Below are 55,365 nucleotides of genomic sequence, written 5' to 3'. Positions count from 1 at the left end.
TGGGGGTAGTTGGGCGAAGGCACCGGGTCGATCATGCACAGGATGCGCATCTGCCCCGCCTTCTGGTATTGTTCGGCCGCACCGATCCCCAGATTGCCGATGTCGATATTGCCGCCCTGGATGCCCGCCACCTTGTCGACCTCGGCCGAGGCCTCGACCAGGCGCAGCGACGTCCCCGTCGCCTGCATCAGCGCCCCGGCGATGAAATGCGTGCTGCCCCCCAGGGATACGCCGACGGTGCGCTGGCCGGGATGCGCCGCGGCATCGGCGACAAACGCCGCAAGCGTCTGCCAGGGCGCCGTCGGCGAAACCGCAAAGACCTGCGGCGGATAGCTTTGGGCAATGGCAATGGTGGTGAAGGCATCCAGCCCATGGGGGTACTTGCCGGTGTGCATGTTGACCAGCATCCCGGTATGATTGAACAGCAGCGTCAGCCCGTCGGGCCGCGCGGTGCGCACCTGTTCAAAGGCCACGGCGCCGCCACCGGCGGGCTGGTCGATCACCACCACCGGCTTGTCCAGATGGCGCTGCAGGTAATCCGCGACGATGCGGCCCATGATGTCGGTGCCGCCACCCGGCCGCGACGGGATCACCAGCTGCACGGTCCCGGTGGGCCAGTCGGCCGCCGCTGCCAGACGCGGCCCGATCACCAGGCCCGCGGCCAGCATCAGGGCCATCCGGCCGATCAATCGAAGTCTCATGTTCTCTCTCCTCCCCAGAAGATTCAGGATCCTGACGGCCCCTCCGGCGGATCAGCCGGCAAAGCGCGCCCGCAACCAGTCAACGACAAGCCCGCGCGCCTGCCCCGCGCGGCCCTGCCCGGCAATGACGAAACCGTGGTCGCAATCGTGGAACTGCCGCACCGTGACATCGCCCCCCGCCGCAATCAGCTGCCCGGCATAGCGCTGTGCCTCGAAGCGCAGCGGATCCAGACCCGCGATCACGATCAGCGCCGGAGGCTGACCGGCCAGCTCGGCCGGAGCGGCCATCACCGGCGACAGGAGCGGATCTGACAGCACCTCGGGATGCACCGCATAAAGCGCGTTGAAGGCGTGCAGCCGGTCGGCCGGAAACAGGCTGTGCGGCTCCAGCTTGGCCTCGGGCGGCGTCACCCCGTCGAGGAACGGGTAATCCAGGATCTGGCCGCACAGCCGGAACGCCCCCGAGCGCCGCGCCATCAGGCAGACCGCCGCCGTCAGATTGCCGCCGGCACTGTGCCCGCCCATGGCGATCCGCTGCACATCGACCCCCAGGGCCCCAGCCTGCCCAAAGGCCCAAAGCGCCACGTCGTGGCATTCATGCAGCGCCGCCGGGAACGGATGTTCCGGGGCCAGACGATAATCGATGTCCAGCACCACCGCATCCAGCCGCCGTGCCAGATGCGCGCAAAACAGCGTGTCGCGTTCCTGATAGCCGCGCACGAAACCGCCGCCATGGATGTTGATGAAAAGCGGGCGCGGCCCCGGGGCCTCGGTCTTCGGGCGCAGTTCCAGCACCCGCGTCGGCCCCTCGCGGGTGGGCACGGCACGTTCGCGCAGATGCACCGCCGCCAGATCGTCCCGCAGTGCCGGGTCGATGACGGTTTCAACCAGCGATGCGCCCCGCAGATGCCGGGCGGCGGCGGCGCGCTCGGCCTCGCCCCAGTCGAAGGCCCGGCTCATGCGGCGGCCTCCATCAGGCGGCGGATCTGCGCGACGCGGCCGTCGATCAGCCGGGTCCAGGCCTCGGGGTCGTGGAATGGGTTGTGACCGGGGCGGATCAAATCCAGCTTCTCGAGCATGCCGACCTGGGCGGGATGAGAGCCCAGCGTGATGTCGACCGGGATCGTGCGCAGCCTGGCCATGCTGTCGAGATAGGCCTCGCGCATCGCCGCCGTCAGCCCGGCCGAGGCCAGCGCCGCGTCGCTCAGGGTGTTCAGCCCGACCCCGCCATGCATGCCGCAGCGCATCCCCCCCGCCTCGAAGAAGAACGAGGTCGTGCCGGGCGTGTGGCCCGGGCTCAGCACCGTGCGGATCCGCCGGCGGCCCAGCTGCACGGGCGTGGCATCGTCAAAGAAGGCATCGGGGACGAAAGAACCGAACGGGTAGCCCTCGGCAAAGATCTGGTCGGGTCGGGCGCGCATGAAATCCCAGTCCTCGCGGCTCATCAGGATCTCGGCGCCGGTCGCCTCTTTCAGGACCCGGACGCCGCCGATATGGTCGTAATGCATGTGCGACAGCAGGATCTTGCGCAGATCGCGGGGATCAAGGCCCAGCTTGCGGATGCTTTCCAGCACCAGATAGATCTGCGGCTGCATCGTGGTGTCGATCAGCGCCAGCCCGTCATCCGAGGCCAGCAGGTAGGCCCCCACCCAGGCATTGCCGACATACCAGGTGTCGGGCGCCACGCAGAAGGGCTCTACCGCCACTTCCCAGGGGCGTTCGCAGCCCTGGCAGAGGCATTCATAGGGATCGGTCGGCAAGGGGGGGCGGGTCATCGGAACGCTCCTTGGTTCGGAAGGCCGGGGGCCGGGTCCGTCCCGGACGCCCCCGAAGGAAAATCCTGTGGCGGGCTCAGCCCAGGCCCAGCGTCTGGGCGGTGGCCTGGATGCGGGCATCAAGCGCCGCCAGCCGGGCGGCCCCGGCCGCAGGCGCCTCCAGCCGCATGGGCATGCCCATCGCCGCCAGGCGCGCAGACACGGCCGGATCCGCCAGCGCCCCGTCCAGCGTCTGCCGGATCGCCGCCACCGTGTCAGCGGCCATGCCCTTCGGCCCCAGCACCATGAAATCGAACCCGTAAAGCGCATCGGCATAGCCAAGCTCGACCAGCGAGGGCACGTCTGGGGCGGCAGGATCGCGATCAGGCGTGCCCGAGATCGTGGCCAGCATCCGCAGCCGTCCGGCTGCCACATATTGCAGCGTGCCCGCGGTGTTGATCATCGCCGCATCGATCTGGTGGCCCTGCAGCTGCACCAGCTTGTCGGCATCGCTGCCGGCCTCGACAAAGCGAAACTGCGCCCCGCTGTCCTGGGCCAGCAGTCCGCCCATGAAATGCGACGAGCCGCGGATCTGCACGCCCATCGACACCGCATCGGGCCGCGCCTTCGCCGCCGCCACCAGGTCCGCCATGCTGTGGCAGGGGCTGTCGGCGGCCACCGCGACAGCATAGCTGCCCCCGACCGGCATGTCGGCCACCAGGGTGAATTCGGTCAGCGGATCATGGGCATAGGCGCCCGTCCGGTAGGCCGTCAGAAGATTGTTGTGATAAAACAGCAGGGTCTGCCCGTCGGGTGCGGCGGTTCGCACCTGTTCGGCCGCCACGGCACCGCCCGCGCCAGGGGCATTGACCGCCACGAAGGGCGCCCGGCGCGCCTTCTGCATCGGCTCGGCGAACAGGCGGACCACCGCATCGGTCCCGCCGCCTGGGCTGGCGGGAACGTAGAACCGCACCGGCCCGCGCGGCCAGGAAGCCGCCGCCAGCGCGGGACCTGCAGCGGCAAGCCCCGCCAGCGCCAGCCCGGAGACAAGCAGGCCACGCCGGCTCGGCGCAGCAGAGATATCGGAGACCATGAAACTTCCTCCCAGAGCTTCGATCCACTTGCAGACTAGTGCCGATCCGGTATTATTGAAAAATAATAAATTCCCCACATGGATAAGCATCGGTTATACCTTGGCGACCGACTCCCTCTCGCTTCTGAACCGGTTGACGACACGCGGCCGGATGCGCCACATGCAGGCGCTGATCGCGCTGGACGACCTGCGCTCGATGAGCCGCGCCGCGCAGCGGTTGTCGATCTCGCAGCCGGCGATGACCCAGCTGGTGGCCGAACTGGAGCAGATGCTGGAGACGACGCTGTTCCTGCGCCATTCCCGCGGCGTGACCCCGACGGCGGCGGCGCGTGACCTGCTGCCGGTGGCCCGCCGGATCATCACCGCCGCCGAAGACGGAGCCGAGCTGATCGCCTCGCACAACCGGCGCGACGGCGGGCTGGTGCGGCTGGCGGCGACGGGGGGCGCGCAGACCAGCATCCTGCCGCGCGTCCTGCCGGGCTTCGGCGCCGGTCATCCCGACATCCAGGTCCAGGTCGGCAGCGTCGATGGCCAGGGCATCGATGCGGCCTTCGCCGGGGACGCCTTCGACATGGTGCTGTGCCGCTGGCGCGAGGTGGTGCCCGAGGGATGGGAATTCGTCACCTGCCTGCAGGATGCGCTGATGGTGGTCTGCGGCCGCGATCATCCGATGGCCGCCGGTCCCCCGCCCGATGCCCGGGCCCTGGCCGACGCGACCTGGCTGGCCAATCATGTCACCACCATCGCGCGGCACCATTTCGATGCCTTCGCCCGCGCCGCCGGCTGGCCCGACCCGCGCGAGGTCCAGATCGTCACGCGCTCGCCGCTGGTGCTGTGGCCGATGCTGCGCAGCGGCGAGCTGCTGTCGCTCCTGCCGGTCAGCATCGTGCAGTCCTGGATCGAAGCCGGAGAGATGACGGCCCTGGACACGCCGCTGACCCGCCCCCTGGACCCGATGGGCTATTACTGGCGGCCAGAGCAGGCGGGATCGGCCACGCGGCGGCTGGCAGCGACACTGGCGCGGCAGTTTCCCTGCCCCTGACCCCTGTTTCACAAAGAGGAGGACCTGACTTGGACATATTGGAGAAGACGCCGCTGCCGCGGATGGACCTGCGGCTGCTGTTCGAACTGGTGGTCGACATCGCCGAAAGGGAGGACCTGGGCACCGGCCCGCTGGGGCCACGCGGCATCGTCCCGATCCTGGGCGGAGAGATCCGCGGCGGGCCCGACCATCCGACGCTGCGCGGCACGGTGCTGGCGGGCGGCGCGGATCGCCAGCAGCTGCGCTCGGACGGCGTGAAGGAGCTGGACGCGGTCTACGAAGTGCGGCTGCAGGACGGCACGGTCCTGAGCCTGCGCAACCGCGTGCTGATCGACGATCCGGGCGACCGGCCGCGCTATGCGCGCTCGCGCATCCATGTCACCGCCCCCGAGGGGCCATGGGACTTTCTGAACCGGCGGGTGATCCTGGGCACGCTGCAATCGGCGCGCCCGGAGCGGGCCGCCGTCATCGTGCGCGGCTGGGATGTCGTGGACCTGCCGGGCTGAACCTGGCGCCCCGGCGGCGGCCCGGACAAGGCCGCCGCCGGGGCCCTCACAGGTGCAGCCGCCGCCGACGCGCGCGCAGCCACAGCCCCAGCAGCCCGATCAGCAGCGTCGCGATGATCAGCGCACAGGCGGCGGCGGCGATGGTCGGGGTCAGGTTGTCGCGCAGCTGGATGAACATCTCGCGCGCGATAGTCCGCTGGGTGGGCCCGGCCAGGAACAGCGTCAGCACCACCTCGTCCAGCGAGGTCGCAAAGCCGAAGACAAAGCCCGTGGCGATGCCGGGCGCGGCCATCGGCAGCGTCACCAGCAGGAAGCTTTGCCAGGGCCGTGCGCCCAGCGATCCGGCCGCCAGCTCGACCGAGCGGTCGATGCCTGCGAGCGCCCCGCTGACCGACAGCAGCGCGAAGGGTACCGCGATCACCGCATGGCCAAAGATCACGCCGGCATAGGTGCTGGACAGGCCAAGCCGCGCATAGACCAGCTGCATCCCCACCCCCATCACGACCGTCGGCACCGCCATCGGCAGCAGGAAAAGGCTGCGCGACAGCACGCCCACCGCCCCCAGCCGGGTCCTGAGCCCAAGGGCCGCCAGCGTGCCCAGCAGCGTCGCCAGCCCCGCCGCCCCGGCCCCGATCAGCACCGAGTTCACGATGGCCCGCCGCCAGGCCGGATCCTCGACCAGCTGCGCGAACCACTGCAGCGACAGCCCCTGCATCGGGTAGGTCAGGAAGGTGCTGCTGTTGAAGGCCAGCGGCAGGATCACCAGTTGCGGCCCCAGCAGGAACAGCACGGCGCAAAGGCCGAAAAGGATCTGGACGGGCTTCATCAGCGGGCCTCGCGGTTCTGGCGCCCGGCGGACAGGCGCTGATAGAGAAGATGCAGCAGCAGCGTCGAGACCAGCAGGATCAGCCCCAGGGCCGCCGCCATCGGCCAGTTGGCGGCGTTGATCGCGTAGAAGGCCACCAGCGACGAGATGAACTGGTCCTTCGCGCCGCCCAGCAGCGCCGGCAGGATGTAAAAGCCCAGCGACGACAGGAACACCAGGATCGAACCGGCCGCGATCCCCGGCAGCGCCTGCGGCAGCAGCACGTACCAGAAGCCCTGCCAGGGCCGCGCCCCCAGCGAGGCGGCGGCGGGCAGCAGGTTGCGTGGCATCGCCACCAGCACCGAGAAGATCGACAGCACCATGAACGGCAGCATCACGTCGGTCATCGCGACGACCACCGCCAGGCGGCTGAACAGCAGCGGCAGCGCCTCGCGGATCGCCCCCAGCCATTGCAGCACCTCATTCACCGGGCCGTTGGTCTGCAGCACGATGTACCAGGCCACGCAGCGCACCAGGATCGAGGTCCACATCGGGATCAGCACGCAGCCCAGCAGTACCACCCGCCAGGGTCCGCGCGCGGCCAGCGTCAGCATCGCATAGGGCAGCCCGATCAGCACGCAAAGCCCCGTCACCAGCGCCGAAACCCAGAAGGTGCGCAGCAGCGTCGGCAGGTGGATCGACTGGTCTGCGGGCATATGCGTGATGGCGCCATCTGCGCCGCGCTGGCGATCCAGCGCCGCCAGCAGGAAGCGGTCTGTATAGGGCGGCATGGCCGTGCGGATCGCCTGCCAGGGCGCGGGATCGGCCCAGCGGGGATCGAGCCGGGCCAGATCGACCGGCCCCTGGCCTGCGGCGGCACTGCGCGCGGCCTTCGCCATCAGCGACCGGAACCCCGAGGCCTGGGCATTCAGCCGCCGCGTCGCATCGCCGATCGCGTCGCGCGGGCTGTGGCGCAGATCCGCCACCAGCGCGTCGTTCATCGCCCGGGTCGGCGCCGTGCCGTCCCAGTCCTTCAGCGCATGGTGCAGCTGCGGGAAGGCCAGCGCCACCTCGGGATCCGAGACCGCCCTGGTGAAGGTACTGACCAGCGGCCAGACGAAGAACAGCCCCAGGAAGATCACCAGCGGCAGCAGCAAAAGCCCCGCCCGAACCCGGCGCGGATCGACGGCCACGCGCCGCAGGCCCGCCCGCGGCCCCCGGCGCGCGGTGTCCAGGGCGGGCGTGCCGGTCTGCAAACCCTCGCTCATGCCCGGACCACCCAGGCGTCTTCGGGGGCGAAATGGGCGGTGACGCCCTGGCCCTCGCGCAGGTGATCGTCCTCGCGGCCGGCGCGCAGGATCAGCCCGTCGTCGAATTCGATCCGCAGGTGATCGCCCATGTAGACCCGGTCGCGGATGCGGCGGGTGACGGCATTGGGCCCCGCACCCAGCCGCAGCCGTTCGGGCCGCAGGCAGATCGCCGCGCGCGTGCCGGTTTCCAGCCGCTGGGCCAGCTGGAACTGCTGGCCATCGGCGGTGCGCATCACGCTGCCCGCCGCGCCCTGGTCGCTGACCGTACCGTCCAGGATGTTGGTCTCGCCGATGAATTCGGCGACAAAGCGGCTGGCGGGGCGGTCATAGATCGCCTCCGGGGTGTCGATCTGCGCGATCTGGCCCTGGTTGAAGACGGCGATGCGGTCGGACATGGTCAGCGCCTCGGACTGGTCATGGGTGACGAAGACCACCGTCAGCCCCAGCTTGCGGTGCAGGGTGCGGATGTCCAGCTGCATCTGTTCGCGCAGCCGCTTGTCGAGCGCGCCGAGCGGTTCGTCCATCAGCACCACGCGGGGTTCGAAGACCAGCGCGCGGGCCAGTGCCACGCGCTGCTGCTGGCCGCCCGACAATTGCCCGGGGTATTTGCCCGCATGGGCCGACAGTTCCACCATGTCGAGGGCGCGGGCGATGCGCGCATCGCGGTCGCTGCGCCCGATCCGGCGCATCTTCAGCGGAAAGCCCACGTTCTGCGCCACGCTCATGTGCGGGAATAGGGCGTAGTTCTGGAACACCACCCCCATGTTGCGCTTGTACGAGGGCTGGTCGTCGATGCGGTAGCCATCCAGCCAGATCTCGCCCGCACTCGGGGGTTCGAAACCCGCGATCATGGTCAGCAGCGTCGTCTTGCCGGATCCCGAAGGCCCCAGCAGCGACACGAATTCGCCGGCCATGATGTCGAGGGACAGTTTCTCGATCACGCGGGTGGCGCCATAGGATTTCGAGACCTGATCGCAGCGGATGAAGGGGGGCTTGCTCATGCGGGAACCTTGGAATTGGAAAGGGCCCGGACCGCGCGGGGTCCGGGCCGGAGGGTCACTGGTTCAGCCAGGCGTTGAAGCGGCGGTTCAGCTCTTCGCCATTGTCGATCCAGAAGTTGGTGTCGATCGGGATCGCATTGCCGATGTTCTTGTCCGAGGTCAGCAGCTTGGCCTGCTGATCGGCCGGAACCTCGGCCATGGCCTTGGTGTTGGGCACGCCATAGGGCAGCAGCGCGGGCAGCTTCGACATGCGGTCGGGATCAGACATGAAGGCCACCAGCTTTTGCGCCTCTTCGGGCGACTTGGTGCCTTTCAGGATCACCCAGAAGTCCGAGGCATAAAGCGCCTGGTTGAACGTCACCTCGAAGTTGCGGTGTTCGGCCTGGGCATATTTGCGCAGCGAACCGTCATAGGCCGAGGTCAGCGCCACCTCGCCCGAGGCCAGAAGCTGCAGCACCTGGGCGCCGGAATTCCACCACACCAGATCGTCCTTGATCTGGTCGAGCTTGGCAAAGGCGCGGTCCTGCCCCTCGGGGGTGGCGAGGACGGTATAAAGGTCGGCAGGCTTCACCCCGTCCGCCAGCAGCGCGATTTCCAGCGTGCCCTTGGCGGATTTGCGCAGGCCCCGCTTGCCGGGCCAGGTCTTGGTGTCCCAGAAGGCGGACCAGTCGGTGGGCACGGTCTTGGTCTTGTCGGCGTCATAGGCCAGCGCGAAGGACCAGGTGATCACGCCCGCGCCGCAATCGGTCGCGGTGCCGGGCAGGAAGTTGTCGCGGCCGCCGATCTTGTCCCAGTCGAGGGGCACGTAGATGCCGTCGAAGCAGCCCAGTTCCTCTTCGTCGGCCTCGACCTGGATGACATCCCAGTTGACGTTGCCGGAATCGACCTTGGATTTCAGGATGCCATAGCCGCCGCCCCAGCTGTCCTGCTGGACGTCATCGCCGGTCTGTTCGGCGAAGGGCTTGAAATACAGCTCGGCCTGAGCGTCCTGGCCGGTGCCGCCCCAGCCGACCACGGTCAGCGGATCGGCCTGGGCGGCCAGCGGCAGCAGCAGGGCAAGGGCGCCCGGCACCAGCAGGCCGGGACGTCGTCGGAAAGAGGGAAGAAGGCGCATGGGAAGGATCCTGTCGGTACTGTTATGTCCTGATGAAGGGCCCCGGGGGACGGGGTGGCGCGGGCTCAGGCTGCCAGCGCCGAGGTCTCGGCCAGCGTGGCGTCAAGCGCCTTCGCCAGACCCGAGAGGATCTCGTCGACCTCGGAGGGAGAGATGATCAGCGGCGGGCAGAAGGCCTGGGCATCGCCCACATTGCGCGAGATGATGCCCTGATCCTGCAGCCGCGCGGCCGAGATCATGCCCAGCTGACCGGGTTTTTCCAGCGCCCGGCGGCTGGCCTTGTCGGTGACCAGCTCGACCGCGGCCAGCAGGCCCACGCCGCGGACCTCGCCCACCAGCGGGTGCCCGGACAGGCCCTGCAGCCCCGCGATCAGGCGCTGGCCCATCTCGGCCGCATGATCGACCAGGCCGCGTTCGCGGATCAGGCGGATGTTCTCCAGCGCGACGGCGGCGCAGACGGGGTGGCCGCCGGCGGTATAGCCATGGCCAAGCGCCCCGATCCGCGCGCTTTCATCGGCGATGGGTTCATAGACCGCCTCGTTGATCAGCAGGGCCGAAATCGGCTGGTACGAGGACGACAGCTGTTTCGACAGCACCAGGATGTCGGGCTGGATGTCATAGGTCTGGCAGGCGAACATGTGGCCGGTGCGGCCAAAGCCGTTGATCACCTCGTCGGCGATCAGCATCACGTCGTACTTGCGCAGCACCGCCTGCACCCGGGCCCAGTAATCGGCCGGCGGCACGATCACGCCACCTGCGCCCATCACCGGCTCGGCGATCATGGCGCAGACGGTATCGGGCCCCTCGGCCAGGATGGCCTGCTCGATCTCGTCGGCCAGGCGGATGGCGAAATCGGCCTCGCTCTCGCCGGGCAGGGCGCCGCGGTAATGGTGCGGGCAGCTGACGCGGATCATGTCGGGCACGATCAGGTCAAAGCTTTCGTGATTGATCGGCAGCCCCGTCAACGAGGCCGCGGCAATGGTGATCCCGTGATAGGCCCGCGCCCGCGAGATGATCTTTTTCTTCTGCGGCTTGCCCATCGCGTTGGAACGGTACCACAGCAGCTTCAGCGCCGTGTCGTTGGCCTCGGAGCCCGAGTTGGTGAAGAACACCTTGGAAAACGGCGCCGGGGCGATCTCCAGCAGGGTTTCCGCCAGTTCGATGGCGGGCTGGTGGCTGCGGTGGCCGAAGGTGTGCATGAAGGGCAGCTTCAGCATCTGCTGATAGGCGACTTCCGCCAGGCGCGGTTCGGAAAAGCCCAGGCCCACCGACCACAGCCCCGACATCGCTTCAAGATAGCGTGTGCCATCCGTGTCAAAGACATAGACCCCCTCGCCGCGGTCGATGATCATCGGGCCGCTTTGCTGGTGCTTGCGGGCATTGGTATAGGGGTGCAGCACGCTGGTGCGATCGCGTTCGGAAAGGTCCTGTGTCAGGGTCGGTTTGTTCAGGTCCTGCATAATAAACATCCTTTCGCGCCATGGGCTTGGCGCGTCTGTAAGCGTTTTGGAACTTGGGCTGCGGATCGCTGCTGCGACCCCTTTCCGAAACGCTAGCGAAGCCCTCTCCATCACCAAAGAGCCACTTGCCCAGAGACTTGGGGGGCCACTTGCCATCCCCGCCCCCGCCGGAGCCCGATCACGATGATTTCATCCCTTCCCCGCAAGGCGCTGACGCCCGACCGCCGCGCCCCGGGCACCCTGCGGGCCCAGCTGTTCGACCGGCTGAAGGCGCTGATCCTGTCGGGCGCGCTGCCTAGCGGAACGGCACTTCCGGCAACACGGGTGCTGGCCGAGGACCTTGGGCTGTCGCGCAACACCGTCTCATGGGCCTATGAGCGGCTGGGGCTAGAGGGCTACATCCTGTCGCATCACGGGCGGGCCTCGGTGGTGGCGGCGATCACGCCCGAGCCCCCCGTGCCCGATCTCGAGGTCCCCCCGGACCCCGCCCCCTGGCCGCCCGCTCCCCTGGAACAGGCCGCGCAGATCGTCCAGGACCGGGTGCTGTCGAATGTGCAGGCCGGGCTGGGCGGCTTTCGCGCCTTTCACCCCGACATCCGCGAATTCCCCTTCCAGACCTTTCAGAAACTGGTCGCCCGGCGGTTCTCGAACGGCACCGAGGCGGATTTCGGCTATGGCCATTTCGCCGGGCACATGCCGCTGCGCCAGCAGATCTCGGATTACATCCGGGCCAACCGGGGCGTCCAGTGCAGCCCCGAACAGGTGGTGATCACCAATGGCTCTCAGGGGGCGCTGGACCTGATCGCGCGGCTGCTGCTGCGGCCCGGGGACCAGGTGCTGATGGAGGATCCCGGCTATACCGGGGCGCTTGCCTGCTTTCTGGCCGCCGGTGCCCGGGCCCGGCCGCTGCCGGTGGACACGATCCGGGGCTGGCAGCTGCCGCAGGACGATGCGGCCCTGCGCCTGATCTATGTCACCCCCTCGTGCCAGCAACCGCTCAGCACGATCATGGGGCTGGCACAGCGCCGCCGGCTGGTCGCGCTGGCCCGGGACCGCGACGCCTGGATCGTCGAGGATGATTTCGACAACGAGTTCCGCCCCCCCTCGTGCTTCGTGCCGGCGATCCAGGGGATGGATCCGCGCGGGCGCACGATCTATGTCGGCACCTTCGCCAAGACGATGTTCCCGGCGATCCGCATCGGCTTCATGGTGCTGCCGCCCCCCCTGCTGGAGCGCATCGCCCAGGTGATGTTCGCCACTGGCCAGTTCACCGCCCTGCCACTGCAGGCGGCGCTGGCGGATTTCATCGCGCAGGGCCATTTCGCCCATCATATCCGCCGGATGCGCCGCATCTACGCCGAGCGCCGCGACCATCTGCTGGCCCGCACCGCCACCGAATTCGCCTGGGTCCTGCAGGCCATGCCCAATACGGTCGGACTGCAGGTGCCCTTCCACCTGGACCCCGCCATCCGCGACACCCGGCTGGCGCAGAGAGCCCGGCAGGAGCGGCTGGCGCTGATGTCGCTCAGCCCGCATTACAATTGCGCGCCACGCGTCAACGGGCTGGTGCTGGGCTACGGCACCCTGCCGCTGCCGCAGCTGGACCGGCGGCTGGACCATCTTCTGCGGCTGCTTCGGGGGCCCCATGGCGCCGGGGCCGCCTGAGGCCGCCACGGGGCGGCCGGGCCTCAGCCCCGGGCACAGGGATCCTCAGCATCTGCAAGGCCCCGCCGCCCGGCCCTTTTCCCAGAGGTGGTGCGAAGGCTTGCCAGGCAGACCACGGCTTCGGCCAGATCGCGGGTCCGGCCGAACCGGCGCAGGGGCGCCATGGCTTCGCGCCGCGCCCGGTCGGCCGGATCGGCACAAAGGCCCTGGGTCAGCCGGGGTGGAACAGGCCGGGGCTGATGCTGTTGGTCCGGGTCGCCTCGGGGACCCATGCCACGCTCCGTTGCCGGGGCGGCATCAGCATCGCCGCCTTGGCCGTGGAATAGCCGTCCGAACCCGGCTGGCCGCTGCGGCCCGGGGTCGGGGCAACCTTGGCGAAGGCGGCCGGTTTCGTGGGGTCACAATGGCGTTGCCGCGCCCGGGCCGCCAGCCGCCGACATTGATGTCCATCTGCCGGTGCCACGCCTCGACCAAGAGCCAGGCAAGGGGCGCGGGCGCCGACATCGCCGCATTGTTGACCAGCCCGCGCAGCTTGCCGAACAGAGCAGACAGGCGGCCTTGGCCGCGGCATCGCCGGCACCATCCACGGGTTGCAGGGCCACCCCGTCGCCGAACGCGGCCAATTCTCGGCCCCCTGTGCGGGCCGGTCCCGCATCAGCACCCGGACGCCGGCCTTCGGCAGGGTCAATGGGATCGCCCGCCGCAGGCACCGGTCACCGGGCAAGGGGGCGCGGCAATCCCGGCCAATGCATTCAACGGATCTCCTCTTGCCGGAAGCGGCCTGGCGGGGGCCGGGCCCGGGATGCAAACCGGCCGATCCGTTCGCATTGCCCCCAGCAGAGCCCCAGGGCGGCAGGCCCACCGTTCCGGCCAGACCCTTGGCGGCCAGGGCATCCGGCGCCCCCCCAAACGGCCGCCAGCACGGCTGCGGGCGCTGGCGCCTGCCGCGCCACGGGGTCACCTCGGGCCGGGTCAGGCGCCGTCCGATGCCTTGCGCCCCCGCGTGAGGCCGCGATGACAGGCATCCCACCGGCGGGATGCCCGAGCCGGGCTGACAGCGGTCGGCGCGGGAACCCTGCTGACGCATCACGGGACCAACGGATCGCCTGACCCGCCAATGCCCGTTCCGCAGTCCAGCGCGACAGGGCAATTTTCACCGTTCGATACCGAAACGGGCATCAGATCGATCTTGCCTGAACGGTACGCACGATCAGGGCAGCGGGGGTGTCGAGGGCGATCTTGCGGCCCCCGCCATCCCCACGTCAGTGGCTCTGCCGAAAGGATGCAGCGCGGCGGCAAGCGCGCATCTTCGCGCCAGGACTTGCCGAGACCAGACAGGCGGTCAGCGCCCCCCCCCGGATTTGTCTGGGCGGAGGAGCGTATTGTCGAACCTGCCCCCCCGGTTTCGACGAAAATCCCTTCTGTCAGGCTGATGATCCTGCAGGACCGGTCCCCAGCCGACAGGATCTCGGCCACCACAGCCGGCTTCGGCCGCAGCCCCTCTCGCCCCGGGTGAAGCGGAAATGGGGATTGCACAGTGCCGCCCCAGAAGGATCGGAGCGGCTGGATATTGTGGCCCTCGACCCAAATGCGTCAGTGTCGAACCGCACGCCTTCCCGTATGACCGGCGCCCTTTCAGCCCCAGACCCGGACAGCCCTTCGAAGATCATCCCTGCATGGCGATTGTTCACCAAGGGCCCCGGCGTCGCGATCTGCACGCCCCTGATGGTGACCGCCCGTCGGCTGCCCAAAGCACCTCCGCGGGCAGTGACCCGGCCGGAGGCGTGACTTGGGCTGCAATTCGGCCCTACCGCCGATCTTCGGATAACGGGTCTATACCGCGACGGCAAAGCGCCAGACCCGGACCGGATTGCCGGTCGCCATGCCCTGATGGCCAGAGGCCGCGGCCGGGCCGCCGTCTGCCTCCGGCACCGGCCCCGCCGCACCCAGCCTCTCCCGGGTCGGATCACACGGCCGGTGCCACCGACACACCGCCGACCGCCATCGGGCGGTTTCACGGAGCGGCCGTGATCCCTGCGCCCTCAGCCCCCGTTAACAGGATGGTCCCGCTCCGGGCAGGCGATACGCTGGCACCTATCGGATGCCATTGCCCCTGCGACGGCCGTCCGTGGTGGGCAGAGCGCCCCCGTCAGCCATGGTCCAACCTGCCTCTGCCGTCTGCGCGCCAGCGCTGGCCCTTCGCCGCAGATCGGCCCCTTGGCCCTGCTGTCCCCAAGCGGCAGCAAACAGCCGTCGGACCGGAAGACCCGGACGGGCGGACTGATCCCGCCGGGCCGCACAGGACCATGTCGCCCGCCGCTGGACTATCCCCGTCACCAAAGCCGTCAGCATCCGGGTCTTGCCGGACACGTTTCTGACACCAAAGGTGCCGATCCTGAACCTTGCCATTCTTCAGGAGACGACGCCCGATGGCACAGGGCGGGCGGTCTTTCCGGCGCGGGACATCGTCCGGTTCGATCCGCTGCACGACGACGGACTTGTCTTGGCGGCCCGATGGGCGTTGTCCGGGATGACAAACCATGATCCTGATGCCCCGGATCGCCCCCCGGGGTCCTTACTGAATGACCTGATGGTTGTCGGTCCGGTAACCGGTCCGGCAGATGCGGCGGCGGCCTTGTTCCAGATCCCGCCGGCCCCTGACGGGCGGCGGGATCCTTAGCCGGCATGACATCATGAGCCGTCGCAGGAGGCCACAGACCTCACCAGGCAACCGTGCGGGCATCGCGATCCTCAAAGCGCAACCCCGGCCGACCCGCCTGCGCCAGCAGCAGCGCGAACAGCTGCGGAGCGCTTTCCTCCAGCCCGTAGCGTCCCTGCGGTCCGCCCAGTTCGGTCCTGATCCAGCCGGGCGCGATCAGCAGCATCGGTCGCGCCTGCCCGGTGCGGATCGCGTAGCTGCGCATGTACTGATTCAGCGCCGCCTTCGAGCCCCGATAGACCTCGCGCCCGCCCCGCAGGTTCCCGGCGATGCTGCCCTGCCCCGAGGACATCACGGCAATCGTGCCTGCGGGCGTCACCAGATCCGCCAGCGCCTCGACCACGCGCATCGGGCTGAGCGCATTGGTGATCATCACCCGGACGAATTCCTCGGTCGAGGTTTCGGCAATGGTTTCCGACGGGTCGGCATTCGCGGTGCCGGCATTCACCAGCAGGATGTCAAAGCGTCGGTCGGCCAGCTGCCGCCGCAGGGCGGTGATGTCGGCCGGAACGTTGATGTCGACACAGGCGATCCCGACCCTGTCGGGATGGTCGTCGCGCAAGGCGTGCAGCGGCGTGCCCGAAGCGGCACGCACGGTGCCGGTGACATGCCAGTCCCGCGACACGGCCTCGGCCGCGATGGCATGGCCGATCCCCCGGGATGCGCCGATAATAAGAATGCGTTGCATGGAATACCTCTGTGTCAGGGGGCTTCTGTGATGCCCCCAAGCTGGACGTCACGGGCCATTTGCGCCAGACGCACCGCCTGCAAGATATTCTTGCACAACATGCAATTCATGGCCCTTGGCCGCGCGCTGGCAGCCTGCCCCGCAGGGATCAGGGGCAACAGCTGAACCACCCGGCCCCCGCCGACGGATGCCGGGGCTTGCCTTGGCGCCTGAGGGGGCCTGTCGGGAACCGGTCAGAGGGCGCGGGTGGTCCGGCGGGCGCAGAGCGTCACCGGCAGGGTTTCAACCGCGTCATCGGGCACCGTGTCGCCGTTCAGCCGTGCCACCAGCATCCGGGCCGCAGCCGCCCCCAGCCCCGCCCGGTCCTGCCGGATCGTGGTCAGCGCCGGCAGCAGGTATTGCGCAATGGTGATGTCATCAAAGCCTATGACCGAAACGTCACCCGGCACCGACAGCCCGCGGGCCCCCAGCCCGGCGATCAGACCGATGGCCAGCTGGTCGGACATGCAGACCACCGCGCTTGGCCGCGGATCCAGCGCCAGGAACCAGTCCGCCGCCGCCCGCCCCGCCCCGGGAGAGAACGCCCCGTACCGGATCCGTTCGGGCGGCAGCACCAGGCCCCGGGCCATCAGTGCATCCTGCATCCCCGCCAGCCGCGTCCGGGTCAGCACATGCAGCGGCGGCCCGGCCAGGCAGGCGATGCGCCTGTGCCCCAGCTCGGCCAGATGCTCGACCGCCAACCGCCCGCCTGCGGCATTGTCAGAGCGCACCGAGGGAAATCCGCCCGCATCGGGCCATTCGCACAGAAAGACGATCCGGCGTCGCAACGCGGGCGCCGCCATGTCCTGCAGCACCGCCGGCGGCAGGCAGCCATCGGTACAGACCAGCCCGTCGACGCGATGCGCCTGCAGATGCGCCAGCAACGGCTGCGCCTGGGCGATGGCTTCGGCCGTGTCGGTGACCAGCAGGTCCAGACCCTCGGGCAGCAGCCCCGCCTGCAGGCCCCGCAGGATGACCGAGAAGAACGGGTTGCCCAGGTCCGGCACCAGTGCCTGGATCGCGTCCGTGCGCTGCCGCCTGAGGTTGCGCGCCGAGGAATTGATCTGATAGCCCTGCTGCTCGGCAACGTCGAGGACCTGGCGCAGGGTCCCCTCGGCCAGGCGCTCGGGCTGCGAGAAGGCACGGCTGACCGTCGCCGTCGAAACGCCCGCCAGGCGTGCGATATCCTTGATGCTGGTGGCCATGGTTCCTCGCTCCCTGGGAAAGGGTAGCTATTCGCCGGAATGATGTAAACATTTACACGAGTGTTGACACAGCTCCGGCGGCCATGCACCCTGGTAACGTTTACACCTGTTGAGGAGCAGGACTCAGGAAGCGGAGAGGAGCCGCGACCTGTCATGTAAACGATAACAAATGACAAAGAGGTCGTTCCGGTCACCCGGAGGCGACGGGAGGAGAGACATGAAGCGCATGTACTGGACGCGGCTGGCCGCGGCCTCTGCCCTTGCGGCTGCGCCCCTGGCGGCGCAGGCAACGGATCTCGAGGTGACGCACTGGTGGACATCGGGCGGCGAGGCGGCGGCAGTCGCCGAACTGGCCAAGGCCTTCGAGGCCAAGACCGGTGACACCTGGGTCGACGGGGCGATCGCCGGGTCGGGCGGCGTCGCGCGGCCCGTCATCATCAGCCGGATCCTGGGCGGCGATCCGATGGGGGCGACGCAGCTGAACCATGGCAAGCAGGCGCAGGAGCTGATCGAGGCAGGCCTGATGCAGGATCTGACCGAGGTCGCCGAGCGCGAGCACTGGAAGGACATCATCCGCCCCGCCTCGCTGCTGGATGCCTGCACCTACAAGGGCAGGATCTACTGCGCGCCGCTTGATATCCATTCGCCGCAGTGGATGTGGACCTCGGTTGCGGCCTTCAAGGCCGCCGGCGTCGCCCCCGCCACCGACTGGGCCAGCCTGGTCGCCGATGCCCCGGCGCTGCGCAAGGCCGGCATCCAGCCGCTGATCTCGGGGGCGCAGGGCTGGCAGTACCTGACGCTGTTCCAAAGCATGGTCTCGGGGCTGGGGGGGCAGGACCTCTACATGAAGACCTTTGGCGACAAGGACGAGGACACGCTGCAAGGCCCCGAACTGGGCAAGATCTTCGCGGATCTGGTGCAGGCGCGCGACATGCTGAAGGGCTCGAACGTGCAGGACTGGAACCTAGCGACCAATGCGGTGATCCAGGGCAAGGCGGCAGCACAGGTGATGGGCGACTGGGCGCAGGGCGAATTCTCGCTGGCGGGCAAGGTCGCGGGCAAGGATTACGACTGCTTCATCGGCCTGGGCGGCGATCCGGTGATCGCGACGGCCGGGGATGCGATCTATTTCCCGCTGAACAAGGACCCGCAGGTCACCAAGGCGCAGTTCGCGCTGGCCTCGGTCATCGTCGATCCGGCGACGCAGGTGGCCTTCAACCTGAAGAAGGGCGCCCTGCCGATCCGCAGCGATGTCGACCTGTCGGCGGCCAACAGCTGCATGCAGAAGGGTCTGAAGGTGCTCGATGCCGGCAAGACCATCCCCTCGACCGACATGCTGATCTCGCCCGACAGCGTCGGCCAGATCCAGGACCTGCTGACCGAGTTCTTCGCCTCGGACATGAGCCCGAAGGACGCCCAGAGCGCCTTTGCCGACATCCTGATGAACGAGTGGTGATCCGACGGCCGCCTTCGCCCGAAGGCGGCGTCCCACCCGGGAGACCCGCATGACACGACACCCTGCCCCACCGGCGCAGGCCCGCCGCCCGGTGCGCCTGTTGCGCAACCCGATGGCCAAGCTGGCCGCGCTGCCGATGATCGTCACCACCACGGTCATCTTCATCGGCTGCTCGCTCTGGACCGTCGTCTATTCCTTTACCAAATCCAAGGCCCTGCCCCGCGCCGATTTCGTGGGCCTCGGCCAGTACCAGCGCCTGTTCCGCAATTCCCGCTGGGACCAGTCGGTCGAGAACATCCTGATCTACGGCGTCTCGGCCCTGGTTCTCAGCCTGGTTCTGGGTTTTCTGTTCGCCGCGCTGCTGGACCAGAGGATCCGCGCCGAAAGCCTGTTCCGCACCATCATCCTTTATCCCTATGCGCTCAGCTTCATCGTCACCGGGCTGATCTGGCAATGGGTGCTGAACCCCGATTTCGGCATTCAGGCCTGGGTCCGCTCGCTGGGGTTCGCGGGCTTCACCTTCGACCCGCTGCACAATCCCCGGCTGGTGCTGGTGGCGCTGCTGATGGCGGGGCTGTGGCAGGGCACGGGGCTGGTCACGGTGATCATGCTGGCGGGGCTGCGCAGCGTCGATGGCGAGCTGTGGAAAGCCACCCGCGTCGACGGCATCCCCGCCTGGAAGACCTACCTGTTCGTCATCGTGCCGATCCTGCGGCCGGTCTTCGTGACCTGCACGGTGCTGGTCGCGACGGGCATCGTCAAGCTTTACGACCTGGTGGTCGCGCTGACCTCGGGGGGGCCGGGCGTCAGCTCTGAGATGCCGGCGAAATATGTCTACGACTACATGTTCGGCAACCAGAACCTGGGCCAGGGCTTTGCCGCCTCGACCATCATGCTGCTGGCGGTGCTGGTGCTGGTGATCCCCTGGTCGATCTATGAATACGGAGGACGCCGCCGTGGCTGACCTGACCGCCGCCAAGCTGGAGCGCGCCCCGCAACCCGCCCGCGCAGCCCCCGGCCCCCGCCTGTTGGACGGCCCCGAAGGGCGCCGCATCCGCCGGGTGCTGACCCCGAAACGCATCATGATCTACGGCGCGCTGCTGGTGATCTCGCTCTACTGGCTGCTGCCGCTCTGGGTGATGGTGATGACCTCGCTCAAGGGCATGCCCGAGATCCGCGCCGGCAACATCTTTGCGCCCCCGGTCCAGATCACCTTCGAACCCTGGGTCAAGGCCTGGTCGCAGGCCTGCACGGGGCTGAACTGCGACGGCCTCAGCCGGGGGTTCTGGAATTCGGTCCGCATCAGCGTCCCGGCGGTGCTGCTGTCGATCGCGGTGGCCTCGGTCAATGGCTATGCGCTGGTGAACTGGCGCTTCCGCGGGGCCGAGCTGTTCTTCACCATCCTGCTGTTCGGCGCCTTCATCCCCTATCAGGTGATGATCTATCCGATCGTGATCCTGCTGCGCGAACTGGGGCTGATGGGCCATGTGGCGGGTCTGGTGGTGGTGCACACGATCTTCGGGATGCCGATCATCACGCTGCTGTTTCGCAACTACTTTGCCGCGCTGCCGCCCGAGCTGTTCAAGGCCGCGCGGGTCGATGGGGCAGGCTTCTGGGGCATCTTCCTGCGGGTGATGCTGCCGATGTCGGCGCCGATCTTCTGCGTCGCGGTGATCCTGCAACTGACCGGGATCTGGAACGATTTCCTGTTCGGCGTGATCTACACCAAACCCGAGAGCTACCCGATGACCGTGCAGCTCAACAATATCGTCAACTCCGTCACCGGCGTGAAGGAGTACAACGTGAACATGGCCGCCACGCTGCTGACCGGCCTCGTCCCCCTCACCGTCTACCTGATCTCGGGCAAGTTCTTTGTCCGCGGGATCGCGTCCGGCGCGGTGAAGGGCTGAACCCCCGGGAGATGACCCATGTATGACGCCACCCAAGACGCGCTCGACGGCCTGTCGGTCTCGATCCGGGACCTGCGGCTGGACTTTGGTCCGATGTCGGTGCTGCGCGACCTCAACCTTGATATCCACGACGGCGAATTCCTGGTGCTGCTGGGCGCCTCGGGCTGCGGCAAGTCCACGCTGCTGAACTGCATCGCCGGGCTGCTGGAACCCACCGGCGGACAGATCTTCATCTCGGGGCGCAATGTCACCTGGGCCGAACCCTCCGAGCGCGGCATCGGCATGGTCTTCCAGTCCTATGCCCTCTATCCCCAGATGACGGTCGAGAAGAACCTGTCCTTCGGGCTGAAGAACGCCCGCCTGCCCCGCGACGAGATCCGCCGCCGGGTCGCCCATGCCGCCGAACTGCTGCACCTGGAGCCGCTGCTGAACCGCAAGCCTGCCGCGCTGTCGGGCGGGCAGCGCCAACGGGTGGCCATCGGCCGGGCGCTGGTGCGCGATGTCGATGTCTTCCTCTTCGACGAGCCGCTCTCGAACCTTGATGCGCAGCTGCGCGCCGAACTGCGGGTCGAGCTGAAGCGGCTGCATGCGGGGATGCCCTCGACCATGATCTACGTCACCCATGACCAGATCGAGGCGATGACGCTGGCGGACCGCATCGCCATCATGAAGGGCGGCGTGATCCAGCAGCTGGCCTCTCCGATGGAGATCTACAACCGGCCCGCCAATCTTTACGTCGCAGGTTTCATCGGGGCGCCGCCGATGAACTTCCTGCATGGCACGCTGGAGGGCAGCACCTTCCAGGGGGCCGTCACCGCCCGGATGCACGGCTACGACTTTGCCAGGGGGCCGCGCGACGGCGCCACCGTGCTGGGCATCCGCCCCGAACATATCGCCGTGGGCGAGGCGGCGCTCGCCTGCCCCGTCAAGGCCCATGTCACCATCGAGATCGCCGAGCCGATGGGCGCGGAAACCCTGCTGTGGACGCGCCTTGGCCCGGATGAGATCCGCATCCGCATCGACGGCAAGACCCAGGTGCGCGCGGGCGAGGGGCTGACCATCGGCCTCGACCCGGCTTCCGCTTCGCTTTTCGACACCGACAGCGGGCTGCGCCTGTAAGGCCGCCCCATTTCAAAGGACATATCCATGCATCTTTCCTGCCAGCTCTTCTCGGCCCGCAACGCCGGCCCCTGGTCCGACACCATCGCCCGCCTGGGCGCCATGGGCTTTGACGCGCTCGAGGTCTTCGGCGGCAATTTCGAGGACCCCGCCGCCACCCGTGCCGCAGCCGATGCCGCGGGCCTTGCCATTCCTTCGGCGCATATCGCGCTCGACATGCTGGAAGACGACCTGCCGGGCGTCGTGGCGCTGTGCACCACGCTGGGCGTGACCCGCGTCTTCGCCCCCTACCTGACCGCCGACAAGCGCCCCGCCGATACCGCCGGTTGGCAGGCACTGGCCGCGCGTCTGCAGGCCATCGGCCAGGCGCTGGCACCGCACGGTCTGGCCTTCGGCTGGCACAACCATGATTTCGAGATCACGCCCCTGGCCGATGGCGGCGTGCCCATGCAGATCCTGCTGGACGGCGCCCCCGGCATCGACTGGGAGGCCGACATTGCCTGGGTGGTGCGCGGCGGCGGCGACCCGCTGGACTGGATCGACCGCTACGGCCCCCGCATCACCGCGGCGCATTTCAAGGACATCGCCCCCGCGGGCGAAAAGACGGACGAGGACGGCTGGGCCGATCCCGGCACCGGCACGCTGGATTGGCCGGCCATCGCGGCGGCGCTGAAGGCGCAGACCCGCTGCACGCTGCTGGTCGCCGAACATGACAAACCCGCCGATTTCGACCGGTTCGCCGCCCAGGCCGCCCGTCTCGGCACCACGCTGCAGTGAGGACACCATGACACGCGAATTCGCCATCGGCATCATCGGCTGCGGCAATATCTCGGCCTCGTACCTGACCCGCGCGCCGCTGTTTCGCGGCATCCGGGTGGCGGCCGTCAGTGACCTGAACATGGACGCCGCCCGCGCCCGCGCCGCCGAATACGGCGTCGGGGCACTTGAGATCGCCGATCTTCTGGCCTCGCCCGAGATCGACATCGTGCTGAACCTGACCATCCCCGCCGCCCATTTCGAGGTCTCGAAACGCGCGCTGGAGGCCGGCAAGCATGTCTATTCCGAAAAACCCTATGTCCTGAGCCTGCACGAGGGGCAGCAGCTGGCGGCGCTGGCCGAACGTGGCGGGCTGCGCATCGGCTCGGCCCCCGACACCATCCTGGGCGGCACCCACCAGCTGGCCCGCAAGATGATCGAGGACGGTGCGGTGGGCCGCATCACCTCGGGGCTGTGCACGGTGCTGAGCCATGGCATGGAGGGCTGGCATCCCAATCCCGACTTCTTCTTCGTGCCCGGCGGCGGGCCGGTTCTGGACCTCGGGCCCTATCACATCGCCAACATGGTGCAGCTGATCGGCGCGGTGACGCGGGTCTCGGCGGTGACGCGCATTCCTGCGGCCACCCGCACCATCGGCACCGGCCCCCGCGCCGGAGAGCAGATCCCCGTCACCACCCCCACCACCATTCACGCCCTGCTGGAATTCGAACAGGGCGCGGTGGTCAGCCTGGTCACCAGCTGGGACTGCTGGACCGAAAGCCCCCCCGGCATGACCCTGTGGGCCGAGGCCGGCACGATCGCGGTGCCCGATCCGAACTTCTTCGGCGGCACGCTGCAGGTCAGCCGGGGCACCACGCCCCAGCCCCTGCCCGACTGGCCGCATCCCTTCGGCGTGCCGAACCGCGACGTGCCGTGGGGCCGGGTCGCCGATTACCGCACCGCGGGGCTGGCGGACATGGCCGTCGCGATCCAGGAAGGCCGCCCGCACCGCTGCAACGACAGCTTCGCGCTGCATGTGATCGATGTCATGACGGCGATCCTGCGCGCGGGCGAAACCGGCCAGCCGCAGCCCGTCACCACCCCCTGCGCCCGCCCCGCCCTGCTGGGCCCTGCAGAGGCCGAGGGCCTGCTGCTGCAGGATGTCCCCGCATGAGCCGCTCTGCCATCCGCGGCCCCGCGATCTTTCTGGCGCAGTTCGCGGGCGATACCGCCCCCTTCAACACGCTGGCGGGGATCGCGGGCTGGGCTGCATCGCTGGGCTACAAGGGCATCCAGCTGCCCTGCGACCCGCGCTTCATCGACCTGGACCGGGCGGCGCAATCGCAGGACTACTGCGACGACCTGAAGGGGATCTGTGCCGAACAGGGGGTCGAGATCACCGAGCTTTCGACCCATATCCAGGGCCAGCTGGTGGCGGTGCATCCCGCCTATGCGCCGCAGTTCGACGGCTTCGCGCCGCCGCATCTGGCCGGCCGTCCCGCCGCCCAGGCGCAATGGGCGGCCGACCAGGTGATCAAGGCCGCGCAGGCCTCAAGGCGGATGGGCCTTGGTGTGCAGGTGGGTTTTTCCGGGGCGCTGGCCTGGCCCTACCTTTACCCCTGGCCGCAACGCCCGGCCGGCCTGATCGGGGAAGCCTTCGCCGAGCTTGCCCGGCGCTGGCGCCCGATCCTGGACGCCCACGAGGATCTGGGGGTGGATTACGCCTACGAACTGCACCCCGGAGAGGACCTGATGGACGGCGCCTCGTTCGAACGTTTCGTCGATGCGGTGGGCGGCCATGCCCGCGCCACGATCAACTACGATCCGTCGCATTTCGTGCTGCAGGGGCTGGATTACCTGGGCTTCATCGACCTTTATGCGGACCGCATCACCGCCTTCCACGTCAAGGATGCCGAACTGAACTGCGATGCCCGCCAGGGGGTCTATTCGGGCTTCAACGGCTGGGCGGACCGGGCCGGGCGGTTCCGCTCGCTGGGGGACGGGCAGGTCGATTTCGCCGGGGTCTTCTCGCGGTTGACCCATGCGGGCTACCAGGGATGGGCGGTGCTGGAGTGGGAATGCGCGCTGAAATCGCCCGCCCAGGGCGCGGCCGAAGGCGCCCCCTTCATCGCCCGCCACATCATTGACCCCACGCCCCATGCCTTCGACGATTTCGCCGGCCGGCAAGGCGATCCGGGACTGGTGCGGGCGATGCTGGGCCTCAGGGCCTGAGCGTCCGCCGCCCCGCAACGGGCCTGCTCCAAGGGGCGGGCGCGCGCGCCCCGCCGCCACACGCCCAGGCCGACCCCGGCGCCACAGCGAAACGGCACAGACACAGACACAGACACAGACACAGACACAGACACAGGGGGGACACCGCTCTGGCACCGGCGCAAGGGCCTGCCCCTCCCCCCGCCAGGGCGGACCGCCTGCCGCAGATCCACCACCGGACCGGGCGCCCGGGCCCGCCCGCACCTGCCCGATCTTCGGACGGGGATGGCCCGGATCCCGGCTGCGGGCCCATTCGCCCAAGAGCAGGACGCACCGGCGGTCCCGGATCCCGCCACCGGCCCGCGGCAGGGCGCTGCGGCACGGCTGGCCCCTGCCGCAGAGGCGGCACAAGTCCCTGATGAAACCCCGAAGCCGCCCCGGGCCGGAAATCGCGCCGGCCTCTTCGTGGCAATGCTCTGGAAACCGGCCGCGTCAGCCATCCTGACGCCGGACCCCCGGCGAGGGATCTGGGCCGGGCCGAAACACAATCTGGTCAAAGGCCTCCGCGCGATCCGGTCCCCCAAACCGCCCCACAGGCCCCTGCCGCATCCGCCCCGGCGGTGCGGGCGCTGGCATCCGCAGCTAACCCGCCAGGGATCCGGGCCCGGGCCTGCAGCCTTTCCGGCATCAGCCCACCTGGCCGCACCGCTCCTTACCGCCAACGCCCGAGAATACCGATCCGGTTCCGCCCCGCGCATGGCGACCCGACGCCTCGGCGGCAGGTCAACGGACCACCGTCACCCTGCCCACCGCCAGCGCTGCCCGATCACAGGCAGCGGATCGGATTCCCCTGCATGAAGGCCTCGATCGCCTCGACCGTGTCGCCGTAGAACATCTGCCAGGTGGCCTGTGTGACATAGCCCAGATGTGGCGTCAGCAGCAGCCGGTCACCGAATTCCTCGGCCGCCAGACGCCAGGGATCCCCGTCCGGCAGCGGCTCGGTTTCAAAGACGTCGATGCCGCAAAGCGCCGGACGCCCCCGGCGCATCCCTTCGAAAAGCGCCGCACGGTCCACCAGCCCGGCGCGGGAGGTATTCAGGAACACCGCCCCCTCGGGCAGCGCGGCGAAAAACGACGCCCCCACCAGCTGCGCCGTGCGCGCCGACAGCACCATGTGCACCGAAGCCACATCCGCCTCGGCCGCCAGAGCCTCCAGCGTCGGCACAAAGCGCACCGAGGCCGCACGGGCCCGTTCCGCCGTCAGGTTCGGGGACCAGGCCGACACCTCCATGCCGAGCGCGCCCCCCAGCACCGCCATCTGACGACCGATGTTGCCAAGACCGATCAGGCCCAGCCGCAGGCCCGCCAGGTCCCGCCCCGGCGCCCCCTGCCAGCCGCCCTGCCGCAGCGCACGGGCCTGGGGCAGCAGCCCCCGCGACAGCGCCAGCAGCAGGCCCAGCGTCAGCTCGGACGTCGTGGTCTTGCGTGACCGGGTGCCGCAGACGGTGATGCCGCGCGCCGCCGCCGCGGCCAGATCGATGCTGGCGTTGCGGGGGCCGGTGGTCACGATCAGCCGCACCGTCTTCAGCGCGTCTATGACCTCGGCCGGAAAGGGCGTGCGTTCGCGCATCAGACAAACGACGTCGAACCCGTCCAGCGCCTGCACCGGATCCGCAGGCGCGTCGCGAAAGAACACCACCTGGGCCTGCAGCCTGTCCCAGTCCGCCGCTGCGGCGGCACTGCCGGACCAATCATCGAAAACCGCGATCTTCACCTCTTGCCCCTCTTCCTGCCTGTCCGGCGCTACGGGCCCACGGGTCCCCCGCCCGGCCCACCGGGATCGGCGCCGATTTAAACGACAGCCCCGCGCCGCAGGCAAGCCCGCAACACCGTGGCGCGGGATCAGGCCAGAGCGGCCTCGACCAGGACCGCGCAGCCCAGCCCCGCCTGCCCGACCAGCGCCTGCGCCCAGGCCGCCTGCCCCCCATCCCCCACCAGCACCGCCGATATCAGCCCCGCCGCCACCGGATCGAGAACCTGCACCTCGGCATCGTTCCAGGTCGGCAGGTGATCGGGGATCGCGAAATGGGCCCGCCGCGACACCGGATCGGGCAACCCCGGGACCCGCTGCACCGCATCCTCAAAGAGGCTTTCAAAGCCCCAGGGACCTCCCAGAAAGCCCCGGGCCTGGCGCATCTCGCGCGATGCGGCGTTGCGGCGGCAGAACCGGCAGCTGTGGGTCCAAAGCACCTCGCGGCGCAGCTGCAGGACGACCCAGCCGCGCCGCTGCTGCTGCCGCTTGGCCTCGAACATCGCGGTGTTCAGGGAATCGATCGAGACGGAAATCGCCCGCGGCGTCTCGTCCCAGCGGGCGCTGTCGGTGATCCAGTGATCCAGCCCCGCCTCGGCCAGATCAGGCCGCGACAGCAGGCCCCGCTGAAGGATCCCCGGCAGGTTCTGCCCCCAGGTGAAATGGTAAAGCGCCCCGATCCCCCGGGCCTCTGCCGCCTGCCTGATCTTCTGCCGGAAAGGCGCCATCTGCCATCCTGCCCCGGGAAATACCAATGGAACCGCCACGGGCGCCGGATACGCCATCCCGGCGGCCCCGTGCAAGGGCGGCGCGCGGCGCCGTCAGTGACATTCCAGCCGCAGCGTCCTGGAGCGCAGGCGGGCGGCCAGCTCGGGCGTGGGCAGGGCGGGATCCCCGGCCTGTGCATCGCTCCCGGCATGGCGGAACCGGATGCCATAGCGCGCCAGGAAGGCGGTCGCGACATCGGCGCGAATGACCCAGGCCATGTTCTCGACCCCGACCTCGGTCCGCAGCCCCTTGCCGGCCTTGCTGGCCACCACCGCGATCTGGCGGCCGCGATCATCCAGCACCGGCCCGCCCGAATTCCCCGGCTGCACCGGCGCCGAGATCTGCAGCCCCAGCCGGCTGCCCTCCATGCCCTGCGTGCTGGAGGTCACGCCCTCGGTCACGTTCAGCGCCTGGGTGACATCGAAGACCGGATAGCCCATGACGATGACCCGCTCGCCCAGGCCCACCGCATCGTCGCGAAAGACGATCGGTTCCCGCCCCGCAAAGCGCGGCGCCTGGACCAGCGCCAGGTCCAGCCGCGCATCGCTGCCGATCAGGTAGGCGGGCTGGCCCTGCACGCTCAGGCTGTCGCAGCCGGTCACCACATGGGCATTGGTCAGCACGTGCCCCTCGGTCGAGACCAGCGAGCCGGAGCCGCTGGCCTTCATGCTGCGGTACCAGTCGGGCCGGTCGCTCATGCCGGGGTAATCGCCCGAGCGGATGCGTGCGGCGACCGCGCGAAACGGCACCCCGGCGCCGTCGAACAGGTCCGAGCCCTGCAGGACCTCGGCGATCACCGGCTTCAGCGGCCCGTCGAGCGAGGCCGAGGCGCTGATCAAGATCCCCCGGGTCTCGCCGCGCTGGCTGGCCAGGATGGCGTAGATCTTGACGTCGGCCTCGCGGATCAGGAAGTAGCCGATGGACCCCGCGATCCCGGTCGAGAGGACCTCGGCATCGCTTTTCTTGGCCACCATCCGGCGCGCCAGCATCCGCGCATCCAGCGTCGAGGACGGGTTTTCGAACCGCATCTGGGTGATCGAAAACGGCACCGCCGCCCGTCCCGAAAACTGGATCCCCAGGTGGTCGTCACCGGCCACCTCGGCCGGGCCGACGAAACCGCGCGGCACGGGCATGCGGATGCCGGTCCAGTCGGAGGGCTCGGTCTGCAGATCAATGCCATCGCGGGTGTCGCGCGCCAGCGCCGCCAGGCGGGCCCGTTCCTGCACGGTCAGGCTGCCGGTGACCGGCATCGCCAGGCCGCGCTGGAAGGCCTGTATTGCGGCGGTCGTCTCTGGTCCGTCACGACCGTCGATCTGGCCCTGGTAATGGCCGATCCACAGCAGGTCGCGCTGAATATCCGCCAGATCACGCCCCGAGGTGACCGGCGGCGACAGGCCGAAGGCCCGCACCACCTCGATCGGCAGATCGGCACGGGCCGGACCCGCCATCACCGCGCCCAGCCCCGCCGTCAGCAGCGCCAGGCATTGCGCCAGATGCCGCCCCCTCATCCCAGCAAAAGCTCGACGGCCTGCACGTTCTTCTCGATGCTGGCCCGGACCTTCTGATCGGCCACCTTCTGCGCCGACAGGCTGGAGGACGCCCGGGACACGCTGGGCGTCGCCGCGCGCGCCTGCGCACTGCGCCCGGCCAGATAGCTGGCCCGGTCCACCTTTGCCGCCGCAGCCGAGGCATCCACATAGGCATCCACCCGCTGGCCGATGCCATTGTAGGTGGCCGAGATGACCTTGTTGTCGCTGGCGATGCGCCGTTTCAGAACCGTAAGCTGGGTCCGGGCGCTGGCCTTGGGCACCTTGCCCGAACGCACACCCGCCGCCAGCTGCGACACCTGCCGCGCCCGGCACTGACGCAGGCCCGCCACCGCCTTGCCGGTCTGCGTCACCAGCGTCGTCTCGGTTTTCGCATCGCCGTTGATCGAGGCCAGCAGCGCCTTCTGATCCTTCGCCGTCTGCTTCTTCTGGTTCAGGTAGGTCATCGAATAGCCCGCCAGGCCACCCGCCGCCGCCCCCAGCATCGCACCGCGCGCACGGTTGTTGCCGCCCGCCATCGCCGCCCCCAGGGCCGCCCCCAGCAGCGCACCGGCCACGGCATTGTTCAGCTGCTTGTTCAGCTCGGCGTTGTTGCAGAAAGGCGGCCTGAGACGTGAGTGCCCCTTTCCCGTTCAGGCTCAGGCCACGCGAACAACCTCGGCGGTGCCGAGCGCGTTGAAGCGATTGATAAGAGCGACGCGGATGTGGATTTCGGCGGTTTGGCGATCGGGGTCCCTTGCAGCGATGCGCTCGCCGAAGGACTTGATGCAGCGCATCTTGGCCTCCACGCGGCTGCGAGCGTGGTATCCGGTCCACCGTTTCCAGAACGCCCGGCCGTAGTGACGTGTGGCGCGCAGGGTTTCGTTGCGCGCCTTGGCAGCCGGGCAGTCCTCTTTCCAAGCCCGACCGTTCCTTCGGATCGGTATGATTGCCGAGCCGCCGCGTGCGATGATGGCGCTGTGACATCGGCGGGTATCGTAGGCGCCATCCGCAGTCACGGTGCCGATGTCCTCGTCCTCGGGGATCTGGCCCAACAGGTCTGGCAGGATGGGGCTGTCGCCTTCCCGGCTGGGGGTGAACTCAACGGCCCGGATATCCGAAGTGGTAGTGTCCATTGCCAGATGCACCTTGCGCCATTGGCGACGACCCTGAACACCATGCTTGCGGGCCTGCCATTCGCCGTCGCCAAGAAACTTGATGCCGGTGCTGTCCACCAGCAGATTCAGCGGCCCGTCGGCACGACGATAGGGGATCTGCACCTTGAGGGTCTTCTGCCTACGGCACAGCGTCGAGTAGTCGGGAATGGGCCAGTCCAGTCCTGCGAGCCGCAGGAGGCTCGCGACCATCCCGGCTGTCTGTCTGAGCGGCAGTTTGAACAGCACCTTGATCGACAGGCAGAACTGGATCGCGGCATCCGAGAAAACTGGCGGGCGCCCTGGGCGTCCCTCATGCGGCGCGTGCCAGGCCATCTCCTTGTTCAGCCAAATCAGCAGTGACCCGCGCTTCCTGAGCGCATCGTTGTAGGTAGACCAGTTTGTCGTGTGGTAGCGGGCGGGCTTGGGCTTGCTCATGCAGCGCGTCTAACCGCATGGATTCCCGATGTGAATCCTTCACCGGCTGAGTTCTGCAACAACGCCCATCGCGGGGCGCGATGCCGGCGCCCCGCGTGCCTTCTATTCCAACATCCATGCAGAGGCGGCGCAATACGATGGCTGGACCCTGCTGCAAGAGGAACCGACATCGCGGGAATTCCTGAAGCGCAAAGATGACAATCTGATATCCTATTACGAAAGCGCCGAGTCCGCCTTTGCCCGGGACATCGACCTGCCAACCGTCTTTGCCACGGCCGAGGCAACCGCCTATGCGCATTGCGACCAATTGCCGATGGCACTGGCCCTGCCCTTCGCCGAGCTTGCCGCCCTGCACCGATCAGACCTTATCCTGAACTGCCGGACCGGGTCCGAGGCCTGCGCGCTGCAAGCCTTCGCCTTTCTCGACGTGGCGGCGGACGGCGACCTTCGGCCAGCCGAGATCGCCCGCGGGCTGCGCATCGCCCTGCTGCAGACCCTGGCCGAAGAGGCCGCGCGGACCGGCATCGACAGCGGATCCTATGCGATCACCCTGGGGCTGATCCCCACCTTGCCGCTGGTCGGACTGGGGCTGATGTCGCAACTGGATTACGATGGCTCGGGCGGGGTCAGCCTGGCCGAGCTGACGACCGACCTGCCGGGACTGGATCAGGCGTTGCCGATGGCCTCGGTCAGCGGGCTGGCCCGGCAGCTGCCGCCAGACCTGTTCACCCGCCTGCCGATGTTGTTGCGCGGCCTGCTGCCCTGAGGGTCAGCCCTTCCGGCGGCTTCTGTTTCATCGCCCGGCCCGGCGGCGGGGCGGATGCGCAGCGCCCTGAGCACGTTGACGATGACGTTGATGACCTCCTGCGGTAGAGCGCCCTCGACCGGGCTGAGATACCCGCATCCCTGCCACCGACAGACCGATCCCGGCGATCCCGCTTTGCAAGGCAATGTGGCGGGCGATCTCGATCCCCCGGGCCAGGCGGCCCATCCGGCCGACCAACAGCCCCACATCGGCGAGCTGGGCCAAGGCGGCGGCACCGCGCGCGCCAATGGCCATGCCGATATCGGCGGCCGTCAGTGCGGGCGCGTCGTTCACCCCGTCCCCCACCCTCATCACCGGGCCGCGCCCAGGACCAGCAGAACCTTCTGGTCGGGCGTCAGATCCGCGCGCAGCGCATCCCGGTCCCCCGCGACCTCGCACGTCACCGCAGCCCGGTCGCCCGTGGCCAGAAGGATGCGCTGTACGCCGCCCGTGCAGCCGCGTCATCAATTGACCGCCCCCGCGCACCGGGGATCGGCCATCAAGCGCCACCGCCAGCGCTCCGGGCAGGAAATTCGGCTCGGCCCCGGCAGGTCAGCCAACCCGGTCCGCCACGAAGCGGTCGCCGCCCAGCCGCCCCTCCTGGCCTTCGATGCAGCCGATCATGCCTTCGCCAGGCCGTTTGGCCCTGTGGGCCGACAGCAGCAAGCCGCCCGCACCGGCACCTGTGCCACCGGATGCTGCGACGCCGGATCGGGCGCCGCCGCCAGCGGCAGCAACCGCTCACATCCCCCAGCGGATTGATCGCGACAATGCGCGGGCGCCCGTCGGTCAGCGTGCCGGCCTTATCAGGGACCAGCGCATGGACCCGCACCGTCGCCTCCGGCGCGCGGGTCCCTTGATCTGCACACCCGAACTGCGCTGCCCGCGACAGCGCCGCCACGATGTCCAGGCCCGCCTCGCGGCCCCACACTCCAGGAGCGATTTCGCCCGGCAGCACGGCAAGCCCGGGCGCGACACCCAGTGTCCAGACCAGCCGTGCGGCCACAGAGGCCCCGAAAGCCCGCAGGACAAGCCCGCCCAGCGTACGGTCAGCGACAGAAGGGTCCCACCAGCCTGGCCTGTCCGACCCATCCGCGTTCCAGCGGCTGCTCTCCGTCCCGGTTGGGCCAGGCAGAGAACAGGTGGGGCAATCGGGTCAATGCGGCGGTTGCGCATCCGGCACGGGCGCCGGGCCAGCGCACCGGCCAATGCCAGGGCCGCGGCGGCGCGCCCCGCCCCGGAAGGCGTTCTGGGCAAAGACCATCCTCAGGCGCGGCCCGGGGACGCCCCCAGCATCGGCTGGCTGGCTGCCCGACAGGCAGCCGGTCGGCAGCGGGCGGGGTCAGGCCTGCGAGGGCCGTGGGCTGTAGCAGAGCCAATCGGTATAGCCACGCGCATCGCCGCCATAGTAGCGATCGGGATCGTGCGGGGTCAGCGGCCAGTCGTGGCGCAGCCGTTCCACCAGATCCGGGTTCGAGGTAAAGGGCGCCCCGAATGCCGCCATGTCGATCTGTCCGGTCGCAACCATTTCCATTGCCTGCACCCGGTCCAGCCCGCCCGCCAGGATCAGCACGCCGCCAAAGGCCGCACGCAGCCGCCCCAGGAACCCTTCAGGCATCGCCGGCGCCCCGCGACTGGCCTGATCCATGACATGGACATAAGCGATGCCGCGCCGGTCGAGTTCGCCTGCCAGGGCCAGGAACGTCTCGGCCTCGCCCTCGAAATCGCCCAGGTCGTGCAGCCGTCCGAAAGGCGACAGGCGGATGCCAACGCGGGCTGCACCGATCCGTTCGATGCAGGCATCGACCACCTCCAGCGCAAAGCGAAGCCGGTTCTCAAGCGACTGACTGCCATAGCGATCCACGCGGTCGTTGACCGCGCCGTTCAGGAACTGCTCGATCAGATAGCCATTCGCGCCGTGGATCTCGACCCCGTCGAAACCAGCGGCGACGGCATGTTCGGCCGCGCGGGCAAAATCGCCGACGACGCGGGACACCTCTTTGGTGGCCAGCGCGCGCGGGGCCGAGGCGGCGACAAAACCCGGCCGGCCATCGGCACCCGGACCAAAGGCCATGGCGCGGCAGGCCCGCTGCGCCGTGCTGCTGACCGGCGCGGCACCGCCCGGTTGCAGCGAGGTATGGCTGACCCGGCCGACATGCCAGATCTGGCTGAAGATCGCCGCGCCCTGGTCATGCACCGCACGGGTGACCGGCTGCCAGGCCGCCACTTGCTCGGGCGACCAAAGCCCGGGGCAATCGACGAAGCCCGATCCTTCGGGCGAAACCACCGTGCCTTCGGTGATCACCAGCCCGGCGCCCGCCCGCTGCGCGTAATAGCGCGCGGTTTCGGGCGTCGGCAGGTTCCCGGGGCTGCGCGCCCGGGTCATCGGCGCCAGCGCGACGCGGTTCTTCAGGATCTGGCCAGGCAGGCGAAGCGGGTGGAACAGGTCGGTCATCAGGGTCTCGGGTCTGGGCCCCGGCCGCGATGCGGACCGGGAAGGTGAAAAATGATCAGGACCGGACGGCGCGATCACGCCACCCGCAAGGGCCTGTCGACTTACGATGTGGGGCGTGGCAACTGCGCCTTCCAATTATCATTCATGCTGAAAACGATAACGCCAGACGGCGGTCAGGCGGCCTCGACGGTCAGGCTGTCTCGGCGGTCCGGGGGATGCAGCTGGACCAGCACGCTCATGATCAGCGCCCCGAGGCCTGCGGCCCCCCAACAGCGCAGAAACGCGGGTGCAGCGGCAGCGCGCTCCCGGGCTTCGGGAGGGCGCATGCCGCCGAGCCACCGGGCCTGCAGCACGGATCGGCATGGCACGCAGGCGGGATCAGATACCCCGCCACCGGCCCCCAGGCCGAGGCCCGAGCCGCCAGCGCCGCCCCGGGATCCAGCCCCTGCGCGCGCAGCATCGGCAACAGGCCCGCCCAGACCGCCATCTGCCGCCCTGACAGGGTCTTGGCCATCAGCTTGACCACCGCCGCGCGGCTCATGGGCGCCACCGGATGCGGAAAGCGGCCCGTGGCGCGGGAATATCGGCCGCAGCCGCAACACCGGCATCGGCCCCGGCAAGGACGATCACCGGCCGACCGGCCCCGCCCTGCGGTTGCAGCCGCGACACCCGCGCCTGAAGCCGACGGCCCCCCGCCGGGCGCCCGGATCCGCGCAGGCGGGCCACCGGACCCGGACGAGCGGTTCCATACCGTCCCAGCGGCCCCGGCCGCCGGCAGGTGAGCCGCCATCCGACGCTCCGTCGCGCCAAAGCCCGGACCCGCGATTGTCGCCATCATCCCGCCCGGTCCGAAATCGGCAGCCTCAGATGCCCAGACCGCGGCAGCCCCTCAGGGCCGCGCCGCCCGCGCTGCCCGAACCAGGCCATTCAACCAGTCCTGGTGACCATTGATCATCGGGTTCGGCACGGCAGCGGCCAATTCCCGCGCCGGGGCGCCGTTCTGGGTTTCCTGCGTCAGGATGCGCAGCCGGTTCCCCGACAGCTCTTCGATCAGCCAGGCGTGGTGGACATCCAGGCGGTCCGCCGCGCCCTCCTCCCCGGCCCAGCCATGCCAGGCGATGCGCCCGGGCTGACCACGGACCGGCGGCACGCATTCGACGACCCGCGCGGGCACCGGGAAACCGAAGGTGCGGAAAAAGAACCGGTCCCCCAGCTGCAGTTCGGGGCCCTTGCCATCGTGGATCTCGACCTCGGTGGCATTGTGGTAGTAGTCCGGCCAGCGCGCAGGCATCGCCAGGAAGGGCCAGACCTCAGCCGCGCCGAGATCCGCCACAATCACCTCATTGGAGGCAAAATTGTCGGTGAACCCGGGAACAAAGCCTTCCGGCCACAGGATATCGGACATGGAACTCTCCAGTGCTTGCATTGTGCTGGAGGTATGCGGCGGAACGTCCTATAACGCCAATCGCGTTACCTTGCATCAGATATCACCATACCAGATATCAAAACCTTCGACCTGAACCTGCTGCGGGTGATGGATGCCTTGCTGCAGACAGGGTCGGTCAGCCGGGCGGCAGATCGGCTGGGGGTCACCCAGCCGGCCGTCAGCGGCATGCTGGCCCGGCTGCGCGACGGGCTGGGGGATCCGCTGTTCGTGCGCACCCAGCGGGGCATCCTGCCGACACCGCGCGCCGAAGCCCTGGCCGGACCCTTGCGGCAGATCCTCGCTTCGATCCCGGACAGGCTGCCTTTACCCTGCGCATCGCCGCCACCGATTATGCGCAGCGCGCCGTGCTTTTGCCGTTTCTTGATCGCTTACGCCGCATGGCGCCGGGCATCCGCCTGGCGATACACCCCGTCGCGCCCGACTTTGCCCGCGCCCTTGCAGAAGGCGCACTGGATCTGGCGCTGGTCACCCCCGAAATGGCCCCGGACAGGCTGCGCGCCCGCAAGCTGTTCGACGAAAGCTATGTGACCATGGCCCGCACCGGTCACCCCTGCCAGGACCAGCTGCATGACCTGGTGGCCTTTTGCGGCCTCGATCACGCGATCATGTCCCATGACGGCACCGCTTTCGCCGGACCCACGGACGAGGCCCTGGCGCGCCTCGGGCGACGGCGCCGGGTGGTGGCCAGCGTGCCGAACTTCACCATCCTGATCGACCTGATCCGGCGTTCGGACGTGATCGCGCTGGTGCCAGAGCGGCTGGTCCGGGACGAGGCGGGCCTTGTCACCGCGCCGCCGCCACTGCCGGTTGCCGGCTTTCGCAAGATCCTGGTCTGGCATGAAAGGCTGCAGCACGACCCGGCCCAGCAATGGCTGCGTGACCGGCTGGCCGAAAGCGTGCTGGGCCCGCCCGGGGACCATGCCGTGCCCGGATGACCGGCCGCAACGCCACCCAGCGATCGACGCGGCAGAGCCCTGCCGTCATCACCGCGCCCCCGGCCAGCGATCCCGGAAGTGAGGCCGGCCGGATCCGATGACGGCGCAGCGCCGGTACCGCAACTTGGCCTCAGGGACGGACGGCGAGGCCCCGGAGGCCGGACAGGGCCCTTGCCCTCGGCCCCGGGAAGGCCCGCCCAAGGGACGGGCAGCCCAAGGGACGGGCAGCCCCATCTTGCCGCCTCAGACGTCAGGGGGGCCGACAACAGCATGATCGCCACGGGCGCCACCGGCGGCGATGGGCAAGCCCGGCCGGGTGTTGGGCAAGCCCCGCCCCCTTTCCCGGTTGTCCCGCAGCGGGCACCTTGCCTTGATGGACCCGATGCGCGGTAAGGAAAGCGACCCCGCAACCGTCGCCCGGGTCCGCCGCGAACCCTCCCGAAGGGCTCAGCGGCCGACATAGCGGGCCGGACTGTCGCCTGTCACCGCGCGGAACATCGCGATGAAGGCCGAAGCCGTGGCATAGCCCAGATCCAGCGCAATCGCCTCGACGCTCGCGCCATCCTGCAGCAGCGCCACCGCGCGCACGACGCGCAGCCGGTTGCGCCAGTCGGTCAGCGACATTCCCAGATCCCGGGCGCAGCGCCGCACCAGCGTCCGCTCGCTAAGGCCGAAGGCGCGCGCCAGCGCCGCCGTGCTGCGGCGGTCGGCCGGATCAGCCCGCAGCGCCGTCAGCAGCCGCTGCAAGCCGGGATCGTCGCTGTCGGGCAAAAAGCTCTCGCCGACGGCACAATGGGCCATCGCATCCACCATTACGCGCAACAGCCGGTTCTGCACTTCGGTACCCTCAAAGCGGGCCTGTTCCAGCGTATCCAGGATGGCGCGCAGCAGCGGCGTCACCTGCAATGAAGCCGCGCGCCCGGGCATTGCCGTGCACAGCGCCCGGTCGACATAGACCGAGATATGCACCGTTGCCCGTCGGTTGAACCCCACGTGATCGACGCCGGGCGGGATCCAGAAGGCCATATGCGGCGCCGCCACCAGCACCTGCCCGGTGGTCCGCAGCTCGGTGATACCGCTGTAGGAATAGACGAATTCCCCCCAATCGTGGCGCAGCAGCGGATAGGTGCCGTTTTCAGGCATCTGTTCGACCCGGAACCAGACCGGAGCAGGCAAAGTGCGGTGATCCGGCGGCTGACGCAGATGCGGCATGGTCATGATTGGCGCGATCCCGGCATGGCTTGGCGTATCTACGCTATATACCCCATATGCGCCAAATGTAGAAGGGCCGCAGTTCTTCTTACGGTGTCCTCATGAAACGACCGATCGACCTGACCGCCTTTGGGCTGATGATCCTGCTGTGCCTGGCCTGGGGCGTGCAGCAAAGCGCCATGAAACTGGCCGCCCCCGCCTTCGACCCGCTGCTGCAGATCGGGTTGCGATCGCTGATCGCGGCGGCCCTGGTGCTGGCGATCAGCCGGCTGATCTTTCGTGATCGCTGGCACCCGCGCCTGTTCCTGGGGCCGGGCGGTGCGGCGGGGGCGCTTTTTGCGCTGGAATTCCTGCTGGTCGGAGAGGGGCTGCGCTGGACCTCGGCCTCGCATATGGGGGTGTTCCTCTATACCGCGCCGATCTTTGCGGCCATCGGCCTGCACCTGTCGCAGCCGGACGAGCGGCTGTCACGGCTGCAATGGCTGGGCGTTGGCATCGCCTTTGCAGGCGTCGCGGCCATCTTCCTGCTGCCGGGATTGCAGCGGCAGGCGCCGATGGCCCCCGGCATGATCCTGGGTGACCTGCTGGGCCTGGCGGCGGGGCTGAGCTGGGGCATGACGACCGTGGTCATCCGCACGACCCGCCTGGCCGCAGCCCCACCCGCCCAGACCCTGGCCTATCAGCTTTTCGTTTCGGGGAGCGCAGCCCTTGGCTTCAGCCTGTTGACGGGCCGGATGGGCATGGCGCCGCGCCCGGCCGATCTGGTCAACCTTGGTCTGCAGACGACACTGGTCTGCACCCTCAGCTTTCTGGTCTGGTTCCGGTTGCTGCAAATCTACCCCTCGTCGCGGCTTGGTGTCCTCAGCTTCATGACCCCGGTCTTCGGCGTGCTGGCAGGGGCGCTGCTGCTGGGCGAGCGGCTGACGCCGGACTTCCTGCTGGGCGGGGTGGTGGTGCTTCTGGGGATGCTTCTGGTGCAGGCCCATGACATCCTGAGCGCACGCCGCCAGACCCGGCCGCGCTGCCCCGCCTGATCCGGCCACGATATCCCGAAAGGAACCGCCATGATCCGCAGCCTTGACCATCTGGTCCTGACCACCACCGACGAAACCGCCTGCCTGGCCTTCTACGTCGACCTGCTGGGCCTGCGCCTGGAAACCTTCGGTGCCGGACGCAAGGCACTGTGCTTCGGACAGCAGAAGATCAACATCCACGTCAAGGGACAGGAGATCGAGCCCAAGGCCCATCTGCCGGTCCCGGGCGCGCTGGACCTGTGCCTGCTGCTCGATATTCCCCTGGACAAGGCGATCACCCGGCTGCAGGCCCGCGGCGTCCCCCTTCTGCAAGGGCCGGTCACCCGCACCGGGGCCACCGGGCCGCTGCGCTCGGTCTATCTGCGCGATCCCGATCTGAACCTGATCGAGCTGTCGGAACCCCTGCCCTGACCCCGCCCGCCGCTAGCGCGAGATGCCGAAATCAAGGCTTTCGACATCGCGGATATAGGCCTCGAAGAAATCGGTGAAGGTGGCGACCAGCGGCGGCAGGGTCTCGTAGGGCGGATAATAAAGCATCAGGTTCAGCGGCGGGATCTGCCAGTCGGGCAGCACCTGTTCCAGCCCCCCCGAGGCCAGCCCGTCCCGCACCAGGAATTCCGGCAGGTTCACCATGCCGTTGCCCGCCATCGCCAGGGCACAAAGGAACTCTCCGTTATTGGAGACCAGATCGCCGCCGGCGCGCATCGTGCGCCGCAGCCCGCCGCGCTGGAAGGTCCAGCTTTCCTGCGCGCCCTGGTGTCCGTAGGAAAGGCAATGCGCCGGCAGCAGATCGTCGGGAGTGACCGGCCGGGGCAGCCGCTCGAACAGCTGCGGCGCGGCCACAACCATGCGCGGCACATGGCAGATCCGTCGCCAGATCGTCGACTTGTCCCCCGGCGGATCCGAGATCCTGATCGCCAGGTCGCAGGTCTCGTCCAGGATATCGACCAGCACGTCGGTCAGCTGCAGGTCCAGCGCGATCTGCGGATAGGCCAGGCGGAACCCCGACACCAGCCCCGGCATCAGCCGCATCCCGAAGGACATCGGCGCATTGATCGTCAGCTTGCCCCGGTCGGGCCGGGCGGTGCCGGTGATCTCGGCGGTGACGCGGTCGAACTCTTCCAGCACCGGGCGGTAGCGGGCCGCCACCAGCGCCCCCGCCCCGCTGAGCGAAACCTGCCGCGTAGTGCGCAGCAGCAGCTGCTGGCCCAGGTCGGCCTCCAGCTGGGCGATGATGCGGGTGACCGAAGCCGGCGTCATCCGCAGGCTGCGGGCCGCGCCGACAAAGCTGCCCTGTTCGACGACGCTCAGGAAGACACGGATCGGCTTGAGGGTCTGCATGGGTCCAACTGTTATGATCAGTTATAACAGTAAATGGCATATAATTTCTATTCTTGGAATGGTCTTCGCAACCTATCTTGCCAGCAACAGGATGAATGCCCGGATGGAGGCAAGGATGATCAAGGATATCAAGGGGCTGCACCACGTCACCTCGATGGCGGGCGATGCAGGGCAGAACAACCGCTTCTTCACCGACACGCTGGGTCTGCGGCGGGTGAAGAAGACCGTGAACTTCGACGCCCCGGAGGTCTATCACCTTTATTACGGCGACGAGATCGGCACCCCCGGTTCGGTGATGACCTATTTCCCCTTCGGCCAGATGCCGCAGGGCCGCCGCGGCACCGGCGAGGTGGGCGTGACCGAATTCGCCGTGCCCGAAGGGGCGCTGGACTACTGGACGGCACGCCTGTCGGATGCGGGCGTCAGCGGTCTGGCCGAAGGCCGCTTTCTGGGACAACGGCGGCTGGACTTCGCGGGCCCCGACGGAGACGGCTTCGCCCTGGTCGAAAGCGCCCTGCGCGACCGTCAGCCCTGGACCGGGGCCGGCGTGCCTGAGGATGCCGGCATCCTGGGCTTTCACGGGGCGCGGATGCGGCTGCGCGACAGCGCCGCCACGGCCGAGCTGCTGGGCTTTATGGGCTATCAGAAGGACGAGACCGAGGGTGCCGTGACCCGCTACCGGATCGAGGGCGGCAATGCCGCCGACACCATCGACCTTGAGGCCCTGCCCGATGCCCGGGTTGCCGCGCAGGGGGCGGGCTCGGTCCACCACATCGCCTTCGCGGTCGAGGATCGCGCCGCCCAGGCGCGGGTGCGCGAGGCGCTTCTGGACACCGGTTACCAGGTCACCCCGGTGATCGACCGGGACTATTTTTGGGCGATCTACTTCCGCACCCCCGGCGGCGTGCTGTTCGAGATCGCCACCAACGAACCCGGCTTCGACCGGGACGAGGACACTGCCAACCTGGGCCAGGCGCTGAAGCTGCCGGTGCGCTACGAACCCTACCGCGCCCGCATCGAAGCCCTGCTGCCCCCGATCGGAGCCTGAGGCGATGACCGACACGACGCTCTATCACGCCCGCACCCGAGCGCCCGATCCCGGGGCCCCGCTGATCTTTGCCTTCCACGGCACCGGCGGCGACGAAAACCAGTTCTTCGACCTGGTGCACCAGATCCATCCGCGGGCGGGCATCGTCTCGCCCCGGGGGGATGTGCTGGAAGGCGGCGCGGCGCGGTTCTTCCGCCGCACCGGCGAGGGGGTCTATGACATGGCCGACCTGGCGCTGCGGACCGGACGGATGGCGGATTTCGTCGCCGCCTGGCGGCAGGCCCATCCCGGGGCACCGGTCTGGGGCTTTGGCTATTCCAACGGGGCCAATATCCTGGCCTCGGTGGTGATGGCCCGGCCCGCGCTCTTTGACCGGATCGGCCTGCTGCATCCGCTGATCCCATGGGCGCCGGCCCCGGCGGCGCTGGCCGGCCGCAAGGTGCTGATCACCGCCGGACGCCGCGACCCGATCTGCCCCTGGCCGCTCAGCCAGGCCCTGCTGCGCTGGTTCGAAGACCAGGGCGCCGACATTTCCGCCGAGATCCACGACGGCGGCCACGAGGTCCGCCCGGCCGAAATCCAGGCCCTTGCGGCGCTGCTGTCAGACTGACCGCGCGATCCGCTGCCCGGGGGCGGGCGGGCCCCTTGGGACGGATCTTCCCGGTGCCATCAGGCATCCCCAAAGCGCGCCCGCCGCCCCGCACCGGCAACGCAAGGGGGCGCCCGCATGGTACGGGCGGCCCCCTGCCGCCGCCGTCATCGCATCCCCGGAGCGGCCTCTGCCGCCACTCCGGCCGCTGTATCCGCCCCCCTCGGGGACATCATTTTCGCCGCATTTTCGCCGCGTGGATGTACGGGCGACGTGACCGGTCCGCCGCCAGGGCGCTGGTCTTTTCTGCTCCCGTCAGGGCAGCGCCGTTGTGCGCGGCATCCGGCGGCGCAGACCGCGCCTTCGGCAAGCGCCTCAGCCCCGCTCCTCCAGCCGCAGCGCCGTCACCACCGATCCCAGGATCGACCGCAGCTGCACCCGCGTCGGCTGCGGATGCGGATGCGCGGCCATCCACTGGCGCAGCGTCTGACCGGTGACCTCTTCGGCCAGCAGGTACAGGAACCGGTTGTCTTCCTGTGGCAGGATCTGCATCACCTGAGGATGGCGGATGCAGCGGCCGACCCTTTGTTCCAGCGTAAAGCCCTCCAGCGCCGACGACAGTACCTTCAGGACCGCGCGGCGCGGCCCCCGGCGCACCCGGTAGACGTTGCTGCGGGTCGAGGCCTGCAGCACCTCGGTCACGTCCCAGCCATCCGGCCTGTGGCCGGGCTGCCGGCGCGGCGGCATCATCCGGGCGCTCAGCCGGCGAGGCGCCTTGGTCGGGCTTTCCGAAGGCCGCTGGGTGATGCGCAGCAAAAGCGCGCTGACATTGTCACGGCTGCCGCGGGCCAGGGCCGCCGCGCAAAGCGCCCGCGCCGCGGCCTGCAGCCCCATGCGGGTATCGGGCGGGTCGGAAAGCACGGCGGCGATGGCCGTCGGATCCAGCACGTCTGCACCCCGTCCCGGCCTGGCCCCAGCCCCCCAGAACGCCCTGAAGGGCACGGGTGGGAAAGAGCTGCGCGGGATCGTCGATCAGGCGCACCACATCAGCCGCTCAGCCCTTGAGGCCGACCCGGATCATGGTGACCGTGCCATGGGCGTCAACCTCGGCGATCTCGCCGGCGGGTTCTTGCAGGAACAGCAGCGCCAGAAAGCCCAGCACCGCCGTACCGGCAATGACATAGAAGAAGGTCGAGGCATCGACCATCGCATAGACGATCAGGTAGATCACCGCCCCGGTGTTGCCATAGGCCCCCGTCATCCCCGCGATCTGCCCGGTCAGCGAGCGCTTGATCAGTGGCACCACCGCAAAGACCGCGCCCTCGCCAGCCTGGACGAAAAAGGAACAGGCCATCGCCACCAGCACCGCCAGCCCCAGCGGCCAGCCCGGCCCGATGGCCGCCATCGCCGCATAGCCCAGGGCCAGGCCGGCCGTCAGGATCAGCAGGGTCCGCCGACGGCCGCACCGATCCGAGATCCAGCCCCCGCCCGGCCGCGACATCAGGTTCATGAAGGCATAGCCCGAGGCCACCATCCCCGCTGCCACTGGCGACAGCCCGAAGGTCTCGGCGAAGAACAGCGGCAGCATGGACACCACCGCCAGCTCTGATCCGAAAGTCGCGAAATAGAGGATGTTCAGGATCGCCACCTGGCGAAAGCTGTAGCGCTCGAACGCGGGCAGCGGGCCGCGCAATACCCTGCGGTTGGCGCGGATCGCCAGCAGCGCCCCCCCAAGGTAAAGCACCGCCAGCCCCGCCCACAGCGCCAGCATCGCCGGACCGGCAAAGATCCCCACCTGACGCAGCCGCCAGACCAACGCCCCGAGCGCCAGATAGAGCGGGACCTTCATCGCCAGCAGGAACCACAGATCCCCCCGCGAGGTGACCTGCATTGCGGCGGCGCTGTGAGGCCGGAAATAGCGCGATCCCTTCGGCACGTCGCGCACCGTGGCGTAGTAGACAAACCCGTAGACCAGCGCCAGCGCCCCGGTCAGGCCGATCGCCCACCGCCAGCCCTCGGGGCCGCCCAGCCACAGCGCCAGCGCCGGCAGGCAGAAGGCCGCCACCGCCGAGCCGAAATTGCCCCAGCCGCCATAGATCCCCTCGGCTGTGCCCAGTTCCTCGGCCGGGAACCATTCCGAGACCATGCGGATGCCGATGACGAAGCCCGCCCCGATAAAGCCCAGGGCAAAGCGTGCCAGTGCCAGCTGGGCAAAGCTGTCGGCGAGGGCGAAGGCGAAACAGGGGATCGAACAGGTGATCAGCAGGCCGGAATAGACCCGGCGCGGCCCGTAGAGGTCGGTCAGCAGGCCGACAAGGATGCGGGCCGGAATGGTCAGCGCAACATTGAGCACCAGAAGCGTTGTCACCTGGGGCTGACTTAACCCCAGGCTGGCGCGGATCGCCTGCAACATCGGCGCCAGGTTGAACCAGATGACGAAAGTCAGAAAGAAGGCGACCCATGTCAGATGCAGGATCCGCATCTTTCCGCGGAACGAGAAGAGGGTAAAACCCTGGTCAGTCATTGGCGTGGCCCTGCGCGATTGCCCGGCCATGCTGCGCCGTACGGGCGGCAATGGCGATGGGCCCGGGGCAGATCGGGGCCGAATTCGATCACGAATGCGACGGTGTCGCACGGCCGCGCAATTTCGTGGCATCCGGCGGCACAGGCCCACCCGCCGCAGTCAGCGGACCGGCGCCGGGGCTGTCGCATGGCAAGGCCGGTTGCCCCCGGCGGCCCCGGCCCGGCCGGGCTGTCGCCACCAGAGACCGACCTGCGCAGCCTGGCCAAACGGAAGGGATCACGGATCCCATACAGAGGCCGCCAAAGCCCCTGCTCCGATCCGCTCAGGTCGGGTCCGGAACGGCCTCAGAACCCGCGTTCTGGGCCACCATTCTGCCCACCGGCGGCCGGTTGCCCTCGAGCCGCCAGCTGGCCGGATCAGCCGGGGGTCTCGCACTCGACCATGGTCGAAGCCTATGACCGGCTGCCCGCCGAGGGGTCGATGCCGCCGCAGCGGGGTTCGGGTTTCCAAGCCGCCGCCAGCCTGCCATTCTGACCGGACTGCAGCCGCCCGCCCCATGCACAGACCATCGACCCGCGGCCTCTGGTCCGCCTAGCGCTGGCCCCGGTCTGCCGCCCGCCGCTGCGGCCGCGCGACCGGAGCTGATCGAGGCCCCGTGCCATTTCCATCTCCATCGCCCAGCCGCCACGCAGCTGCACCGGGTCCTCGGGGAAGGCATGGTGGCGCTCGATGGCCGAGGTCAGATGCGCGTAGGGCAGGCCCTGGGCCCGGGCGTCATGCCGGCCCTGCTGCACGCGCGCCCATTCGCAGCCGTTTCGGCGCCCCGCCCATTGCGTGACACGGAGCCGGAGACCGTCAAGCCCGCGCTGCCATTGCCCCGACTGCGGCTCTTCATCACCAATGCCGGGCCGCGCAGTCCGATGGGCGCGCCACCGTCGGCCATCACCTGCTGCGACGGACCAAAGTCTTTGACCTGCACATCCCCCCTGACCGGCATCCTTGCCGATTTCGAGAGCCCCGGTGCCGCGCCTGGCCGCCTCCGACGGGCTGGAGGAGTGCGTGGTACAGTTCGGCAGCCTGTCCCGAACGCTCTTGGCCCCGGTGCGCTGCGGTTGCCTCGCGACGCGGCCGGGCTGGACTGATGCGCTGATCAACCTCCGGCGGGCGATCTGGTCCGCAGCCCCCACGCTTTCGGCCGAGTTGCGCCTGCTGAAGAAGGGCAGCTATCGCCGCCATGTCCAGGCGCTGTGCCCCCGGCTGGCGGCGGCCATGACACGGTTCGCCCGGCCCTGAGGCGGCCGGACCTGCCGCCCCGGAACCAGCCCGCGGGCCGGATCTTCCTGCGCGGCTGTCCAACGGCAACAACAGCGCCGCCCTGGCCCGGGCCACCCGGCAGCAGGGGCTGCCGCTGCGCGTCCCTGCCTGTCGCAGGCCGCGCGGGCATCATGCGTGTCAACGTCGCCCAGATGCAGGAGGCCAATGTGCTGCCCGGCCTCCGGCGCCTGCTGGCCGAGGCCCGAAACGGGCACCGGCGCCCCTTTCAGGGGATCGTGATAGCCTCGGCGCGGCTCGGACCGTACCGGAATGCACCTGCCCGTAAATTCGGCACTCTGGCAAACAGGTCGCGGACACCTTCCAACAGCCATCAATCAACCATTTGACTTAAAACGATATTCACAGAACCGTTACTCGCCCGGAATTTTCGGATGACGTCGCGGAGACCGATGAGGCACAGCCGCCTTTGCCGGTATTTAGATGCTATTGCACTATATGCAAATGCATCTGTATAGCGGCGCGGCCGGCTGGCCCCTCCGCCTGCCCCCTCCAGATCGCAGGATCCCATGACCCCTTCGCAGGACGAGAACACCTCCTTTGCCCCCCGTCTGATTGCCGTTGCCCAGGCCTGGCGGCGCGAGATCGCCCATGCCCTCAGCGAGCAGGGGCTCTCGGATGCGGTGGCGCTGCCGCTGGTGCATCTGCTGCGCGATGGCGACGGCATCCGCCAGACCGAGCTGGCCCGGCGCGTCGGCGTCGAGAACACCTCTCTGGTGCGGGTCCTGGATGGGCTGGAGCGTGACGGCCGCATCCGGCGCCGCAATGATCCCGGCGACCGCCGCGCCAAGCTGGTCTACCTGACCGACACCGGCCGCAGCGTCGCCCGCGAGGCCTCGGTCACGCTGCGCGGCCTGCGCCACCGTGCCCTGGCCAACGTCACCCCGGCCGAGCTGGAAACCACCGAGGCCGTGCTGCGCAAGATCGAGGACGCCCTGTTCGTGGGGAAAACCTCATGACCCGCGCGGCGGCCCCCGCCCTGTCGGTGCAGGATGCGCTTTATTCCCTGAAGGCCTTCGCGGCGGCGATGCTGGCCTATTACCTGGCCTGCGCCTTCGACCTGAAGAACCCCTACTGGTCGGTGGGCTGCGTCTACCTGGTGGTCAACCCGCTTTCGGGGGCGGCGACATCGAAGGCGGTGTACCGGCTGCTGGGCACGACGCTGGGGGGGGTCATGACGCTGGCGATGCTGCCGGGGCTGGTGGCCTCGCCGCCGCTGTTCATCACCTGCATGGCGCTGTGGATCGGCCTGTGCCTGACGGTATCGCTGCTGGATGGCACGCCGCGCAGCTATGCCTTCATGCTGTCGGGCTATACCGTGGCGCTGATCGCCACCAGCATCGTCGACAGCCCCGAAAGCGTCTTTACCACCGTCACCGGCCGGATCGAGGAAATCGGCCTTGGGGTGCTGTGTGCGGCGCTGGTCAACCGGCTGGTCTTTCCGCGTCACGTGGGGCCGGTGCTGTTTGCCCGCGTCGATGGCTGGCTACGTGACGCTGGCACCCTGGCGGCGGACATCCTGCAGGGCGATTACGCGCTGGAACGGGTCCAGGCCGAAGCCCGCAAGCTGTCGGGCGATGCCACCCAGCTGCGCAACTTCACCGCCCATATCAGCTATGACACCTCGCATCACCGCGACCTTGGACGGATCGCCCAGGCGCTGCAGATGCGCATGGTGCTGATGCTGCCGGTGCTCTCGGCGCTGCATGACCAGATCCGCGTGACCGAAGGTCTGACCCCCGACGAACAGGCCCTGCTGCGCGACACCGCCGCCTGGTTTGCCACCGGCGTGCCGGAACCCGACGCCGAGGGGCGCCTGCTGGCGCGTGCCCGCGCCATGAGCGCGCGCTACCGCGACCAGACCGGCTGGGACGCGCTGCTGCGGCTCAACATGGCGGAACGGCTGAGTTACCTGATCACCCTGTGGGGCGATTGCGCGGTACTGCGCGCGGCCATCGCCGGGCAGCCCCATGACCGCAAGACGCTGCGGGCGCTGGTGGCGGACATGCCCACCGTGCCGCCGGTGCGCGACCGGCTGACCGCGGTGCTGGCGGGGCTGGCCGCGACCCTGGTCGTGCTGCTGTCATGCACCCTGTGGCGGCTGAGCGGCTGGAGCACCGCCGGCACCGCCATGGCGCAGCTGGCCCCGGTCTTCAGCTGCATCCTGGCGGCCATCGACAATCCGATCCCGGCCATGCGCGGCTTTCTGAAATACCTCTTGGCGGCGATGGTGGCGGCCTTCGTGATGGAATATGCGATCTTCCCCGTCGCCTCGGACATCTGGATGGTGATGGCCACGCTGGGCCTTTACCTGATCCCCTTCGGCACGCTGATGGCCCGCCCGGCCACCATGGCCACCGGGCTGACGCTCTGTGTGAACCTGCCCTATATGCTGCTGCTGAAAACCTCGTACCAGCCCGATCTGGCCAGCTTCCTCAGCGGGGATGTCGGCACGGTGCTGGGCATGGTGATTGCCATGGCGGTGGTCGGTACCGTACGCTCGGTCGGCGCCGATGTCGCGGCCTACCGGGTGTTGCGCCAGGCCTGGCGGCGTCTGGCCCAGGCCGCCGATCCGCGTTCGGACATGGCGCCGCGCGACCTCAGCAATCTGCTGGTCGACGCCCAGGGCCAGATGAGCCCCCGCCTGGCCCAGGTCGCCCCCACCCATGACCTGCTGTCGGGCGACCTGCTGCGCGACCTGCGCGTCGGACTGAACCTTCTGCACCTGAAGGCCCTGCGCCAGGAACTGGCCCTGGCCCCGGCGCAGGAGATCGCCACGCTGCTGCTGCGGCTGCGCGCCTTCTACGACCAGCGCCGGCGCCCCGACGGCACCGTCACGGCCGCGCTGGTGGCCGAGGTCGATGCCACCGCCATACGCCTCAGCCCGCATCTGCAGGGGGCCGCGCGGGCAAAGGTGCTGGCGGCGCTGGTCGGGCTGCGGCTGGGGCTGTCGCCCGCCGACCAGCCGCCCCGGCCGCTGACCCTGCCCGACATCCCCCTTCCCGGAGCCCCCGCATGAACCAGCAATTCGACATTTTCGGGATCTTTCTGCCGACGCTGGGGGTGGCGGCCCTGCTGGCCTATGCGCTGCTGCTTCTGATCAGCCGGGCGCTGGTGCGGCTGGGGGCCTACCGGCTGGTCTGGCACCGCCCGCTTTTCGATGTGGCGCTTTACGTCGTTCTTCTTGGTCTGCTTGGTATGGGGCTGAAATGGTATCTGTCTTGAAACGTATGGTCGCAAACGCCGGCCGGGCCCTGATCACGCTGGCGATGTGCGCCTGCGGGCTGGTCCTGGCGGCGCATCTTTGGGATTACTACAAGGGCGCCCCCTGGACCCGCGACGGCCATGTGCGCGCCGATGTCGTGGGTGTGGCCCCCGATGTCTCGGGGCTGGTCAGCCAGGTGCTGGTGCAGACCAACCAGCAGGTCCACAAGGGCGACGTGCTGTTCCGCATCGATCCCGCCCGCTTTGACCTGGCGGTCAAGGAGGCCAAGGCCGCGCTGGACCAGACCACAGCCGAGGTCAAGCTGGCGCAGCTGACGCTGGAGCGCCAAAGCAAGCTTGCCGGCAGTGCCATCACCTCGCAGCAGCTGGACGAGGACGAGGCGACGCTGAATTCCGACATCGCCGCCGAGGCCGAGGCCCGCGCCGCCTACAACCTGGCGCAGCTGAACCTGACCCGCACTGCGGTGCGCGCGACGGTGAACGGGCGGATCACCAACCTGTCGCTGCGCCCGGGCGACTATGCCACTGCGGGCAGCGCCGTGGCAGTGCTGGTCGACGAGGACTCCGTCTATGTCGCCGGCTATTTCGAGGAAACCAAGCTGCCACGCATCCATGTCGGCGCCGCCGCAACCGTCACCCTGATGGGCGAGACGCGGCAGCTGCACGGCCATGTCGCCTCGATCGAGGCGGGCGTGGCCGATCAGGAACGCTCGGACACGGCGGGCGAACTGGCGGATGTGGCCTCGACCTTCAGCTGGGTGCGGCTGGCACAGCGGGTGCCGGTGCGCATCAAGCTGGACGGCACGCAGGCGCGGGACCTGATCCTGGGGCGCAGTGCCACGGTGGCCATTGCCGAACACGCGGCCTCCTGAGCCGCCTTCCGGGACTGTGGGCCGGGGGCCCCCGGCCGCAGTCCCGAAGGGCCGGACACCAGAGGATGGCGGGTCCCCCTCCGGCCCGTTCCGGTGCCCGGCCGAAGGGCGCAGTCTGCCGGCCTCAGGCCGCCAGCAGCTCGATCGACAGCGGTGCGGCGCCTTCTGCGATCTCCAGCAGGCGATCAATGTTGGGATGGGCGCCGGGCCGGTTGCGGGCATCCTCGGTCACCTCGGCAAAGATCGCCAGACCATGGGCGGCCGCCTCGGCCGTCAGCGCGCCGAAACCCTGCTGCAGGTACTGATAGACCGCCAGCGACCCCTGCTTGCCCGGCTGGTTCTCGATCGAGGCCACCACGGCCCCCGAAGCATCGCGCAGATCGATGCGGGCAAGCCCCTCGATCGGGGGAAGCTGCTGCAGGTTGTCCTTGAACGAAGCACTGGGCTGGATCATCGCCTATTCCTTTTCGGCAGGTTTCGGCCCGCATCTATCAGCAGGACTTTGCCGTCGCCAAGACATGACGGCATGCATTCGTGTCATGGCGCCCTCCCCTCGCCTCAGGGCCGCAGCTGATCCTCGTAGCGCAACGCCCAGTCGCGCAGCGCGGCAAAGGTCGGCATCAGGTCGATCCCGGCCTGCGACAGCGCATATTCCACCCGGGGCGGGATCTCGGCATAGGCGGTGCGAATGACGATGCCGTTCGCCGCCAGATCGCGCAGCTGTTCGGTCAGCATTTGCTGGGTGATCCCCGGCAGCATGCGGCGCAGCGCCCCGAAACGCTGCGGCCCGGCGACCAGGCTGCAGACGATCTCGATTTTCCATTTGCCGGTGATGGCACGGATGGCGCGCTGAAAGCGCATCACGTCCATCGCCTCGGGACCAGTGCAGCCCGCGCAGTCGTTGCCATGGACGCGGGCCTCAATAGTCGGGTTTTCATCCTGCCTATCGGATGGATGTTACCCCCCTCATCTCCATGCGGATCAACCTCAGGAGGAGGAAAAGTGAGAAAAGTTCCTTTAGCATGTGGAACCGGGCAATTTGGCAGCATGTCATCCTGAAGCTGCTGCAGGAGGGCCAAGAGGTTCGCAGCCTGTCGCGCAAGCCCCATGCACCGGAGCTGTCGGTGATATTAATCCCCTGGGCGTTTTCGGGCCGGTCCTTGGGCCTGACATGTCCAGTTCGGCCGCCATCACCCAACGGATGCTCGGGCGGATGCCGCCGCCCGGGTCCCGTCTCGGCAAACGCCGGACCGGCTGGGAGGCTGGCAGCCCCGCCCGACCGAAGCGACGATCATCGACACGGCCGACAGCCTGCTGCGCCTCGGCATCGTCGCGTCCCCTGCGGACCCCGCGTCGGCGGGATCCGCGGAAGGCCCCGTGCTCAGCCGCGCAGGGTCCGGGTGAACAGGATCCACGTGCTGGCATCGACCTGCCAGTCCTGCCGGACGACCGCACGGCGCGCCACCTCGACATAGCCCTTCGCCTGATAAAGCCTGAGCGCCTCGTGGTGGGTATCCGCCGCAATCAGGCTGATCACGTCATGCCCCGCAGCCGCCGCCACCGCATCGGCCTGGGCCAGCAGCGCGCTGCCCAGCCCTCGCCCGCGAAAGGCCGCATCGGTCGCCAGCACGTTCAGATACCACGATCCGGGCGCCAGCGCCTCAAGCTCCAGCAGCGGCACGAAGAGGGGGGGCGTATCGGCAGCGATGGGGGCGGGTTCGGGATCGGCCGGATAGCCCAGCAGACAGGCGGCGGGGGTGCCGTCGACCTCGGCCAGCCAGGCGTTGGTGTAAGAGAAATTGCCGCTGTCGCGCGCCGCGCGTTCGGCGCCAAAGGCCATCGGATCGCCCTCGGGGCCCACCGACTTGCGCCAAAAATGCAGCGGCAGGTCATCCGCCGCCATGTTGATGAAGCGCACCAGATGCTGGGCATCCGATGCCCTGGCCTTGCGGATCTGCATGGCTGTCTCCGTCCCGTTCCGCGCCCGTCGCGCGGCTTCGTATGTGACCGATTTCGCGCCCCCGCACCAGTCCCTTCACCTGTCCGGCCCGCCGTTGCGACGGTCCTGCTTGCGCCCGGGCAAGGTGCCACCTACCAAATATGCGCATCAACACGGCGCCTCACGAGGACAAACATGAGCGACACGGTTTTCCGCTTTCCCGCCCCCGGCCCCGAGCCGATCACCACCGACCTGGACGGCTGGACCAAGCTGCAGGGCAATCCCACCATGCGCTACTGGGTGCAGCACACCTCGGCCGACGGCAGCATGATCTCGGGCACCTGGGAGGCGACGACGGGCACCTGGCATGCGACCTACCAGTTCTACGAATTCGTCCACCTGATCGAGGGGCGCATCACCATCACCCCCGAGGGCGGCACCCCGGTGACGCTGGTCGCGGGCGATGCCTTCGCGGTCGAGCCCACCTTCAAGGGCACCTGGACCATCGAGGAACCGGTCCGCAAACACTTCGCCATCAAGCTGAAATGACCCCGGGGCGAGGCCCCCGGGATCCGGGGGACGGCCGCACCGAAAGGACCCCTGCCCCGATGACCACCGCCACGCTGATCCTGACCCATGCCCGCATCCTGACCATGGACCCCGACCATCCCCGCGCCGAGGCCCTGGCCCTGGCGGGGGACCGGATCCTGGCGGTGGGCCCCATGGCCGACATCCTGGCGCTGGCCGGGCCCGACACCCGGATCCTGGACGCGCAGGGCCGCACCGTGCTGCCCGGCTTCTTCGAGGGGCATGTCCACGTGGGCCTGGGCGGCGCCGACCTGACGCATCTGCACATCGGTCACCTGCATGGCGCCGAGGCCCTTGCGCAGGCCTTTCGCACCTTCTCCGACGCCCATCCCGACGCGCCGCTGCTGATGGCGCAGGAGGCGCATTACGACATCCTGGGCCATCCCGCCACGCGCCACGATCTGGACGCGATGATCGCCGACCGCCCGATCGCCATGATGTCGCCCGACCTGCACACCGTCTGGGCCAATACCGCCGCGCTGCGCGCGACCGGCCTGCTGCACGGCGCCCCGATGCCCCATGGCCACGAGGTGGTGATGGGCGAGGATGGCCTGGCCACCGGCGAGCTGCGCGAATTCGAGGCCTTCGCCCCGATCATCGCCCATCTGGGCGAGGCGCGGCTGAACCTCGGGATCTCGACCGGGGAAGAACCCGTTCCCGCCCCCACCGCGGCCGAACGCCGTTCCGACAAGGCCTTGCTGATGCGCGGCATGATGCATTGCGCGGCCGAGGGCGTGACCAGCCTGGTCAACATGGACGGCAACCGCTACACCCTTGAACTGCTTTCGGAAATGCAGGCCGATGGCAGCCTGCCGCTGCGCGTCAAGGTGCCCTTCCACTTCAAGCCGCACATGGATCTTGCCGCGCTGGAGCGCGCCTCGGACATGGCGCGGGATTTCGACGACGACTGGGTCAGTTCGGGCTTCGTGAAAATGTTCATGGACGGGGTGCTCGACAGCCGCACCGCCTACATGCTGCGCGACTACCCGGACCAGCCCGGCCACCGGTCCGAGCCGCTGTTCCCGCCCGACCGTTTCGATGCCCTGGCCACCGAGATCGACCGCCGCGGCCTGCAGATCGCCGTCCACGCCATCGGCGACGGCGCAGTGCGCACGGCGATCGACGGGATCGAGGCCGCCCGCCGCGCCAACGGCCCCCGCGACAGCCGCCACCGGATCGAACATATCGAGCTGATCGACCCCGCCGACGTGCCCCGCCTGGGCGCCCTGGGTATCACCGCCAGCCTGCAGCCGTCGCATCCGCCGGGGGCGATGGATTTCCCGACCGAACCGGCGCTGTCGCGGCTGGGGCGGGACCGCTGGCCCGATGCCTATCTGTGCCGAAGCCTGGCGCAGGCGGGGGCGCCGGTGGCGTTCTCCAGCGACTGGCCGGTGGCCGATGTCTCGGTGCTGCGGGGGATTGCGGCGGCGCTGACCCGGGCGCCCTACCCGGGGGCCGGCGACGAACGGCTGGGGCTGATGCAGGTGCTGCACGCCTATACGGCCGGCGGTGCCTGGGCCGCGCATCGCGACCACGTGACGGGCCGGCTGCGGCCGGGCCTGGCCGCCGATCTGGTGATGCTGGGCGGCGATATCGAGGCGACCCCGCCCACGCGCATTCCCGAGCTGGGCATCGCCCTGACGATCTGCGCAGGCCGCATCCTGCACGAAGGCCCGGATCCCGTCTGACGGGATCCGGCGGCGCCGATCCCCGTTCAGGCTGCCCCGGTCAGGCGGCTGTGCCGCCCCGATCGGACCGGGCGAATTCGATCAGATCCCACCGGTTGCCCCAGGGATCGTTCCAAACCACCACGCGGCCATAGGGTTCGTCACGCGGATCGCCCTCGAACACCACGCCCTCGGCCAGCATCCGGGCGTGGTCGGCGGCGAAATCCTCGGTTTCCAGGAACAGCCAGACCCGGCCGCCGCCCTGTTCACCGATGGCCGCGCTCTGGCGCGGGCCGACGGCACGGGCCAGCAGGATCTCGGTTTCGGCGCCGGGCGGCGCAATGCGCACCCACCGCTTGCCCTGCCCAAGGTCCGTGTCTTCGCGACAGGCAAAACCGATGCGCTGGTAGAAGGAGAGGGCCTCGTCATAATCGGGCACGAGGAGCGAAAAAAGGGCGATACGTCTGGGCATGCGCATGGCCTTACCGCGGCGCGAAGCGGACGGCAAGCGGACCACGCCGGATCAATTCCGCCGGAACCATCCGGGGCGGTTCACTTCAACCATTTGTCTTTCAATTATATTCATTGCCCTTTGCACCCAGATCCCGCCCGACCGAAGGGGCGGGATCCTTTCAATTTGACATAATGCTCCACGGCTGGGTCACCCTGGCCGGACCGCTGTGTCCTTCGCCCCCGCCCAGGATGTCGGTGCCGGTCTTTGCCCCGGCCCGTCGCAATCGAAATCCGGTTTCCTGTGCCAGCCTGCTGGCGCGGGTGGCCCAGCCCCCAAGGGCCCCGGACAGCCCGCCGAAGCCCCCGGTCATCCGGTCCGACCGCTGGACCTCACCAACGAGAGCCCGGCCCGCAGGGCATGGCCGGATCGAACCGGGGGCTGGAGTCGGCAGACATCAGCGACCTGTGCGCTCAGGGGCGGGGGCGCCCATCCGGCCGTTGGCCGCCGGGCTGCCAAAGGTGGAGGGCGGCCCCTCTCGACAGCGCCAGATCACATCCGGCCGGGCGCTTTCGCGCGTTCAGTCTGACGCGCCCGCGTTTCCGCAGGGAAAGGAAACGCTGTGCGACCGCCTTGGCAGGGCCGTTTCCGCAACGATGCGCGATGTTCAGAATCCTGGGCGCGGGAATACCGCCCGGACCATGCCAGTGCCTCCAATGCGACCGCACGCCGTCAGGAAAGCTGAAGAACCGCCTGGAAGCGGTGTGACAGCGACAGAATGCCCCCGGTCCGGATACAGCGCAGCGCAAGAACATTGCCCGCGCGATCGAGGCGACCGCGACGGCTCTCGATGGGCTGGACGCCAAACGCGAGCGTGAAGGTCACCTGGATCAATAACGCCCTGTGACCGGACCGGGCCGGGCCGCGTTTCCGGTATCGACCGTTACGAGCGTCGGTATCAACAACCGGATTGAACTAACGACCCCCGATCTGACGGATGCAATGTGCAAAAATGAACATCAATATGAACCATAATGCAAATATGTGCGGATATGGAAAAACAGAACGCGAGAATGAGTGGCTAATCATGCACCCATGACGGGTCTATCTAGGGCTCACAAGACGCAGACGACCGCGTCACACACACCCTCACGAAGGAACACAGTCATGAAACACACTGCTCTTACCGCCCTGATCCTTGTTGCAACCGCCGGCGCCGCCTTCGCCAATACCGAAGCCACCAGCATCCAGGTTCCCGCCGATGCCATCTATGCATCGCCCGCAGCCGAAGGCATCGCATCGTCGACCGTCACACTGACCACCGGCACCGCACATGAAGTTTCGGCCGCCGCCCTCAGCACCTCGGCCCGCGAAGACCGCAACCTGGCCATGAACGACGATTTCGTCGTCACCAGCTTCCCGCGCGCCAACGTGCCCTACATCGTCAACCCGGGCCGCTAAGTCGTCCCTTCGGCCGCAAGGCCGCTCTCCCGGTGCCTTCGGGCGCCGGGACAAAGCCGGTCCGGGGCCTGCCAAGGGCCCGCCTGACACCGCCCGCCCGCCGTGCTGCATCAGCACGATGACCGGCAAACCAAAGCCTACGACCGAGATCCCGACCGGCCCGAGGCCGCGAGAGTCCACAGCCCCCCCG

Annotated in this window: 53 protein-coding genes and 1 pseudogene (1 of these 54 only partly in view); 25 read left to right on the top strand and 29 right to left on the bottom strand. The window is 68.8% G+C overall.

Annotated elements, in window-relative coordinates:
- The 4 genes from AC2ITM_RS19865 to AC2ITM_RS19850 all read right to left on the bottom strand — a co-directional run.
- Positions 1–701 carry the 5' portion of a Bug family tripartite tricarboxylate transporter substrate binding protein gene (locus AC2ITM_RS19865; protein WP_486469887.1) on the bottom strand. It extends 265 nt beyond the left edge of the window, so the window shows 701 of its 966 coding nt (coding positions 1–701); it begins with the start codon at positions 699–701; the stop codon falls past the left edge of the window.
- A gap of 51 nt (positions 702–752) precedes the next feature.
- Positions 753–1,661 carry an alpha/beta hydrolase gene (locus AC2ITM_RS19860; protein ID WP_486469886.1) on the bottom strand — a complete coding sequence of 303 codons (909 nt, stop codon included), beginning with the start codon at positions 1,659–1,661 and terminating at the stop codon, positions 753–755.
- Positions 1,658–2,476 carry an MBL fold metallo-hydrolase gene (locus tag AC2ITM_RS19855; RefSeq protein WP_486469885.1) on the bottom strand — a complete coding sequence of 273 codons (819 nt, stop codon included), beginning with the start codon at positions 2,474–2,476 and terminating at the stop codon, positions 1,658–1,660. The genes AC2ITM_RS19860 and AC2ITM_RS19855 overlap by 4 nt, the downstream gene beginning before the upstream one ends.
- Positions 2,477–2,552: 76 nt before the next feature.
- Positions 2,553–3,548, bottom strand: coding sequence for a tripartite tricarboxylate transporter substrate binding protein (locus tag AC2ITM_RS19850; RefSeq protein ID WP_486469884.1), 996 nt, complete (start codon positions 3,546–3,548; stop codon positions 2,553–2,555).
- A gap of 100 nt (positions 3,549–3,648) precedes the next feature.
- Here AC2ITM_RS19850 and AC2ITM_RS19845 point away from each other — a divergent pair, with 100 nt between their 5' ends.
- Together AC2ITM_RS19845 and AC2ITM_RS19840 are read left to right on the top strand one after the other, a co-directional pair.
- Positions 3,649–4,590, top strand: a complete 942-nt coding sequence (locus tag AC2ITM_RS19845; protein WP_486469883.1) for a LysR family transcriptional regulator — start codon at positions 3,649–3,651, stop codon at positions 4,588–4,590.
- A gap of 29 nt (positions 4,591–4,619) precedes the next feature.
- Complete coding sequence (locus AC2ITM_RS19840) at positions 4,620–5,096, top strand: DUF3237 domain-containing protein (RefSeq protein WP_486469882.1); 477 nt, start codon at positions 4,620–4,622, stop codon at positions 5,094–5,096.
- A gap of 46 nt (positions 5,097–5,142) precedes the next feature.
- On the opposite strand, the gene AC2ITM_RS19835 is transcribed toward AC2ITM_RS19840, so the two are convergent.
- The 5 genes from AC2ITM_RS19835 to AC2ITM_RS19815 all read right to left on the bottom strand — a co-directional run bounded on the left by AC2ITM_RS19835 (position 5,143) and on the right by AC2ITM_RS19815 (position 10,786).
- A complete protein-coding gene (locus tag AC2ITM_RS19835; protein WP_486470047.1) occupies positions 5,143–5,925 on the bottom strand; it encodes an ABC transporter permease in 783 nt (260 codons plus the stop codon).
- The gene (locus AC2ITM_RS19830) at positions 5,922–7,169 is read right to left on the bottom strand and encodes an ABC transporter permease (protein WP_486469881.1); all 1,248 of its coding nucleotides are present in this window, start codon (positions 7,167–7,169) and stop codon (positions 5,922–5,924) included. The genes AC2ITM_RS19835 and AC2ITM_RS19830 overlap by 4 nt, the downstream gene beginning before the upstream one ends.
- Entirely contained in the window at positions 7,166–8,212 is a 1,047-nt protein-coding gene (locus AC2ITM_RS19825; protein WP_486469880.1) for an ABC transporter ATP-binding protein, read from the bottom strand. The genes AC2ITM_RS19830 and AC2ITM_RS19825 overlap by 4 nt, the downstream gene beginning before the upstream one ends.
- Before the next feature lie 55 nt (positions 8,213–8,267).
- The gene (locus AC2ITM_RS19820; protein ID WP_486469879.1) at positions 8,268–9,326 is read right to left on the bottom strand and encodes an ABC transporter substrate-binding protein; all 1,059 of its coding nucleotides are present in this window, start codon (positions 9,324–9,326) and stop codon (positions 8,268–8,270) included.
- 65 nt (positions 9,327–9,391) lie between these two features.
- A complete protein-coding gene (locus tag AC2ITM_RS19815) occupies positions 9,392–10,786 on the bottom strand; it encodes an aspartate aminotransferase family protein (RefSeq protein WP_486469878.1) in 1,395 nt (464 codons plus the stop codon).
- A gap of 183 nt (positions 10,787–10,969) precedes the next feature.
- Here AC2ITM_RS19815 and pdxR point away from each other — a divergent pair, with 183 nt between their 5' ends.
- On the top strand, positions 10,970–12,451 hold the full coding sequence (pdxR, locus tag AC2ITM_RS19810) for a MocR-like pyridoxine biosynthesis transcription factor PdxR (RefSeq protein ID WP_486469877.1): 1,482 nt from the start codon (positions 10,970–10,972) through the stop codon (positions 12,449–12,451).
- Positions 12,452–15,171: 2,720 nt separating this feature from the next.
- Here pdxR and AC2ITM_RS19805 read toward each other — a convergent pair.
- Both AC2ITM_RS19805 and AC2ITM_RS19800 read right to left on the bottom strand, forming a co-directional pair.
- On the bottom strand, positions 15,172–15,858 hold the full coding sequence (locus tag AC2ITM_RS19805) for an SDR family oxidoreductase (protein ID WP_486469876.1): 687 nt from the start codon (positions 15,856–15,858) through the stop codon (positions 15,172–15,174).
- A gap of 233 nt (positions 15,859–16,091) precedes the next feature.
- A complete protein-coding gene (locus AC2ITM_RS19800; RefSeq protein ID WP_486469875.1) occupies positions 16,092–17,102 on the bottom strand; it encodes a LacI family DNA-binding transcriptional regulator in 1,011 nt (336 codons plus the stop codon).
- 217 nt (positions 17,103–17,319) lie between these two features.
- Here AC2ITM_RS19800 and AC2ITM_RS19795 point away from each other — a divergent pair, with 217 nt between their 5' ends.
- Genes AC2ITM_RS19795 through AC2ITM_RS19765 form a run of 7 tightly spaced genes read left to right on the top strand, consistent with a single transcriptional unit; the run spans position 17,320 to position 24,575 of the window.
- Positions 17,320–18,558, top strand: a complete 1,239-nt coding sequence (locus tag AC2ITM_RS19795) for an ABC transporter substrate-binding protein (protein ID WP_486469874.1) — start codon at positions 17,320–17,322, stop codon at positions 18,556–18,558.
- A 49-nt stretch (positions 18,559–18,607) separates the two neighbouring features.
- On the top strand, positions 18,608–19,522 hold the full coding sequence (locus AC2ITM_RS19790; RefSeq protein ID WP_486469873.1) for a carbohydrate ABC transporter permease: 915 nt from the start codon (positions 18,608–18,610) through the stop codon (positions 19,520–19,522).
- On the top strand, positions 19,494–20,468 hold the full coding sequence (locus AC2ITM_RS19785; RefSeq protein ID WP_486469872.1) for a carbohydrate ABC transporter permease: 975 nt from the start codon (positions 19,494–19,496) through the stop codon (positions 20,466–20,468). Before AC2ITM_RS19790 ends, AC2ITM_RS19785 begins: the two co-directional genes overlap by 29 nt.
- Before the next feature lie 18 nt (positions 20,469–20,486).
- Positions 20,487–21,587, top strand: coding sequence for an ABC transporter ATP-binding protein (locus tag AC2ITM_RS19780; RefSeq protein WP_486469871.1), 1,101 nt, complete (start codon positions 20,487–20,489; stop codon positions 21,585–21,587).
- A gap of 27 nt (positions 21,588–21,614) precedes the next feature.
- On the top strand, positions 21,615–22,364 hold the full coding sequence (locus AC2ITM_RS19775; RefSeq protein WP_486469870.1) for a sugar phosphate isomerase/epimerase family protein: 750 nt from the start codon (positions 21,615–21,617) through the stop codon (positions 22,362–22,364).
- Positions 22,365–22,371: 7 nt separating this feature from the next.
- A complete protein-coding gene (locus AC2ITM_RS19770; RefSeq protein WP_486469869.1) occupies positions 22,372–23,517 on the top strand; it encodes a Gfo/Idh/MocA family protein in 1,146 nt (381 codons plus the stop codon).
- Positions 23,514–24,575 carry a sugar phosphate isomerase/epimerase family protein gene (locus AC2ITM_RS19765; RefSeq protein WP_486469868.1) on the top strand — a complete coding sequence of 354 codons (1,062 nt, stop codon included), beginning with the start codon at positions 23,514–23,516 and terminating at the stop codon, positions 24,573–24,575. The genes AC2ITM_RS19770 and AC2ITM_RS19765 overlap by 4 nt, the downstream gene beginning before the upstream one ends.
- A gap of 805 nt (positions 24,576–25,380) precedes the next feature.
- Here AC2ITM_RS19765 and AC2ITM_RS19760 read toward each other — a convergent pair.
- The 5 genes from AC2ITM_RS19760 to AC2ITM_RS19740 all read right to left on the bottom strand — a co-directional run bounded on the left by AC2ITM_RS19760 (position 25,381) and on the right by AC2ITM_RS19740 (position 30,250).
- On the bottom strand, positions 25,381–26,328 hold the full coding sequence (locus AC2ITM_RS19760) for an NAD(P)-dependent oxidoreductase (RefSeq protein ID WP_486469867.1): 948 nt from the start codon (positions 26,326–26,328) through the stop codon (positions 25,381–25,383).
- Between the two features lie 128 nt (positions 26,329–26,456).
- On the bottom strand, positions 26,457–27,092 hold the full coding sequence (locus AC2ITM_RS19755) for a DarT ssDNA thymidine ADP-ribosyltransferase family protein (RefSeq protein ID WP_486469866.1): 636 nt from the start codon (positions 27,090–27,092) through the stop codon (positions 26,457–26,459).
- A gap of 93 nt (positions 27,093–27,185) precedes the next feature.
- Entirely contained in the window at positions 27,186–28,640 is a 1,455-nt protein-coding gene (locus AC2ITM_RS19750; RefSeq protein ID WP_486469865.1) for a trypsin-like peptidase domain-containing protein, read from the bottom strand.
- A complete protein-coding gene (locus AC2ITM_RS19745) occupies positions 28,637–29,236 on the bottom strand; it encodes a glycine zipper 2TM domain-containing protein (RefSeq protein ID WP_486469864.1) in 600 nt (199 codons plus the stop codon). The genes AC2ITM_RS19750 and AC2ITM_RS19745 overlap by 4 nt, the downstream gene beginning before the upstream one ends.
- Positions 29,237–29,317: 81 nt before the next feature.
- Complete coding sequence (locus AC2ITM_RS19740) at positions 29,318–30,250, bottom strand: IS5 family transposase (RefSeq protein ID WP_486466497.1); 933 nt, start codon at positions 30,248–30,250, stop codon at positions 29,318–29,320.
- 313 nt (positions 30,251–30,563) lie between these two features.
- Between AC2ITM_RS19740 and AC2ITM_RS19735 the strand changes: the two genes are divergently transcribed.
- Positions 30,564–31,016, top strand: a complete 453-nt coding sequence (locus AC2ITM_RS19735; RefSeq protein WP_486469863.1) for a hypothetical protein — start codon at positions 30,564–30,566, stop codon at positions 31,014–31,016.
- A gap of 27 nt (positions 31,017–31,043) precedes the next feature.
- On the opposite strand, the gene AC2ITM_RS19730 is transcribed toward AC2ITM_RS19735, so the two are convergent.
- The 4 genes from AC2ITM_RS19730 to AC2ITM_RS19715 form a co-directional block, all read right to left on the bottom strand.
- Positions 31,044–31,349 carry a hypothetical protein gene (locus AC2ITM_RS19730; RefSeq protein ID WP_486469862.1) on the bottom strand — a complete coding sequence of 102 codons (306 nt, stop codon included), beginning with the start codon at positions 31,347–31,349 and terminating at the stop codon, positions 31,044–31,046.
- Positions 31,350–32,397: 1,048 nt separating this feature from the next.
- Positions 32,398–33,510, bottom strand: a complete 1,113-nt coding sequence (locus AC2ITM_RS19725) for an alkene reductase (protein WP_486469861.1) — start codon at positions 33,508–33,510, stop codon at positions 32,398–32,400.
- Positions 33,511–33,751: 241 nt separating this feature from the next.
- Positions 33,752–34,051, bottom strand: a complete 300-nt coding sequence (locus tag AC2ITM_RS19720; protein WP_486469860.1) for a hypothetical protein — start codon at positions 34,049–34,051, stop codon at positions 33,752–33,754.
- Positions 34,052–34,399: 348 nt separating this feature from the next.
- Complete coding sequence (locus AC2ITM_RS19715; RefSeq protein ID WP_486469859.1) at positions 34,400–34,915, bottom strand: SRPBCC domain-containing protein; 516 nt, start codon at positions 34,913–34,915, stop codon at positions 34,400–34,402.
- A gap of 129 nt (positions 34,916–35,044) precedes the next feature.
- Here AC2ITM_RS19715 and AC2ITM_RS19710 point away from each other — a divergent pair.
- Positions 35,045–35,146 (top strand): annotated as a pseudogene (locus AC2ITM_RS19710) (helix-turn-helix domain-containing protein); the annotation flags it as partial.
- Positions 35,147–35,301: 155 nt separating this feature from the next.
- Entirely contained in the window at positions 35,302–35,892 is a 591-nt protein-coding gene (locus AC2ITM_RS19705) for a LysR substrate-binding domain-containing protein (RefSeq protein WP_486469858.1), read from the top strand.
- Positions 35,893–36,339: 447 nt separating this feature from the next.
- Here AC2ITM_RS19705 and AC2ITM_RS19700 read toward each other — a convergent pair whose 3' ends face one another.
- Positions 36,340–37,110 (bottom strand): AraC family transcriptional regulator, encoded by a 771-nt coding sequence (locus tag AC2ITM_RS19700; RefSeq protein ID WP_486469857.1) that lies wholly within the window; start codon positions 37,108–37,110, stop codon positions 36,340–36,342.
- A 95-nt stretch (positions 37,111–37,205) separates the two neighbouring features.
- On the opposite strand from AC2ITM_RS19700, the gene AC2ITM_RS19695 reads away from it, so the two are divergent.
- Together AC2ITM_RS19695 and AC2ITM_RS19690 are read left to right on the top strand one after the other, a co-directional pair.
- On the top strand, positions 37,206–38,138 hold the full coding sequence (locus AC2ITM_RS19695; RefSeq protein ID WP_486469856.1) for a DMT family transporter: 933 nt from the start codon (positions 37,206–37,208) through the stop codon (positions 38,136–38,138).
- A 30-nt stretch (positions 38,139–38,168) separates the two neighbouring features.
- The gene (locus tag AC2ITM_RS19690; protein ID WP_486469855.1) at positions 38,169–38,549 is read left to right on the top strand and encodes a VOC family protein; all 381 of its coding nucleotides are present in this window, start codon (positions 38,169–38,171) and stop codon (positions 38,547–38,549) included.
- 12 nt (positions 38,550–38,561) lie between these two features.
- Here AC2ITM_RS19690 and AC2ITM_RS19685 read toward each other — a convergent pair whose 3' ends face one another.
- The gene (locus AC2ITM_RS19685; RefSeq protein WP_486469854.1) at positions 38,562–39,479 is read right to left on the bottom strand and encodes a LysR family transcriptional regulator; all 918 of its coding nucleotides are present in this window, start codon (positions 39,477–39,479) and stop codon (positions 38,562–38,564) included.
- Positions 39,480–39,594: 115 nt separating this feature from the next.
- Here AC2ITM_RS19685 and AC2ITM_RS19680 point away from each other — a divergent pair, with 115 nt between their 5' ends.
- Positions 39,595–40,527 (top strand): VOC family protein, encoded by a 933-nt coding sequence (locus AC2ITM_RS19680; protein WP_486469853.1) that lies wholly within the window; start codon positions 39,595–39,597, stop codon positions 40,525–40,527.
- A 4-nt stretch (positions 40,528–40,531) separates the two neighbouring features.
- Positions 40,532–41,137, top strand: coding sequence for an alpha/beta hydrolase (locus AC2ITM_RS19675; RefSeq protein WP_486469852.1), 606 nt, complete (start codon positions 40,532–40,534; stop codon positions 41,135–41,137).
- A 354-nt stretch (positions 41,138–41,491) separates the two neighbouring features.
- Here AC2ITM_RS19675 and AC2ITM_RS19670 read toward each other — a convergent pair whose 3' ends face one another.
- The 3 genes from AC2ITM_RS19670 to AC2ITM_RS19660 form a co-directional block, all read right to left on the bottom strand.
- Positions 41,492–42,064, bottom strand: coding sequence for a hypothetical protein (locus AC2ITM_RS19670; protein WP_486469851.1), 573 nt, complete (start codon positions 42,062–42,064; stop codon positions 41,492–41,494).
- A gap of 106 nt (positions 42,065–42,170) precedes the next feature.
- Positions 42,171–43,640 carry a NarK family nitrate/nitrite MFS transporter gene (locus tag AC2ITM_RS19665; protein ID WP_486469850.1) on the bottom strand — a complete coding sequence of 490 codons (1,470 nt, stop codon included), beginning with the start codon at positions 43,638–43,640 and terminating at the stop codon, positions 42,171–42,173.
- Between the two features lie 452 nt (positions 43,641–44,092).
- Positions 44,093–44,434, bottom strand: a complete 342-nt coding sequence (locus AC2ITM_RS19660) for a hypothetical protein (RefSeq protein ID WP_486469849.1) — start codon at positions 44,432–44,434, stop codon at positions 44,093–44,095.
- Between the two features lie 205 nt (positions 44,435–44,639).
- Between AC2ITM_RS19660 and AC2ITM_RS19655 the strand changes: the two genes are divergently transcribed.
- The 5 genes from AC2ITM_RS19655 (at position 44,640) to AC2ITM_RS19635 (ending at position 49,069) form a co-directional block, all read left to right on the top strand.
- Complete coding sequence (locus tag AC2ITM_RS19655; RefSeq protein WP_486469848.1) at positions 44,640–44,933, top strand: hypothetical protein; 294 nt, start codon at positions 44,640–44,642, stop codon at positions 44,931–44,933.
- A gap of 548 nt (positions 44,934–45,481) precedes the next feature.
- A complete protein-coding gene (locus tag AC2ITM_RS19650) occupies positions 45,482–45,931 on the top strand; it encodes a MarR family winged helix-turn-helix transcriptional regulator (protein WP_486469847.1) in 450 nt (149 codons plus the stop codon).
- Positions 45,928–47,991, top strand: a complete 2,064-nt coding sequence (locus AC2ITM_RS19645) for an FUSC family protein (protein WP_486469846.1) — start codon at positions 45,928–45,930, stop codon at positions 47,989–47,991. Before AC2ITM_RS19650 ends, AC2ITM_RS19645 begins: the two co-directional genes overlap by 4 nt.
- Complete coding sequence (locus AC2ITM_RS19640; protein WP_486469845.1) at positions 47,988–48,197, top strand: DUF1656 domain-containing protein; 210 nt, start codon at positions 47,988–47,990, stop codon at positions 48,195–48,197. Before AC2ITM_RS19645 ends, AC2ITM_RS19640 begins: the two co-directional genes overlap by 4 nt.
- A complete protein-coding gene (locus AC2ITM_RS19635; protein WP_486469844.1) occupies positions 48,194–49,069 on the top strand; it encodes an efflux RND transporter periplasmic adaptor subunit in 876 nt (291 codons plus the stop codon). Before AC2ITM_RS19640 ends, AC2ITM_RS19635 begins: the two co-directional genes overlap by 4 nt.
- A 124-nt stretch (positions 49,070–49,193) precedes the next feature.
- Here AC2ITM_RS19635 and AC2ITM_RS19630 read toward each other — a convergent pair whose 3' ends face one another.
- The 3 genes from AC2ITM_RS19630 to AC2ITM_RS19620 form a co-directional block, all read right to left on the bottom strand.
- Entirely contained in the window at positions 49,194–49,523 is a 330-nt protein-coding gene (locus tag AC2ITM_RS19630) for a DUF2322 family protein (RefSeq protein ID WP_486469843.1), read from the bottom strand.
- Positions 49,524–49,627: 104 nt separating this feature from the next.
- Entirely contained in the window at positions 49,628–49,930 is a 303-nt protein-coding gene (locus AC2ITM_RS19625; RefSeq protein ID WP_486470046.1) for a winged helix-turn-helix transcriptional regulator, read from the bottom strand.
- 520 nt (positions 49,931–50,450) lie between these two features.
- Positions 50,451–51,029 carry a GNAT family N-acetyltransferase gene (locus tag AC2ITM_RS19620; protein ID WP_486469842.1) on the bottom strand — a complete coding sequence of 193 codons (579 nt, stop codon included), beginning with the start codon at positions 51,027–51,029 and terminating at the stop codon, positions 50,451–50,453.
- Between the two features lie 174 nt (positions 51,030–51,203).
- Between AC2ITM_RS19620 and AC2ITM_RS19615 the strand changes: the two genes are divergently transcribed.
- A complete protein-coding gene (locus tag AC2ITM_RS19615; protein WP_486469841.1) occupies positions 51,204–51,557 on the top strand; it encodes a cupin domain-containing protein in 354 nt (117 codons plus the stop codon).
- Positions 51,558–51,616: 59 nt separating this feature from the next.
- Positions 51,617–53,284, top strand: coding sequence for an amidohydrolase (locus AC2ITM_RS19610; RefSeq protein WP_486469840.1), 1,668 nt, complete (start codon positions 51,617–51,619; stop codon positions 53,282–53,284).
- A gap of 40 nt (positions 53,285–53,324) precedes the next feature.
- On the opposite strand, the gene AC2ITM_RS19605 is transcribed toward AC2ITM_RS19610, so the two are convergent.
- Entirely contained in the window at positions 53,325–53,735 is a 411-nt protein-coding gene (locus AC2ITM_RS19605) for a VOC family protein (protein ID WP_486469839.1), read from the bottom strand.
- A gap of 1,146 nt (positions 53,736–54,881) precedes the next feature.
- On the opposite strand from AC2ITM_RS19605, the gene AC2ITM_RS19600 reads away from it, so the two are divergent.
- Positions 54,882–55,175 carry a hypothetical protein gene (locus AC2ITM_RS19600; RefSeq protein ID WP_486469838.1) on the top strand — a complete coding sequence of 98 codons (294 nt, stop codon included), beginning with the start codon at positions 54,882–54,884 and terminating at the stop codon, positions 55,173–55,175.
- Positions 55,176–55,365: the final 190 nt, after the last annotated feature.

This window comes from Pseudooceanicola sp. NS-SX9 (genome assembly GCF_057380705.1).
Note: the sequence above shows the minus strand (reverse complement) of the source record. Positions and strands in the feature narration are given on the sequence as shown.

Coding starts and splice junctions, on each gene's coding strand:
- AC2ITM_RS19860 (WP_486469886.1), bottom strand. CDS start 1,661: ATGAGCCGGGCCTTCGACTGGGGCGAGGCCGAGCGCGCCGCCGCCGCC.
- AC2ITM_RS19855 (WP_486469885.1), bottom strand. CDS start 2,476: ATGACCCGCCCCCCCTTGCCGACCGATCCCTATGAATGCCTCTGCCAG.
- AC2ITM_RS19850 (WP_486469884.1), bottom strand. CDS start 3,548: ATGGTCTCCGATATCTCTGCTGCGCCGAGCCGGCGTGGCCTGCTTGTC.
- AC2ITM_RS19830 (WP_486469881.1), bottom strand. CDS start 7,169: ATGAGCGAGGGTTTGCAGACCGGCACGCCCGCCCTGGACACCGCGCGC.
- AC2ITM_RS19825 (WP_486469880.1), bottom strand. CDS start 8,212: ATGAGCAAGCCCCCCTTCATCCGCTGCGATCAGGTCTCGAAATCCTAT.
- AC2ITM_RS19820 (WP_486469879.1), bottom strand. CDS start 9,326: ATGCGCCTTCTTCCCTCTTTCCGACGACGTCCCGGCCTGCTGGTGCCG.
- AC2ITM_RS19815 (WP_486469878.1), bottom strand. CDS start 10,786: ATGCAGGACCTGAACAAACCGACCCTGACACAGGACCTTTCCGAACGC.
- pdxR (WP_486469877.1), top strand. CDS start 10,970: ATGATTTCATCCCTTCCCCGCAAGGCGCTGACGCCCGACCGCCGCGCC.
- AC2ITM_RS19805 (WP_486469876.1), bottom strand. CDS start 15,858: ATGCAACGCATTCTTATTATCGGCGCATCCCGGGGGATCGGCCATGCC.
- AC2ITM_RS19800 (WP_486469875.1), bottom strand. CDS start 17,102: ATGGCCACCAGCATCAAGGATATCGCACGCCTGGCGGGCGTTTCGACG.
- AC2ITM_RS19795 (WP_486469874.1), top strand. CDS start 17,320: ATGAAGCGCATGTACTGGACGCGGCTGGCCGCGGCCTCTGCCCTTGCG.
- AC2ITM_RS19790 (WP_486469873.1), top strand. CDS start 18,608: ATGACACGACACCCTGCCCCACCGGCGCAGGCCCGCCGCCCGGTGCGC.
- AC2ITM_RS19785 (WP_486469872.1), top strand. CDS start 19,494: ATGAATACGGAGGACGCCGCCGTGGCTGACCTGACCGCCGCCAAGCTG.
- AC2ITM_RS19780 (WP_486469871.1), top strand. CDS start 20,487: ATGTATGACGCCACCCAAGACGCGCTCGACGGCCTGTCGGTCTCGATC.
- AC2ITM_RS19775 (WP_486469870.1), top strand. CDS start 21,615: ATGCATCTTTCCTGCCAGCTCTTCTCGGCCCGCAACGCCGGCCCCTGG.
- AC2ITM_RS19770 (WP_486469869.1), top strand. CDS start 22,372: ATGACACGCGAATTCGCCATCGGCATCATCGGCTGCGGCAATATCTCG.
- AC2ITM_RS19765 (WP_486469868.1), top strand. CDS start 23,514: ATGAGCCGCTCTGCCATCCGCGGCCCCGCGATCTTTCTGGCGCAGTTC.
- AC2ITM_RS19755 (WP_486469866.1), bottom strand. CDS start 27,092: ATGGCGCCTTTCCGGCAGAAGATCAGGCAGGCGGCAGAGGCCCGGGGG.
- AC2ITM_RS19750 (WP_486469865.1), bottom strand. CDS start 28,640: ATGAGGGGGCGGCATCTGGCGCAATGCCTGGCGCTGCTGACGGCGGGG.
- AC2ITM_RS19740 (WP_486466497.1), bottom strand. CDS start 30,250: ATGAGCAAGCCCAAGCCCGCCCGCTACCACACGACAAACTGGTCTACC.
- AC2ITM_RS19735 (WP_486469863.1), top strand. CDS start 30,564: ATGGCACTGGCCCTGCCCTTCGCCGAGCTTGCCGCCCTGCACCGATCA.
- AC2ITM_RS19725 (WP_486469861.1), bottom strand. CDS start 33,510: ATGACCGACCTGTTCCACCCGCTTCGCCTGCCTGGCCAGATCCTGAAG.
- AC2ITM_RS19720 (WP_486469860.1), bottom strand. CDS start 34,051: ATGAGCCGCGCGGCGGTGGTCAAGCTGATGGCCAAGACCCTGTCAGGG.
- AC2ITM_RS19715 (WP_486469859.1), bottom strand. CDS start 34,915: ATGTCCGATATCCTGTGGCCGGAAGGCTTTGTTCCCGGGTTCACCGAC.
- AC2ITM_RS19700 (WP_486469857.1), bottom strand. CDS start 37,110: ATGACCATGCCGCATCTGCGTCAGCCGCCGGATCACCGCACTTTGCCT.
- AC2ITM_RS19695 (WP_486469856.1), top strand. CDS start 37,206: ATGAAACGACCGATCGACCTGACCGCCTTTGGGCTGATGATCCTGCTG.
- AC2ITM_RS19690 (WP_486469855.1), top strand. CDS start 38,169: ATGATCCGCAGCCTTGACCATCTGGTCCTGACCACCACCGACGAAACC.
- AC2ITM_RS19685 (WP_486469854.1), bottom strand. CDS start 39,479: ATGCAGACCCTCAAGCCGATCCGTGTCTTCCTGAGCGTCGTCGAACAG.
- AC2ITM_RS19680 (WP_486469853.1), top strand. CDS start 39,595: ATGATCAAGGATATCAAGGGGCTGCACCACGTCACCTCGATGGCGGGC.
- AC2ITM_RS19675 (WP_486469852.1), top strand. CDS start 40,532: ATGACCGACACGACGCTCTATCACGCCCGCACCCGAGCGCCCGATCCC.
- AC2ITM_RS19665 (WP_486469850.1), bottom strand. CDS start 43,640: ATGACTGACCAGGGTTTTACCCTCTTCTCGTTCCGCGGAAAGATGCGG.
- AC2ITM_RS19650 (WP_486469847.1), top strand. CDS start 45,482: ATGACCCCTTCGCAGGACGAGAACACCTCCTTTGCCCCCCGTCTGATT.
- AC2ITM_RS19645 (WP_486469846.1), top strand. CDS start 45,928: ATGACCCGCGCGGCGGCCCCCGCCCTGTCGGTGCAGGATGCGCTTTAT.
- AC2ITM_RS19640 (WP_486469845.1), top strand. CDS start 47,988: ATGAACCAGCAATTCGACATTTTCGGGATCTTTCTGCCGACGCTGGGG.
- AC2ITM_RS19630 (WP_486469843.1), bottom strand. CDS start 49,523: ATGATCCAGCCCAGTGCTTCGTTCAAGGACAACCTGCAGCAGCTTCCC.
- AC2ITM_RS19625 (WP_486470046.1), bottom strand. CDS start 49,930: ATGCGCTTTCAGCGCGCCATCCGTGCCATCACCGGCAAATGGAAAATC.
- AC2ITM_RS19620 (WP_486469842.1), bottom strand. CDS start 51,029: ATGCAGATCCGCAAGGCCAGGGCATCGGATGCCCAGCATCTGGTGCGC.
- AC2ITM_RS19615 (WP_486469841.1), top strand. CDS start 51,204: ATGAGCGACACGGTTTTCCGCTTTCCCGCCCCCGGCCCCGAGCCGATC.
- AC2ITM_RS19610 (WP_486469840.1), top strand. CDS start 51,617: ATGACCACCGCCACGCTGATCCTGACCCATGCCCGCATCCTGACCATG.
- AC2ITM_RS19605 (WP_486469839.1), bottom strand. CDS start 53,735: ATGCCCAGACGTATCGCCCTTTTTTCGCTCCTCGTGCCCGATTATGAC.
- AC2ITM_RS19600 (WP_486469838.1), top strand. CDS start 54,882: ATGAAACACACTGCTCTTACCGCCCTGATCCTTGTTGCAACCGCCGGC.